At 63.8% G+C, this 41,156-nt stretch carries 36 protein-coding genes; 17 read left to right on the top strand and 19 right to left on the bottom strand.

Annotated elements, in window-relative coordinates; translation table 11 throughout:
* The first annotated feature begins 290 nt into the window (after positions 1-290).
* On the top strand, positions 291-1,151 hold the full coding sequence (locus tag QMG25_RS18515) for a LysM peptidoglycan-binding domain-containing protein (RefSeq protein ID WP_283462549.1): 861 nt from the start codon (positions 291-293) through the stop codon (positions 1,149-1,151).
* A gap of 78 nt (positions 1,152-1,229) precedes the next feature.
* Positions 1,230-1,808, top strand: coding sequence for an Rv3235 family protein (locus tag QMG25_RS18510; protein WP_283462548.1), 579 nt, complete (start codon positions 1,230-1,232; stop codon positions 1,806-1,808).
* Positions 1,809-1,915: 107 nt separating this feature from the next.
* Here QMG25_RS18510 and secA read toward each other — a convergent pair whose 3' ends face one another.
* Complete coding sequence (gene secA, locus QMG25_RS18505; RefSeq protein ID WP_283462547.1) at positions 1,916-4,714, bottom strand: preprotein translocase subunit SecA; 2,799 nt, start codon at positions 4,712-4,714, stop codon at positions 1,916-1,918.
* 262 nt (positions 4,715-4,976) lie between these two features.
* On the opposite strand from secA, the gene QMG25_RS18500 reads away from it, so the two are divergent.
* A complete protein-coding gene (locus QMG25_RS18500) occupies positions 4,977-5,411 on the top strand; it encodes a MarR family winged helix-turn-helix transcriptional regulator (RefSeq protein WP_283462546.1) in 435 nt (144 codons plus the stop codon).
* A gap of 93 nt (positions 5,412-5,504) precedes the next feature.
* On the top strand, positions 5,505-6,728 hold the full coding sequence (locus QMG25_RS18495) for an MFS transporter (protein WP_283462545.1): 1,224 nt from the start codon (positions 5,505-5,507) through the stop codon (positions 6,726-6,728).
* 92 nt (positions 6,729-6,820) lie between these two features.
* Here the strand turns inward: QMG25_RS18495 and hpf are convergent, their stop codons facing one another.
* From hpf to mtrA, 5 genes are all read right to left on the bottom strand, one after another.
* A complete protein-coding gene (hpf, locus tag QMG25_RS18490) occupies positions 6,821-7,516 on the bottom strand; it encodes a ribosome hibernation-promoting factor, HPF/YfiA family (protein WP_283462544.1) in 696 nt (231 codons plus the stop codon).
* Between the two features lie 126 nt (positions 7,517-7,642).
* Positions 7,643-8,590: a ComF family protein gene (locus QMG25_RS18485; protein WP_283462543.1), complete on the bottom strand. Its 948-nt coding sequence runs from the start codon at positions 8,588-8,590 to the stop codon at positions 7,643-7,645.
* A gap of 125 nt (positions 8,591-8,715) precedes the next feature.
* Complete coding sequence (locus tag QMG25_RS18480; protein WP_283462542.1) at positions 8,716-10,473, bottom strand: LpqB family beta-propeller domain-containing protein; 1,758 nt, start codon at positions 10,471-10,473, stop codon at positions 8,716-8,718.
* The gene (gene mtrB, locus QMG25_RS18475; RefSeq protein WP_283462541.1) at positions 10,473-12,395 is read right to left on the bottom strand and encodes an MtrAB system histidine kinase MtrB; all 1,923 of its coding nucleotides are present in this window, start codon (positions 12,393-12,395) and stop codon (positions 10,473-10,475) included. Before mtrB ends, QMG25_RS18480 begins: the two co-directional genes overlap by 1 nt.
* Positions 12,396-12,438: 43 nt before the next feature.
* Positions 12,439-13,113 carry an MtrAB system response regulator MtrA gene (gene mtrA / locus QMG25_RS18470; RefSeq protein WP_283462540.1) on the bottom strand — a complete coding sequence of 225 codons (675 nt, stop codon included), beginning with the start codon at positions 13,111-13,113 and terminating at the stop codon, positions 12,439-12,441.
* A 409-nt stretch (positions 13,114-13,522) separates the two neighbouring features.
* On the opposite strand from mtrA, the gene QMG25_RS18465 reads away from it, so the two are divergent.
* From QMG25_RS18465 to QMG25_RS18445, 5 genes are read left to right on the top strand one after another with little or no spacing between them, the layout of a single operon-like run.
* A complete protein-coding gene (locus QMG25_RS18465; protein WP_283462539.1) occupies positions 13,523-14,863 on the top strand; it encodes a DUF7847 domain-containing protein in 1,341 nt (446 codons plus the stop codon).
* 9 nt (positions 14,864-14,872) lie between these two features.
* Positions 14,873-15,565: a DUF4129 domain-containing protein gene (locus QMG25_RS18460; protein WP_283462538.1), complete on the top strand. Its 693-nt coding sequence runs from the start codon at positions 14,873-14,875 to the stop codon at positions 15,563-15,565.
* Entirely contained in the window at positions 15,562-16,812 is a 1,251-nt protein-coding gene (locus tag QMG25_RS18455; protein WP_283462537.1) for a DUF4350 domain-containing protein, read from the top strand. Before QMG25_RS18460 ends, QMG25_RS18455 begins: the two co-directional genes overlap by 4 nt.
* Entirely contained in the window at positions 16,809-17,939 is a 1,131-nt protein-coding gene (locus QMG25_RS18450) for an AAA family ATPase (RefSeq protein WP_283462536.1), read from the top strand. Before QMG25_RS18455 ends, QMG25_RS18450 begins: the two co-directional genes overlap by 4 nt.
* An 18-nt stretch (positions 17,940-17,957) precedes the next feature.
* Positions 17,958-19,250 (top strand): DUF58 domain-containing protein, encoded by a 1,293-nt coding sequence (locus QMG25_RS18445; protein WP_283462535.1) that lies wholly within the window; start codon positions 17,958-17,960, stop codon positions 19,248-19,250.
* 229 nt (positions 19,251-19,479) lie between these two features.
* On the opposite strand, the gene QMG25_RS18440 is transcribed toward QMG25_RS18445, so the two are convergent.
* The 9 genes from QMG25_RS18440 to QMG25_RS18400 all read right to left on the bottom strand — a co-directional run bounded on the left by QMG25_RS18440 (position 19,480) and on the right by QMG25_RS18400 (position 30,235).
* Positions 19,480-20,709, bottom strand: a complete 1,230-nt coding sequence (locus QMG25_RS18440) for a uroporphyrinogen decarboxylase/cobalamine-independent methonine synthase family protein (RefSeq protein ID WP_283462534.1) — start codon at positions 20,707-20,709, stop codon at positions 19,480-19,482.
* Positions 20,706-21,200 carry a chorismate mutase gene (locus tag QMG25_RS18435; protein ID WP_283462533.1) on the bottom strand — a complete coding sequence of 165 codons (495 nt, stop codon included), beginning with the start codon at positions 21,198-21,200 and terminating at the stop codon, positions 20,706-20,708. Before QMG25_RS18435 ends, QMG25_RS18440 begins: the two co-directional genes overlap by 4 nt.
* Before the next feature lie 113 nt (positions 21,201-21,313).
* Positions 21,314-23,023, bottom strand: coding sequence for a dipeptide ABC transporter ATP-binding protein (locus QMG25_RS18430; protein WP_283462532.1), 1,710 nt, complete (start codon positions 23,021-23,023; stop codon positions 21,314-21,316).
* Positions 23,020-23,982, bottom strand: coding sequence for an ABC transporter permease (locus tag QMG25_RS18425; RefSeq protein ID WP_283462531.1), 963 nt, complete (start codon positions 23,980-23,982; stop codon positions 23,020-23,022). The genes QMG25_RS18430 and QMG25_RS18425 overlap by 4 nt, the downstream gene beginning before the upstream one ends.
* A gap of 2 nt (positions 23,983-23,984) precedes the next feature.
* Complete coding sequence (locus QMG25_RS18420; protein ID WP_283462530.1) at positions 23,985-25,076, bottom strand: ABC transporter permease; 1,092 nt, start codon at positions 25,074-25,076, stop codon at positions 23,985-23,987.
* A 127-nt stretch (positions 25,077-25,203) separates the two neighbouring features.
* Positions 25,204-26,844 carry an ABC transporter substrate-binding protein gene (locus tag QMG25_RS18415; RefSeq protein WP_283462529.1) on the bottom strand — a complete coding sequence of 547 codons (1,641 nt, stop codon included), beginning with the start codon at positions 26,842-26,844 and terminating at the stop codon, positions 25,204-25,206.
* A 136-nt stretch (positions 26,845-26,980) separates the two neighbouring features.
* Complete coding sequence (locus tag QMG25_RS18410; RefSeq protein WP_283462528.1) at positions 26,981-27,598, bottom strand: TIGR03086 family metal-binding protein; 618 nt, start codon at positions 27,596-27,598, stop codon at positions 26,981-26,983.
* A 72-nt stretch (positions 27,599-27,670) separates the two neighbouring features.
* Positions 27,671-28,810 (bottom strand): tRNA 2-thiouridine(34) synthase MnmA, encoded by a 1,140-nt coding sequence (mnmA, locus tag QMG25_RS18405; RefSeq protein ID WP_283462527.1) that lies wholly within the window; start codon positions 28,808-28,810, stop codon positions 27,671-27,673.
* Positions 28,811-29,017: 207 nt separating this feature from the next.
* Positions 29,018-30,235, bottom strand: a complete 1,218-nt coding sequence (locus tag QMG25_RS18400; protein WP_283462526.1) for a cysteine desulfurase family protein — start codon at positions 30,233-30,235, stop codon at positions 29,018-29,020.
* A 232-nt stretch (positions 30,236-30,467) separates the two neighbouring features.
* Here QMG25_RS18400 and QMG25_RS18395 point away from each other — a divergent pair, with 232 nt between their 5' ends.
* Complete coding sequence (locus QMG25_RS18395; protein ID WP_283462525.1) at positions 30,468-31,913, top strand: S8 family peptidase; 1,446 nt, start codon at positions 30,468-30,470, stop codon at positions 31,911-31,913.
* 72 nt (positions 31,914-31,985) lie between these two features.
* Here QMG25_RS18395 and QMG25_RS18390 read toward each other — a convergent pair whose 3' ends face one another.
* Positions 31,986-32,675 (bottom strand): helix-turn-helix transcriptional regulator, encoded by a 690-nt coding sequence (locus QMG25_RS18390; RefSeq protein ID WP_283462524.1) that lies wholly within the window; start codon positions 32,673-32,675, stop codon positions 31,986-31,988.
* Positions 32,676-32,834: 159 nt separating this feature from the next.
* Between QMG25_RS18390 and folE the strand changes: the two genes are divergently transcribed.
* From folE to QMG25_RS18370, 4 genes are all read left to right on the top strand, one after another.
* Positions 32,835-33,440 (top strand): GTP cyclohydrolase I, encoded by a 606-nt coding sequence (gene folE / locus QMG25_RS18385; RefSeq protein WP_283462523.1) that lies wholly within the window; start codon positions 32,835-32,837, stop codon positions 33,438-33,440.
* 129 nt (positions 33,441-33,569) lie between these two features.
* Positions 33,570-34,847, top strand: a complete 1,278-nt coding sequence (locus QMG25_RS18380; protein WP_283462522.1) for an NAD(P)/FAD-dependent oxidoreductase — start codon at positions 33,570-33,572, stop codon at positions 34,845-34,847.
* 8 nt (positions 34,848-34,855) lie between these two features.
* Positions 34,856-35,815: a dihydropteroate synthase gene (gene folP / locus QMG25_RS18375; protein WP_283462521.1), complete on the top strand. Its 960-nt coding sequence runs from the start codon at positions 34,856-34,858 to the stop codon at positions 35,813-35,815.
* Positions 35,816-35,849: 34 nt separating this feature from the next.
* Positions 35,850-36,644, top strand: coding sequence for a pyrimidine reductase family protein (locus QMG25_RS18370; protein ID WP_283462520.1), 795 nt, complete (start codon positions 35,850-35,852; stop codon positions 36,642-36,644).
* A gap of 151 nt (positions 36,645-36,795) precedes the next feature.
* On the opposite strand, the gene QMG25_RS18365 is transcribed toward QMG25_RS18370, so the two are convergent.
* The 3 genes from QMG25_RS18365 to QMG25_RS18355 all read right to left on the bottom strand — a co-directional run bounded on the left by QMG25_RS18365 (position 36,796) and on the right by QMG25_RS18355 (position 38,549).
* On the bottom strand, positions 36,796-37,518 hold the full coding sequence (locus QMG25_RS18365; protein WP_283462519.1) for a hypothetical protein: 723 nt from the start codon (positions 37,516-37,518) through the stop codon (positions 36,796-36,798).
* Positions 37,519-37,602: 84 nt separating this feature from the next.
* Complete coding sequence (locus tag QMG25_RS18360; protein WP_283462518.1) at positions 37,603-38,079, bottom strand: hypothetical protein; 477 nt, start codon at positions 38,077-38,079, stop codon at positions 37,603-37,605.
* Positions 38,080-38,153: 74 nt separating this feature from the next.
* Positions 38,154-38,549, bottom strand: a complete 396-nt coding sequence (locus QMG25_RS18355; protein ID WP_283462517.1) for a diacylglycerol/lipid kinase family protein — start codon at positions 38,547-38,549, stop codon at positions 38,154-38,156.
* 155 nt (positions 38,550-38,704) lie between these two features.
* Between QMG25_RS18355 and QMG25_RS18350 the strand changes: the two genes are divergently transcribed.
* The 3 genes from QMG25_RS18350 to QMG25_RS18340 are packed head-to-tail and all read left to right on the top strand — an operon-like array spanning position 38,705 to position 41,091.
* The gene (locus tag QMG25_RS18350) at positions 38,705-39,715 is read left to right on the top strand and encodes a J domain-containing protein (protein ID WP_283462516.1); all 1,011 of its coding nucleotides are present in this window, start codon (positions 38,705-38,707) and stop codon (positions 39,713-39,715) included.
* Positions 39,716-39,762: 47 nt separating this feature from the next.
* Positions 39,763-40,236 carry a tRNA (cytidine(34)-2'-O)-methyltransferase gene (locus tag QMG25_RS18345; RefSeq protein ID WP_283462514.1) on the top strand — a complete coding sequence of 158 codons (474 nt, stop codon included), beginning with the start codon at positions 39,763-39,765 and terminating at the stop codon, positions 40,234-40,236.
* 51 nt (positions 40,237-40,287) lie between these two features.
* A complete protein-coding gene (locus tag QMG25_RS18340; RefSeq protein WP_283462513.1) occupies positions 40,288-41,091 on the top strand; it encodes a class I SAM-dependent methyltransferase in 804 nt (267 codons plus the stop codon).
* Positions 41,092-41,156: the final 65 nt, after the last annotated feature.

The following is a 41,156-nucleotide window of genomic DNA, read 5'->3' as shown; positions in this document are numbered from 1 at the left end:
TCCCTGACTAAGAAGCCGGCACCGGTGAAACCACGTGTCAATAACAAATGGAAGCAGAATCCTTAGCGGAGGTTTCTAAATGAGGCAACGACTCAGCTTCCCGGAGGTATTGCTATGAGGCAACAAGCCGGGTGCTCGTGCCGGCTTCGGCAGGTGTTCGGCTGCAGCAGCCGTGCACTGTCCACAAACTTTGCCAGCACTATGGACAAGAGACTCCAACGGGTTCAAAATAGGTTCTAACGTTTCAAACAGTGTCAAACGGTTTCGAAATGGTTCAAGGGAGGGCTTTGATGAAACGGCAAACGCGCGCAGACCTCGCCATGACCGCGGCCATCCTGCTTCTTGGCGCTTCGCTGGTCTACAGCGGAGTCTCACTCCTGCAGCTTCGGTTGAGCCGGAACGGTGCGGTGGCGGCACAGCCGCTCACCTTGCCTGAACTGCTGGCGGCTGCCGGAGCCGGAACCGGTATCGCACTGCTGTGCTGGTGGCTGCTCGCCCTGGTGTGTGCCTGCATTAGCGGTGTGGCGCACACCTTGGGTGCGCCCCGACTTGCAGCCTTGACAGGGTCATGGACACCGGCGTTCATGCGGCGAGTGGTTGCTGCGGTGTTGGGAATCAACCTCTTGGCCGCACCCTTGGCCAGCACCGCCGACTCGCCCGGACTGGATCCCCTGTGGCATGCCGGCACCGTGGCAACAGCGCCTGCCTCCACTGCCGATGAAGACGCGGACCCTGCCGCCGGCGCACCCACTGGTGCCGCTGCCACGAGTGCCGCCGCCAACATTTTGCCCGCTGAAAGCGCTGCGCCCGTGGAGCCGCAATGGATTCCACGGGCTGCCGCAACAGACCCCGGGCCGATGCTCCGACCGTCGCTCCGTCCCCACCGCCCACCAGCCGGAGATGAAGCTGACAAGCCGGGTGCAGCTGCCCCACACTCACCGGCAGAACCTGTTCACGGTGCCAGTCAGGTGGTGGTCAGAAGCGGCGACAGCCTGTGGAGCATTGCTGCTGCATCCCTGGGGCCCTACGCCAGCGACATCGACGTGGCGATGGCCTGGCCTGCCTGGTACAAAACCAACCGCGCGGTGATCGGTGCGGATCCGAACGTCATCCTTCCCGGGCAAGTGCTTGCCGCTCCGCCGGGCCACTAGCTTTCACCCTGCCCACATTTTCACCAGACCGGGCAAACTTCCATCAGCCACATCCAACTCAGTGCAAAGGAGCACCCCGTGAGTACAGCGGCCATCCCCCAAACCACCGCCCCGACCCGTTTGGTGGTCACCCGCGTTCGGCCCGCGGACCCCCGCAATTCGGAATCCAGCGAAGGGACAGTGGTCCCGCTGCCAGAGCGTGGCGAGCGCACTAAACGCCAGCCCCGGCCCAACACCCCGGATGCTGGAAGCAGCGTGGAGCCACTCAACCCGGAAGCCGCCGAGCGGGCCGTGGTCGGGGCGATGTCCTGCAAGGTGGCCCAGGCAGCCGTCGAGGTGCTCAGCGGCGTCAGATCGGTCCAACAGCTTGCGCGGTGGCTGGATGCCAGGTGCTTGAGCGCGCTGACCACACGGGCCAGGCTTCATGCCGAAGCGTACAAAGCCCAAACCCGGCGCCAAAGCCAGGTGCCGGGGGCAGCGAATGTGCACACCCTGCGCCACCAGCCCCTCGTTCATTCGGTGCACTGCAGTGCCGTCTCCCCCGGGATTTTCGAAACCTGCGTGGTCATTGCCGACAAGACCCGCTTCCGTGCCATCGCCATGCGCTTTGAACTCAACCGTGGCTTGTGGAAAGTCACCGCCCTGCAAATTGGATGATCTGCCCAGCTACGAAAAATGCCGCCGCTCGAACGGAAATGCCACGGAACAAACTGTGGCGCTTCCGCCCAAACGGCGGCATGGCAGGCTGCAGCTGCAAGCGTTCTTTACCGCTTTTTCTTCTTCTTGTTGCTCTTCCCGGCTGGGCGCTTGGCAGACGGCGGCAAACCGCCATCGCTGCGGCGCTCCACCCGGGTTTCCGCATCGCCTTGGGCATCCGGGGCGGTGAACTGCAGCTGGGCCGGCTCAGCCGGTGCTTCCAGTCCGCGAGCCGTTATGCGGGGTGCCTGCTCCTGCTCGGGTGCCGCAACGTCTGGAACTGCATCCTCGGAGGCCGGTCCACCCACGCGCTGCATCAGGTTGGCGGGGGCATCGGCAACCACGCCCACTGCGGCTGCCGGGGCATTCTCCACCTGGACTTCGAGGTTGAACAGGAAGCCGACGCTCTCCTCGCGAATGCCGGCCATCATGGACTGGAACATCTCATAACCTTCGCGCTGGTATTCGACCAGGGGATCACGCTGGGCCATGGCCCGCAAGCCGATGCCTTCCTTCAGGTAGTCCATCTCGTAGAGGTGTTCTTGCCATTTGCGTCCCACTACGGACAGCACGACGCGTCGTTCCAGCTCGCGCATGGTGGCCGAGCCCAATGCTGTTTCGCGTTCCTGGTAGGCAACGCGGGCGTCGGAGAGCAGTTCGGTCTTGAGGTGGTCGGACGTGATACGGCCCTCTCCTCCGACTTCCTCGGCAATTTCTTCCACGGTCACCGCCACCGGGTAGATGGTGCGCAGGTTGTTCCACAGGGTGTTGAAGTCCCAAGTGCCGGCGTGGTCGGTGCCCAGAGAGGCTTCAATGACTTCGTTGACGGTGTCCTCCAGGAAGTGCTGGACCTTCTCATGCAGGTCTCCACCTTCCAGGATCCGACGACGGTCGCTGTAGATGGCTTCACGCTGGCGGTTCAACACGTCGTCGTACTTCAGGACGTTCTTGCGCTGTTCAGCGTTGCGTCCCTCAACCTGGCCTTGAGCAGAGGCGATGGCCTTGGATACCAACTTGGATTCCAGCGCAACATCGTCGGGCATCGAGGAACGAGACATGAGACGTTCGGCAGCACCGGAGTTGAACAAACGCATCAAATCATCGGTCAGCGACAGATAGAAACGAGACTCGCCCGGATCGCCCTGGCGGCCTGAACGTCCACGGAGTTGGTTGTCGATGCGGCGGGACTCATGGCGTTCAGTGCCCAGGACATAGAGCCCGCCGGCTGCCAGCACAGCCTCATGCTCATCCTTGACGGCCAGCTTGGCTTCCTCAAAAGCATCATGCCACGCCGCTTCGTACTCCTCCGGAGTCTCTTCCGGGTCGAGGCCGCGGGCAGCCAATTCGGTCACGGCGTTGAACTCGGCGTTGCCGCCGAGCATGATGTCGGTACCGCGTCCGGCCATGTTGGTGGCCACGGTGACGGCGCCGTGGCGGCCGGCCTGGGCGACAATCGCTGCTTCGCCGGCATGGTTCTTGGCGTTCAAGACCTCGTGCTTGACGCCTGCCTGCGCCAGTTTCTTGGAGAGGTATTCGCTCTTCTCCACGCTCGTGGTGCCCACCAGCACAGGCTGCCCCGTCTCGTGGCGCTCAGCGATGTCTGCCACGACGGCGTCGAACTTGACCACCTCGTTCTTGTACACCAGGTCCGACTGGTCCGCACGCCTCATCGGCTTGTTCGTGGGAATGGGAACTACGCCCAGCGAGTAGGTGCCCATGAACTCCGAAGCCTCGGTCTCGGCGGTGCCGGTCATGCCCGAGAGCTTCTCGTACAGGCGGAAGTAGTTCTGCAAGGTGACCGTGGCCAAGGTCTGGTTCTCAGCCTTGATTTCCACACCTTCCTTGGCTTCGATGGCCTGGTGCATGCCTTCGTTGTAGCGCCGTCCGGCCAGAATGCGGCCGGTGTGTTCATCGACAATGAGAATCTCGCCATCCATGATGACGTAGTCCTTGTCGCGCTTGAACAGTTCCTTGGCCTTGATGGCGTTGTTCAGGAAACCAATCAGGGGTGTGTTGGCGGATTCATACAGGTTCGTGATGCCGAGGTAGTCCTCAACCTTTTCAATGCCGCCTTCAAGAACGCCGACAGTGCGCTTTTTCTCATCGACCTCGTAGTCGTCCTCGACGTCCAGGCGCAGGACGACCTTGGCGAACTCGCTGTACCAGCGATTGGTGTCCCCCGAGGCCGGCCCGGAAATGATCAGCGGCGTGCGGGCCTCATCGATGAGAATGGAGTCAACCTCATCCACGATGGCAAAGTTGTGGCCGCGTTGAACAAGCTCGTCCTTGCTCCATGCCATGTTGTCGCGCAGGTAGTCGAAACCAAACTCATTGTTTGTCCCGTACGTGATGTCTGCGGCGTACTGCGCGCGGCGGACGGCCGGGTCCTGGTTGGAGACGATGCAACCGCTGCTCTGCCCGAGGAAACGGAATACGCGCCCCATCAGCTCCGACTGGTATTGGGACAGGTAGTCGTTGACAGTGATCACGTGGACGCCCTTGCCGGTGAGCGCGTTTAAGTATGCCGGGGCAGTTGCCACAAGGGTCTTTCCCTCACCGGTCTTCATCTCGGCAATGTTGCCCAAGTGAAGGGCCGCGCCGCCCATGAGTTGGACACGGAAGTGGCGCAGGCCAAGGGTGCGCGAGGATGCCTCGCGCACGTTGGCGAAGGCTTCGGGCAGCAGGTCGTCAAGGGTCTCGCCGTCTTCGTGACGGCGCTTGAGCTTGTCCGTTTCCTCGCGCAGCTCGGCGTCGGTGAAGGTCTGGAAGGTATCTTCCAGCGAATCAATGGCGTCGGCAAGGACGTTGAGCCGTTTAAGCGTTTTGCGATCGCCTGTGCGAAGAACCCGCTCAAGAAGTGATGACACGAAATTGCTCCCAATCTATTGCTGCCTAAAAGTAGCTTGTTCAGTCTACGTGAGAAGAGGCACAACAGACTGCCATTTCCCGCTGCCAAGCACCTGGTAAAAGTCGCGGAAGCGGGCCATGCCGCCCGTTTGGCGCCCGTCGGGGCCACAGTGTTCTCGCCCAGCGGAAATGAAGCCAGTGTAATACCCGCGGCTTTCATTGCCTCCGACCGACAGGTCCGTACTTGACTGTTAGGCACCCTAACTATTAGGCTACCTAAATATGGACATTGTTGAGAATCTGGAACTGGCGGCACGCTATCGCGAAATTCTGCGCCAAGCACTTTATGTGGTGCGCTCCATCGATGCCGACGGCGAGCTCAGCACGGCCCAAACGAGCACCCTGAACATGCTGGCCGCCGCACCCATGCGCATTGGTCTGATTGCCCGCAATGCAGGCATCCGTGTCCCCAGCGCCACCGAGCAAGTGACAAAGCTTGCCGCCGCCGGCCTGGTCGAACGGGTTCCCAGCCACACCGACGCCCGCGTGGTTGAAGTGCGACTCACCGAGGAAGGCAGGCGGACACTCAAGGCTGCAAATCTTCGCCGCAACCGAGAAATGGCCCGGGCCTTTGATTCCCTGTCCCCGCGTGAACGGCAGGCCATCAACCTGGCCATCCCAGCCATCGAAAAGCTCAATGTCGCCTTGTCTCCCTAGCTTGTCCCCTGGAGCAAGCGGACACCAAGCATCACCCGGCCCCGGACAACGGGCCGGCACGAACGAAACGAAATCGCAGGAGAGCACGTGCAAGTGAACAGCACAGCATTAAACGCCAACAATGGGGCCGCAACCCTGACCCGGGAGAAGCAATCGATCTTGAAGCAGCCCAAGGCGGTCTGGGCCGTTGCCGGTGCATCGGTCTTCGCCTTTATGGGAATCGGCCTTGTCGACCCGATCCTGCCAGCCATTGCCGAAAACCTGCAGGCCACCCCCAGCCAAGTTTCACTGCTGTTCACCAGCTACTTCCTGATCACCGCCATCGCCATGCTGGTCACGGGTTTCGTATCCTCACGCATTGGCGGAAAGCGCACGCTCCTGCTGGGGCTGGCCGTCATCGTGGTGTTCGCCACCCTTTCCGGACTCTCCGGGACTGTTGACGCCTTGGTCGGTTTCAGGGCAGGTTGGGGACTCGGCAATGCCCTGTTCGTGGCAACGGCACTGGCCGTCATGGTGGGCGTCGCTTCCGGCGGCGCGGCAACAGCGGTCATCTTGTATGAAGCCGCTCTGGGGCTGGGCCTTTCCCTGGGCCCGTTGATGGGCGCCCTGCTGGGCGGCTGGAAGTGGCAGGCACCATTCTTCGGAACCGCCGCCGCCATGGCCATTGCCTTCATCTTGATCATGGTCCTGCTGCCCAAAACCCAGAGCCCGGCCGTCAGGACAAGGTTGCGCGACCCGCTGCTCGCACTGGGCCACAAAGGACTGCGCACCACCGCCGGCAGCGCCCTGTTCTACAACTACGGCTTCTTCACCATTTTGGCGTTTGTGCCCTTCATCCTCGGCTTCGACGCCTACGGCATTGGTGCGGTGTTCTTTGGCTGGGGCGTGGCCGTTGCCGTGTTCTCCGTCTTTGTGGCCCCGATCGTCCAGCGCCGGTTTGGGGCCGTTGGGGCGCTGACCGCATCGCTGGTGGGTTTGGCCGTCATCTTGGTCGGCATGGCCATGGCAGCCGGGCAATCTGTAACCACCGTGGTGGTGCTGACCGTCGTTTCCGGAGCCCTGCTGGGCATCAACAACACGCTCTTCACGGAAATGGCCATGGCCGTCTCGGACTCCCCGCGCCCCGTCGCCAGCGCCGGCTACAACTTTGTGCGCTGGATGGGCGGGGCCCTGGCACCGTTCCTGGCCGCACAAATTGCCGAACACAGCAACGCTTCAGTCACTTTCTATGTCGCCGCGGCCATGGTGGTTGTCAGCGCCGGGGTGATTGTTGGCGGACGCAAGTTCCTCGTCGCCCATGAGCCGGCCGGCGTGTAAGAAGGCTTAACGAGAACGACGCCGGCACCTGGGCGAGGGTTCAATCCCCGCCCGGGTGCCGGCGTCGTTCTTTGTTCAATTACACGTGGCAACTACACGCGAGCCGGCTCATCCACTGAGCGGTAGGCGGAGATTTCCTCGCCGGCCGGTGCATCCTTGTCCAACGCGATCACACCGTAGGTCCAGCCCTTGCGGCGGTACACCACTGACGGGATCCCGGTTGAGGAGTCGATGAAAAGGTAGAAGTCGTGTCCCACCATTTCCATGTTGTCCACGGCGTCGTCCAGGGACAGCGGCGTGGCCGGGAAGACCTTGCGCCGGATCAGCACTGGCGAATCCCCGGCGGGGATGTCGTTCTCGATGTCGTAGGGCGAAGCTTCAGGGGCTGCTTCCTCCGCCTTCTGGGCGTAGATGGGCTCCGAGCTGCTGACCGGGGTGAGTGACCCCGTGGCCTCGTTGACAGCCACCGGGGCGTGCCTGCCGTGGTGGACTTTCTTCTTGTCCTTGGCCCGGCGGAGCCGCTCAAGCAGCTTCCCGTAGGCCAGATCAAAGGCGGCGAACTTGTCTGATGCTGCCGCTTCGGCGCGGATCACTGGACCCCGTCCAACAACCGTCAATTCAACAGTGAGCGGAGCATCCGCGGTGCGGGCCTTGCTTTCCTTGGAAACCTTCACGTCGACGCGCTGGACCTTGTTGGCCAACTGCTCGATCTTTGTGAGCTTCTCGGCTGCGTACTCGTGGAATCGGTCCGAAACAGTCAAGTTGCGACCGGTGATCATGAACTCCATGGTGCCCTCCAAATAACTTCGGTGACACGGCGGCCGGCTGGCAATGGTGCGCGAATCGCGACCGCCGACGGGTGGTTTCCTCTTGGAAGAGGTACCCGTTTACTTACGTTAGTTCACTACATCGCTTTATTCATCATTTGCGTGAAACCAATTTTCCGCGAGTCCTTCCAAGACCTCCTTTTCCCGACCGTGTTCCGGCGCTCGGGCGGCCGCCAGAACCACCGCCCCGCACACCCGAAAGCCTGATTCATGCAGTGTTTTGGCACCTTCGCGCAGAGTTGATCCGGTGGTGAGCACGTCGTCCACCAGCAGCACTTCTTGGCCGCTTGGCTTCGCTTTCAGCCGAATGGTGCCCCGCCTCCACCGCCTATATTTCATGGTGTTGTGCACGTTGCGCCGCCGCCCGGCCCGGCCCAGCCCCTTTTGGTGCTGTCGGTGCCACGGCAGCCGGACACGAATGGCCAGGGCCGGCACAATTTTCGCCTCCGCCGGCAGCCTCCCCTCCCGCACAAGCGTCCGCAGGATCAGGGCCACGGGGTCGTAGCCGCGCCGGCGCCAACCGTTGCCCGAGCTGGGTACCGGCACAAGCCACAATGGGTTCCCTGCCTGCGGGGACCGGAGCGGCAGCTGGGCCAGCGCCGGGGCGATCGCCATGGCCAGGCCCCGGCACAGCGGGGCGCAAAGCTCCGTCCTGCCGTGGTTCTTGAACGCCAAGATGGCCGCCGCCAAGGCGTCCCGGTATTCACCTGCGGCAATCACCGGCACATGGGACTCCCCAAAGACACCCACCAACGCATCCGCGGAGTGTTCAGCCCGGAACGGGCCGGAGGTTTGCCGGCGCAGCATGGCCGCGCATGCTGGACACAGGGCCTGGTCCTCGCATCCACACACCACACATTCGGCAGGCATGAGAAGGTCCAGGAAGTCCCGCCATGCCTGTTCGCACCACAGCCAGAACCGCAGCCAGGGCGAATTGGGCCTTCCCCTGTGCCTGGCCCGCGGCGGTGGCATGCCCTCCTCCGGCACAGGGTCCGGCACGCCGTCTTTCCTCCCAGCGTCCCCGTCGGTGTTCATGTCTCCAGCATGGCCCCGCTCCGCCACTGCGGCAGGCCCCTGGCAGTCAATTGTGGTTGTGGACGCTGCCGCCACCGCCTGTGCAGGAACCAGCGCGCCTGTGCAGGAACCAGCGCGCCTGCGCCCTACCCGGCGAACGAGGCCTGTTTGAGGTCCTTGGCCACCAGTTCCCAGTTGTTGCCCACGTTGGAATAGAGCTCGGTTTTTGTTTGGGCCTTGATGTTTCGTGATCCCGAGCCGGCGCTCAGCCATTGCAGGCTTGGCAGCTCATCCATGAAAGCGGGCTCCCGCATCAGATCCAGCAGCTGAATGCTGACAGGTTCAGTTCCCGAAGGCGCCATCACCGCAACCCCCGTCTCCCCTTCCCAAACCCCCAACGTGGGCGCACCTGTATGGGTCAGGCTCAGCGGTTCCGTCAGGCCCTTGGGGACTTCACCGGTTTTGAAGATGCCTGTCAGACTCGCGCGGCTGGTCCCGTTGGCACGGGAAAGCACAAGCGCGCGGGTGCCATCGCGTGAAATGCGCAAAGTGGTCACTTCCTGCCCCACCAGCCACGGAACAGTCAGGACGACCGGGTCCCCCAGCTTCCCGTCGTCGTTCGGGTTGATGGCGACCACCATGCCGGAACCGTCCCCGGCCGCCGACCACAACCAACCATCCGGGGCAAAGGACGGAGGGGTCAGTTGGACACCGGAGATGGCAAGCACCGGCTTCGCTCCGGGAACCACCGAATAAATCTGGTCCCCCACCCCGGAACGGAACGCAAAATTCTGTCCGGAATATGACATGGCAGGCACGGAAGGAATCAACGCCGCCACCGAAGCCATCTTGGGAACGGGCGAAATTTTGGTCCCGTCGAAGGTGACAAGCTCATTTTTGGCCAGTGCAACCTGGGTGGACGGCACCGCGTTGTCAATAATCATGGGTGCGACGGAGTCCGCCGCCCCGCCCATGTCCACTTCGCGGTCATCGGCAAGGAACTGCACGCCGGTGACGGTATTGAGGCTTTTTTGCAGTGTCACGAGCAGTTGGGCATGCATTTGCTGGCGTTGCTTGACGCTTGTTTCCAGCAAAGGCTGCGCGGTGAGTCCCACCTTGGCCAAGCCGTTGTTGTTCACCGGCACGGAATCGCGCTCAAGCGCAATTCCGTTGGGGAAGGCGCTGACCACTGCACCCTTCAAATACGGGGCGGGACCGCCAAGCATGGCCTTCACTATGGCCGTGGTGGTGCGCGAGGAACGGCCGGCCAGCCACCTGACGTCCGGAACCCCATAGGTGTACGTCGGGTCGTAGAAATAGATCGACACCGCACTGTACAGGTTCTGGAAGTTCGCCTCGGTGAGCATCACGCCGTCGGGCGCCTCCGAAATGCGCCACTGGCCGTCCACCTGCACCACCTTCATGGAAAGGATTTCACTCGCCCCCTCCTTGGCCGGAGTCAGCACGCCCGAGGCATCCACTGTCGCCACCACGTCAAACGTCAATTCAAACGTGTTCTTCGCCCTGCCCGGAGACACGGTAACAGTGTTCTTGTACACCAGCGTGCGCTGGTCGGGTGCCCAGGACTGGGCCAGGCCCTGAGTCAAGTACTGCCGTGCCACCTGAAAGTCGTCCTTGATGCCGGTGCCTGAATCGACAAAGCCACCAACAATGCTCTCCGCCGACGCGCCATCTACCGGGGAGAACTGCTCAAAGCCGATGTTGACGGAGTTGTCGCGGGGGCCGACGGCGTCGCTTTTGCCCACCGGTCCTCCCGTCGGAATCGCCGCGCATCCCGCCACGGCCAGAAGTACGACGACGGCCATTGCCCAGGCGACAAGCGCCCAGTTCCGCCGCGCCTTGGCTGGGGGACGGCGGGCCTGTGATTTATCCACGAAACCCATCACTGCTCCACCTTATTGTTGCTTCCGGTACTTGGTGTGTTCCCATTTGAGCTGCCGGTCTCATGGGACGGAGGCCCCTTCCGCGTGCCCAAGGCCCCCACCACGCCCATGGCGCCGGTGTTTGTCAGCACGGGTCCGGTGCCCAGCGAGCCGGAATCGCCGGCGTGCCCGCCGTCGGGTGGGAGCGGGACCGGCGAATGAACCAGCCCCCCGCCCTGCAGCCGCGGAAGGGTCAACCGGAAACACGATCCCTCACCCGGGACCCCCCATGCCTCAAGCCACCCGTCGTGCAGCCTGGCGTCCTCCATGGCGATCGACAAGCCCAACCCGCTGCCACCGGTGGTGCGTGCACGTGCCGAGTCGGCGCGCCAGAACCTGTCAAAGACATGCTCGAGGGAATCGGGCGACATGCCGATGCCGTAGTCGCGCACGGCCACGGCGACAGCATTTTCATCGGCGGAAACAAAGACTTTCACAGGTTTGCCTTCGCTGTGTTCGACGGCGTTCAGCACAAGGTTGCGCAGGATCCTGTCGATCCGGCGCGAGTCCATCTCGACCACGCATTTGTGGTTGCGCAGCCTGGTGACGACGGACACGTCCGTGGAATTGGCGTCGGCAACCGGGGCTGCACCGTCGATGACCGAATGAATCACCGAGAAGATGTCCAGCGACTCCACATCCAAGTCGGCCACACCGGCGTCGAACCTGGAGATTTCAAGCAGATCCGCCAGTAGCAGTTCAAAGCGCTCCACCTGGTGGAAGAGCAGCTCGGAGGAACGCTTGTTGATGGGATCAAAGTCCTCGCGGGCGTCATAGAGGACTTCCGCGGCCATGCGCACAGTGGTCAGGGGGGTGCGCAGTTCATGGGAGACGTCCGAGACAAAACGCTGCTGCATCTCCGAAAGCGTTGCCAGGGTCATGATCTGGTCCTGCAGGGACGTTGCCATTTTGTTGAACGAGGTGGCAAGCCTTGCCATCTCATCCTCCCCGGTGACTTCCATCCGCTCCTCCAGCTCGCCGGCGGCCAGCTTCTCCGAAACGGCCGCCGCTTGGCTGACAGGGCTGACAACAGTGCGCGTTACATACCAAACAATGACACCAATGAGCACAAGCAGGATGCCGCCGGCAAGCCACAAAACGGATTGGATGTAGTTCAGTGTCACCTGGGCGCTGTTGAGGTCATAGATCATGTACAGCTCGTAGCTGGTGTTCAGCAGGTTGACCTGACTGCCCACCACCACGGCAGGATGCACGTCCTTAACGCCCGTGGGCAGGGCAATGGACTGCCAGAACTGGCTGGCGGTGTCACCTTGGACAGCCTTGCGCAGATCATCGGGAATGATCGCGGACGTAACACCGCCGGAATCGGAATTGCTCACAGCCAGCTTGCTGTTTTGGCCCGGAATCTTGAGCATCAAGTACTTGCGGTTGTCATCGGAACCGCCCACGTCAAGCAGTGCCAGCGTGTCGCTCACGTACGTCGCCACGCGCGGCTGGTCGCTGACGCTGGCGCTGGAAAATTCGTCCTGCACCCGGGTGACCCCGCGGGTCGTTTCCTGCTGCGCCTGGACGAGGCGTTCCTTGAACAGCCCGCTGGAAATCTGTCCAGCCAAATAGCCACCAACCCCCACCACGGCCACCGAGGCAATCAACAGCGTGGTGACCACCGTGCGGAACTGCAGCGAGGTGCGCCAGTGCCTGGACCAGGAGTTGCGGAACCGTCTGACCGCGCGAAGGACCGCCGTGCCGGCCGTGCCCAGCGCCTTCTTCACCCGAACAGCAGGCGAGGCGCCGTCAGTATCGCCCGAGGCGCCGTCAGTATCGCCCGAGGCGCCGTCAGTATCGCCCGAGGCGCCGTCAGTATCGCCCGAGGCGCCGGCGTGGTGCGTGACGTCGTCGTGCTTGGACTGGTCCTGGCTCATTGCCCCTTCACCGGAGCCGCTTGATCCACGGCAAAGCCGGCGCCTACTGCCCGGCCTTGTAACCAACACCGCGCACTGTCAGCACCACTTCGGGAGCCTCCGGGTCGCGTTCTATCTTGGAGCGCAGGCGCTGCACGTGCACGTTGACGAGGCGGGTGTCCGCGGCATGACGGTATCCCCACACCTGCTCGAGGAGGAGCTCACGGGAGAAAACCTGCCAGGGCTTGCGGGCCAGGGCAACCAAGAGATCGAATTCAAGGGGGGTCAGGGAAATCCGCTCGCCTGCACGGCGAACTGCATGCCCGGCCACGTCGATGCTGATCTCGCCAATGACAAGCGTTTCCGGAGGCTTGACGTCGCCGGGACGGAGCCGTGCACGAACCCGCGCCACCAACTCGGCGGGCTTGAAGGGCTTGGCCATGTAGTCGTCGGCGCCGGATTCAAGGCCGCGGACCACATCGGAAGTGTCCGACTTCGCCGTCAGCATCACAATGGGCACATCCGACTCAACACGGATCAGGCGGCAAATTTCAATGCCGTCGATGCCCGGCAACATCAAATCCAAGAGAACAAGATCCGGCTTGTTGGCCTGAAAAACCTCAAGAGCCTTGGTTCCATCAGCACAAAAAACTGGATCAAACCCGTCATTGCGCAGCACAATACCAATCATCTCGGCCAGTGCCTCATCATCGTCTACTACTAAAATACGTGCCTTCATGCTTCTATATTTGCCTATTACCGGCACATTGTCCCCATCGACGCTCCACCAGTGGACTTGTGCGTGCAGTTCCTTGCCCGCCGAGGGGCATCTTTTCGATGGTGCTGCCCGCAATTTGCGCTGAAATCGAACGGGTAGTTGTTGGCAATGTCGCCGTGAAACATGGCCAACAACTACCCGTTCGATGCGGCAACCGGGGGCCTCTGCCCGTTCCCGGGCCAATACTTTTCGCAATGCCCGGGCATTCACAGCAGAATTGTGGATCTTCCCGATAGGGTTTGAGGGTGGCGCAACAGCACGCCTGGTCCTTGGCCGACGGCCACAACCATCAAGGTGCGCACGAATTGCCACTGCCAGCCGACACTTTTCGCGCCGCAGACGTTTATGGGGAATCTTTCAGGGGAGCACGATGACGCAGGAACCGCAGCAACCACCGGTGGAGCCAGAGGGAAAGAACGGCCAACCCGGCCAACAGCCGCAGCAACCGCAGTGGAGCCAATATGGCCAGCCCCAGTACGGCCAGGCGCCTCCGCCGCAGCAACCCCAATACCCGCAACCCGGCCAGCAACCGCAATGGGGCCAGTACGGCCAACCGCAATATGGCCAGCCCGGCTTCACCAATTACATGGCCCCGCCCAAGCCCGGCGTCATTCCGTTGCGTCCCCTGGGCCTTGGCGAAATCCTCGATGGTGCGTTCCAGGCGGCACGGCGCAACGGCAAAGCCATGTTTGGCTCGGCGCTGATCTTCCAACTGGCCACCTCGGCGATAATGCTCCTTGTCATGTTTTTGGCATTTGGAACATTCATCACCGACATCTTCACCATGGATCCCAACACGTTCAACGAGTCGGATCCCGCCGCCATGGATGCGCTGGGCAGCGCACTCGTCACGTTCTCGGTGTCCATCCTGTTGGCGTCGTTCCTGGCGGTACTCATCCAAATGGTCTTGCAGGGCGCACTCGTGGTCCCCGTGCTTCGTGCCGTGCTCAACCGCAAGACAAGCTTCGGGCAAATGTGGCGCCTGGCCAAGCCGCGGATCGGCAGCCTGCTCCTGCTCGCGATCCTCTACGCGGCGGCAACTTTGCTGGCCATGGTCCTGTTCACGGGCATTCTGGTGGGCCTGCTCCTGGCCATGGGCCTGTTGGAAAACACTGCCGGGGTGCTCGGTGCCATCGGTCTGGCCGTCCTGCTGAGCCTGCCGTTTGTGGCGCTCGCCGTCTGGATCGGCACGAAAGTTCTGCTGGCCCCCGCCGCGATCGTGGTGGAGAATATTGGCGCCATCGCGGGCATCAAGCGTTCATGGCAGCTGACCAAGAACAACTTTTGGCGTACCTTTGGCACCTCCATCCTGGCGGCCATCATCGCTGGCGTCATTGCCAGCATCATCACCACCCCAGTGAGCTTTCTGGCGGGCCTGCTCACGCCCATGATGCTCGGGGCCGACCCCACGGCCGAACAAGCCATCACGCAGATGCTGATTGTGCAAGCCATCTCAGCGGTCGTTGGTGCGATCGTGGGAGCTGTGACGTTGGCCTTCCAAGCCGGCGTCACGGCACTGATTTATGTTGACCTGCGCATGCGCCGCGACGGGTTCGACATTGCCCTGCTCAAGCAGTCCGAAACAGGGAAGGACGACGGCGGGATCCCCGGCTCCCCCGTTCCCGGCGACGTGGTCCCGGGAGCCTACCCAACGGGCGGCCAGGCGACGGGTGCCCCTTCCCACCCGCAACCCGGAAACTACGGACAGTAGGCCGCCTCCTTGACGGCATTGAGACTCTTGGGCGCAGCACTGCACCCTGCCGAGGTTCCGGTGGTCCCCGGTGCGGACGAGGCCCGGCAATGGGCGCAAGACGAGCTCGCACAAAAGGTGTACCAGGATGCCAAACCGGGCTTCGCCGACCAGGTCCTGGCCCTCCTCAAGCAGGCGTTGGACGAACTCCTGAACTCAATCGGCGTGGCGGACGGAAGGACAGGACTGGCCATCGCGGCTGGCGTGGTATTGCTGGCCATCGTCGCCATCATTTTCATTGTCAGGCCGCAACTGAACCGCAGGAAGTCCGCCGCCGCGGTCTTGTTTGAAAACGAGCAGGTGATGACTGCGGCACAGCACCGCTCCCGGGCACGGGCAGCTGCCTTGGAGGAAAACTTCAGCACGGCACTTAGCGAGCAGTTCCGGGCCATCGTCCGGGCCGCAGAAGAACGCGATGTGATTGTTCCGGCGTTGGGGCGCACAGCCTTCGAAATTGCCTCCGAACTGGAACAGGCCTTCCCCTCCCACCGCTCGGGGCTGCACCACGGCGCCGAGCTGTTCAATGCTGTGCGCTACGGTCGGGTGCAGCCCACCTCGGCCATGTTTGCGGAACTGGCGGAAACGGATCAGGCGGTTGCCGCAACCTCCCCCCGCTATTTCGATCCCCACTCTGCCGAGAATTTCCCGGCGGTGCGGCCATGAGTACACAAGCCACCGTCGTATTCCGGGCTGAAGATGCCAGCACTGCAGTGCGGTCGGCACGCTGGTGGAAGAGGCACAAGTTCTGGCTGTTGTGCGCAGCGGCCTTCCTGGTGCTGTCGCTGCTGGGCATCATTCTGGGCAGCGGCGGCGCCAGCACGGGCGGAACCCTTTCCATCACCAATCCCGCCCCAGCAGGTTCCCAGGCGGCCGCTTCGGTGCTGCGCAACCAAGGAGTTGAAGTCACCGCCACGGAGTCCTTGGCCGAGACGTCCGCAGCCCTGCGCGGCAACGGCCAAGGCAATAGCACCGTGTTGTTTTACGACCCCCGAAATCTCCTCTCCCGCGAGCAGTCAGCCGAACTGGCGGCGGCCGTCCAGGACTCCGGAGGCAAGTTGGTGGCCGTGGCCCCGGGCCCGTTGGCCGTGAAAGGGCTCAGCTCCGAGCTCTCCAGCGCCGGCACTCCTGCAGGAACTCCCACGGCCGAAGCACAGTGCACCGATCCCGATGCGGTCGCGGCCGGAACCATCGACGGCGGAGCTCCCGCCTTGGGTGCCTCCGCCACCTCCGTCAGCACTTCGCTGATGCTCTTCAAGGGTGCCCAGAACTGCTTCTCCCCCTCCGGGAAGACTCCCGCCGCAGGCAGCTACCTTGCCTACAACGGCACCGGCGACGTTGCCGCGTTGGGGAATCCCGGCATCCTCATCAACCAAAACTTGGCGAGCAGGGGCAACGCCGCACTCACCTTCCGGATGCTGGGCAGCAATCCCAAGCTGCTCTGGTACACGGCCAGCCTGAAGGACGTCCCGGTGGCGGAACAGACTCCGGCGTTGTCCGACTTCACCCCCCAGTGGATCTTCCCGGCGTCGGCGTGGCTGCTGCTGGTCGGAATATTGGGCATGGTCTGGCGCGGGCGACGGCACGGACCACTGGTGACAGAGCCACTGCCGGTCGTGGTGAAGGCCTCGGAGACGCTGGCCGGTCGTGCCCGGCTGTATCAAAATGCGCGAGCGCTCGACACGGCTGCCGCGACGCTGCGCCATGGCACCCTGTCACGGCTGGCGCACACGATGCGGTTGGGCCATACCGCGGATCCGGCGGCCGTGGTTGACGCGGTGTCCAGCCAGAGCGGCCGGAACCAGGCATACGTGCACGACCTGCTGCTCGGTCCTGCCCCCACCACCGAAAAAGACATGTTGTCCATGGCCGTGGAACTCACGGCACTAGAGGAAGAAGTGGCACAGCGATGAGCCTGCCCCACCAGAATCCCGGCTACCCGGCCCAGAACCACACAGCAGCGAACCAGCCCAATCCGAACCAGCCCGAGCCAAGTTACCCGGCAGCTGCACCCCGGCACCAGCCCCAACCGCAGCATCAGGAGCAGCAACCCCGGCAGCCGGAACACCAGCAGCAGGCGGGCTTCATCCCGAGCCCCTCGGCACAGGCGCTGATGGCAGTGCGCAGCGAAGTGGCGAAAGCCGTCGTCGGACAGGATTCCACTGTCACCGGCCTGCTCATTGCCTTGCTCGCCGGCGGGCATGTGCTGCTTGAGGGCGTGCCCGGCGTGGCCAAAACCCTGCTTGTCAGGGCCCTCTCCACTGCCCTGAGCTTGGACACGAAGCGCGTGCAGTTCACCCCGGACCTCATGCCCGGCGATGTGACGGGTTCGTTGATTTACGACGCCGGCACCTCCGCCTTCGCCTTCCGTGAAGGCCCGGTCTTCACCAATATCCTGCTGGCCGATGAGATCAACAGGACACCGCCGAAGACCCAGGCTTCGCTGCTGGAGGCCATGGAGGAACACCAGGTGTCCGTCGACGGTGTTTCACGCCAGCTGCCCTCGCCCTTCATGGTCGCCGCCACCCAAAACCCGGTGGAGTACGAGGGAACTTATCCGCTGCCGGAAGCCCAATTGGACCGTTTTCTGCTCAAGCTCACCATGGATCTGCCGGGCCGTGATGAGGAAATCGAAGTGATCCGTCGGCACAGCCTGGGCTTTGATCCGCAGGACCTGCACGGTGCCGGTGTGCGCGCGGTGGCCGGTGCCGCCGAGTTGGAACAGGCTCGCAAGGAAGTGGCGGAAGTGGGTGTTGCCGCTGAGATACTCGCCTACGTTGTGGACCTTGTTCGGGCCACCCGCACGGCGCCGTCGTTCGCGTTGGGTGTGTCCCCGCGCGGGGCCACGGCCATCTTGAAGTCCGCCCGCGCCTATGCGTGGCTGTCGGGGCGTGGATTCATCACCCCGGACGACATCAAGGCGCTGGCGCTGCCCACCTTGCGGCACAGGGTCGCGCTGCGTCCCGAAGCTGAAATGGACGGCGTCGCCGTGGACGACATCCTGCTTTCCATCCTGGCCACCGTGCCGGTTCCCCGCTGACGGCAGGCACATACCACCATGGCAATTTCGGGCAGGTTTTTCTTCTTGGCACTCGCGGCACTGGTGCCCATCATCGCCCTGCCCGGACCCATGACCTGGCTGCTGGCCCTTGCCGTGCTGATCCTGGTGCTGGTGGTTGACACGTCCCTCGCCGCATCGCCGCGCAAAGTGGCACTGCAACGCACCCTCCCTTCCGGAGTGCGCCTGGGCGAACCTGCCACCGCCATGCTGCGGCTGGCCAATGAGTCTGCCCGCGTGCTCCGCGCCCAGGTCAAGGACGGCTGGCAGCCCTCGGCCGGGGCCACCAATTCACTGCAAAGCGTGCACATTCGCCCCGGCGAACGGGCTGCGCTCACAGTTGCCTTGCGCCCTGCCCGGCGCGGTGACCTGCACACCGAGCAGGTCGCCATCCGTTCCTTTGGCCCACTGGGCATGGCCGCGCGGCAAGGCACCATTGCCGCGCCCGGAACTTTGCGTGTCCTGCCGCCGTTCAACTCCAAACGCCACCTGCCCTCCAAATTGCGCAAGCTGCGCGAGCTCGACGGCAGGGCAGCCGTGCAAATCCGCGGTGCCGGCACGGAATTCGATTCACTGCGCGATTATGTGCGCGGCGACGATGTCCGTTCCATCGACTGGCGCGCCACGGCCCGGCGCCGGGACGTGGTGGTCCGCACGTGGCGGCCCGAACGGGACCGGCGCGTGGTCATTGTCCTTGACACCTCGCGCACCTCGGCAGCCAGGATTGCGGACGAAACCGCCCTTGACACGGGCATTGAAGCGTCCCTGCTGCTGGCGGTTTTGGCTGAGCGCGGCGGGGACCGGGTGAGCCTCGTCGCGTACGACCGCCGCGTCCGGGTCAAGGTTTCTTCCACCGGCAAGGGCAATATGCTCAACGCCATGGTGCAGGCCTTGGCCCCGCTTGAGCCTGAACTCATCGAGCTGAACACGGCGGCCGTTCCCGGCCAAGTCCGCGACGTCACGGCGCACCGCGCCCTGGTGGTGCTGGTGACTTCCCTTGATGCCGGGGCTGCCGAGGAGGGCCTGATCCCGCTCGCGGCAACACTGGCGCAAAAGCACATTGTGGTGGTGGCCGCAGTCCGCGATCCAGCCGTTGACGAGGCCCGCCTTGAGCGTTCAAGCACCACGGCGGCCTACCGTGCCGCCGCTGCCGAGCACGCACTCAACCGCCGCTCGGCCATCACGGCAGTCCTGAAGCAGGCAGGCGTGGAAGTGGTGGACGCGGCCCCGGAAGACCTTCCGCCGCAACTGGCGGACAGGTACATCAGGCTCAAGGCCGCCGGCCGCCTCTAATACCGACGCTCCTGCACATTCGGGGCCATTCACTCCAACCCTCCTGCACGTTCGGGCCCATTCTGGCCAACCCTCCTGCACTGCCAATGAAGCGCCGCAGACGCTGAACACGGCGGAGGAGCATCAGGAAAAAATGACCCGAGGATGCAGGACCGTCGGGGAAACTTACCCCGGATCTGCAGGAGCGTCAGGGAAACAGGCCCCGGTTCTGCAGGAGCGTCGGGGAGGGTCAGGCGTTGCGAATTGTCGTCAGTTCTTCGGCGACTTCCAGCGTCCGCTGCACCATGGCCCGTGCCTCCTGCGGGGAGACACCGGCGAGGCCGCGTTCCGGTGTGATGCGCAGCTGGTTCAAGGACGCTTCCGCCAGGCCCAAACCCCTCCACGGACGCATGATCCGCTCCACCAAAACCGAGTATGACGGCAGCGCGAGGCCTGCGCGGGCCGCCACAGTGTTGGCCTTCACAGTGTTGGGCGGGACAGTGCCTGCCCACACGCCAAGGCCCGATTCGATGGCACCTGCCAGCTGTTCCCAATGCCCCGTGTCAAGGCGGCGCAACGGGACGGCCACCGCGTCGATCCCGCATTCAAGGGCCGTCTCCAGGGCCGTGCACCAAGCGCCGGCCTCGGCAGCCCTGCTCTCTGTGCTGCTGGTCGCTGCACTGCCAAGTCCCGTGGTGGTGCTTTCGGCAACTGTGTCCAGGCCCAGACCCTCCCCGGTATCGGCCAGGTTGAGCGCCACCGAAGCAAAGCCCGCCGCCCGGGCTGCCGTGACAAGCTCAGTCCATGTGTGACGAAGTTCCGCCGCCGGGATGGAGCGCAGCGTCCTGTAGCCCGACGCCGTCGGGATGGTGCCGGCCAAGGCGGCCGCCACATGGGGTTCGTCAATTTGCAGTGTCAATGCCGCCCCGGGCACGGCCGCAGCCAGCCTGCGTGCGTGGTTGGCCAGCCCTGCCGCCAGCGACTGCGCAACGTCCCGCCGGGCGCCGTGGTCCCGCAGCGCCCGCTCGCCGTAGTGCAGATGGATGGCGGCAGCCAACGTCACCGGGCCGGCAACATGCACCTTGAACGTTGCCGGGGCAATGTCCGCCGCGCCGGCCACGTCGGCCAGCACATTGATGTCCGTGGACAACGCCGACACGGCTCGTCGGTGGTCCAGGCCCGGACGGTCAACAAAGCGCCAGCCATAGGGCTGGACATCCACCGGCAGTTCCACCAGCAGCGCTGCCGTGCGGCCAATGGCGTCGGAACCCACTCCCCGCGCCGGGAGGTCGGGCAGGGACGGAAGGTGCGGATCCGTGAACAGGCCCAAGGAAATCTTGGTGGCTTCCACCGGGTCGGTCCCCGGCCAGCCGCCTAAAGAGGTGGCTGTGGTCTCCGGCTGGGCCGCTGCGGGCTCGGCGGCCATGGCGGGCTCGGCGACAGGGGCATGGCCGGCCCCACGGGCAGGTGAGGGGTTCACTGAAGCTGCGTACCGCCGTCGTCGGTGGCTGCGGCCGGGTGTGCAGGCGATGCCTCGGGATGGGCCACAAAGCGTTGGCCGTCAGCGCTCTCCACGGGCACGACGCCGGTTGCCGCAACGGCTGAATGGCTCTCGGAAATGGCTTGGTGGTGGTGGATGACCTCGCTGATGATGAAGTTCAGGAATTTTTCGGCAAAGGCGGGGTCGAGGTGGGCGGACTCGGCGAGGGCGCGCAGGCGCTGGATCTGGGCGAGCTCGCGATTGGGGTCCCCCGGTGGCAGCCGGTGCTTTGCTTTGAGAATGCCCACGCGCTGGGTGGCCTTGAACCGCTCGGCCAGCAGGTACACCAGCGTGGCGTCAAAGTTGTCGATGCTGGAACGGATGGTCAACAGCTCGGCCATGATCGCCGGGTCCACGGCGCCCGTGAGCGAACTGGCGCCCGGATCGAAATCTTCAACGGACAAGTGCTCTGCGTGGCTCGGTTCGCTCATAGTCACAGTTTAGGCGGTGCAGCGGGCAGAAAAAACTCTCCTCCGCCCCGGTGCACCGCCGCAACCGCCGCCGCCGTTCCAACGCTGTTCCACCAGCCTGTTCAACCGCCGGCCTATTTCCCTCCCAGCAGTGCTTGGTGGACGGCGCGGCGTTCAGCCTGCTCGGCCGGGTTGGGCACGGGAAGGGAAGCAATCAACCGCTTGGTGTAGTCGTCCTTCGGACTGCCCATGATCTGGCTGCCAATCCCCTGCTCCACCAGCTTGCCCTTGTAGAGCACCCCGACCCATTCAGCCAGGATGTCCACCACGGCCAGGTCGTGGCTGATGAACAAGGCAGCAAAGCCCAGCTCCGTCTGGATCTCACGGAACAGTTCAAGCACCTTGGCCTGCACCGAAACGTCCAGGGCCGAGGTGGGCTCGTCGGCAACGAGCAGCCGGGGCTTGAGCGCCAGGCCGCGGGCCAGGGATGCGCGCTGGCGCTGCCCGCCGGAAAGCTCATGCGGGAATCGCTTGGCGTAGGCCCGCGGCAGCTGCACCGACTCCAGCAGCTCCCCCACCTTCGCCGTAATGGCGGCCCCGGACAGATCCGTGTGGATGACAAGCGGTTCGGCCACGCACTCGCCAATGCTCAGATGCGGGTTGAAGGACGCGGCAGGGTCCTGAAACACAAATCCGATGTCCTTGCGCAAGGGCCGGAAAGAGCGCTCCTTGTAGTCCAGCATCTCGTAGCCCAGCACCTGCAACGAGCCGCCCGTGGTGCGGTTGAGCCCGGCAATGGCCCGCCCGATGGTGGTCTTTCCGGAACCGGACTCCCCCACCAGGCCAAACACCTCCCCCGCGCTGATGGTGAAGGAGACCTTGTCCACTGCCCTGAAGGCGGGACTTCCCAAGCGTCCCGGGTACTCCACCTCCAGGTCCTTGGCTTCAACGAGCACTTCCTTGTCCTGGAACGCCCTGGTGGTGAAACCGGCAGATGCCGAATTGCGGCCCAGGTGCGGCACTGCGGCCAGCAGCTGCCGCGTGTATTCCTGCTTCGGGGCGGCGAACAAGGCCGCGGAGCCGGCTTCCTCCACCACGTCGCCTTCGTACATGACAACGACGCGGTCTGCCAGATCCGCCACCACGCCCATGTTGTGCGTGATCAGCACGATGGAGGTCCCGAACTGGTCGCGGAGGTCGCGCAACAGTTCAAGGATCTCGGCCTGGACTGTCACGTCAAGGGCCGTGGTGGGCTCGTCCGCCACGATCAGCCCCGGATTCAGCGCCAACGCTGCGGCAATGACCACGCGTTGCTTTTGTCCGCCGGAGAATTGATGCGGATAGTAATCAACCCGCTTCTCCGGCTCGGGCATCCCCACCTTGGCCAGCGCCTCAATGGCAAGCTTGCGCGCCGCTTTCCGCCCCACCCTTTTGCCCTCGGGCCGGTGGGCACGCAAACCTTCTGCAATCTGCCAGCCCACCGTATACACGGGGTTCAGCGCCGTGGAGGGCTCCTGGAACACCATGGCGACGTCGCGGCCGCGGATCTGGCGCAACTGGCGTTCGCCAACGCTGACAATGTTGTTGCCGCTGATCACCACTGCCCCGCTGCTGATCGCGGTGTCCGGGAGCAGGCCCAGGATGGCCTTGGCCGTGACGGTCTTGCCGGAGCCCGACTCGCCCACAATGGCCACAATCTCCCCCGGGGCCACCGTGAAGCTGACATCCTTGACGGCCTTCACGTCCCCCTGGTCGGTGGCGAAGGTGACTTTCAGCTTCTCAATGTCCAGCACCGGCTGCCCTGCACCCTGCCTCGCAGAGGTATTTCCCGTGGCGCCGCTCATGCGTCCACCACCTGCTCTTGCTTGTTCCCATTCATGGTTCGGGCCTTCTTCTTGGACCGTTTGCGTCCGCGCAGCCGCGGATCGTTGAGGTCGTTCATGGACTCGCCGAGCAGGGTCAGGCCCAGCACCGTCAACACAATCGCGGCACCGGGGAACACACCCGTCCACCAGATTCCGGAGGCGGCGTCGGTCTGGGCGTGGTTGAGGTCGTAGCCCCATTCGGCTGCGGAGGACGGTTCAATGCCGAAGCCCAGGAAGCCCAGCCCTGCCAGCGTCAGGATTGCCTCGGAAGCGTTGAGCGTGAAGATCAGCGGCAGCGTCCGGGTCGCGTTTTTGTAAATATGCCGGGCCATGATGCGCACGCTTGAGGCACCCACCACAATGGCCGATTCCACGAACGGCTCGGCCTTCAGCCTGATGGTCTCGGCCCGGATGACGCGGAAGTATTGCGGAATGAACACCACCGTGATGGAGATCGCAGCGGAGAAGATGCCCGACCACATGTTGGAGCGGCCGTGGCTGATGGCGATGGACATGACCATGGCCAGCAGCAGTGTGGGGAAGGCGTAAATCGCATCGGCCACCACCACCAGGATCCGGTCCAGCCAGCCGCCTATGTAGCCCGAAAGCAGTCCGAGGATCACGCCAATGAAAATCGACAGCACCACGGCCACCACAATCACCAGGAACGCGGTCTGGGCACCCCAAATGGTGCGGGAAAAGACATCGTAGCCTCCCGCCGTCGTGCCCCAGATGTGCGCGGACGACGGCGGCTCCTGGGTTTCGTTGAAGCGCTGGGTTGGGCCGTAGGGGGTAATCAACGGCGCCAATGCGGCCGTCAAGAGGAAGATGGCGGTCATGAGGATGCCTGCAATGAGCATGCCGCGCTGCAGGCCCATGCTTTGTTTGAGCTGGGAGATGACGGGAAGGCGGCTGAAGAGGGACTTTTTTCTCTCCATGGCTAGTACCTCACCCTCGGGTCGATCAGCGCGGCAATGACGTCAACAATGAAGTTGGTGATGGCCACGATCACGGCCAGCAGTGCCACGATCCCCTGGACGGCAACAAAGTCGCGCGCCGTCAGGTAGTGGGCCAGCTGGAAACCCAGCCCCTTCCACTCGAAAGTGGTTTCGGTCAGGACGGCGCCGCCCAACAGCAGTGCAATCTGCAAGCCCATGACGGTGATGATGGGGATCAGCGCCGGCTTGTAGGCGTGCTTGGTCAGCAGCCGGTATTCGCTCACGCCGCGGGAACGGCCGGCCTCAACGTAGTCCTTGCTCAGCGTGCCAATCACGTTGGTGCGCACAAGGCGCAGGAAGATCCCCGCCGTGAGCAGGCCCAGTGCCACCGCGGGCAGGACAGAATGCTGTGCGATGTCCCAGAACGCGTCCAGGTTGCCGCTGCGCAGCGCATCCAGCCAGTAGATGCCGGTGGGTGCGGACAGGGATGCCATGTCAATTTCGGTGCTCGTGCTGGCCCGTCCGGCCACGGGGAACCAGCCCAGCCAGATGGAAAATAGGAGCTTGAGCAACAGCCCGGCGAAGAAGACCGGCGTGGCGTAGAAGGAGATGGCCAGTACGCGCAGGACGGCGTCATGCCATTTGTCGCGCTTGTAGGCTGCCAGCATGCCGAACGGGATGCCGATGGCCAGGGCCACAATCAGCGAGTTGATGGCCAGTTCCAAGGTGGCGGTGCCGTAGGTGGCCAGCATGCCGGAGATGGGCAGGTTGTCGGAGATGGTGCGGCCAAAGTTGCCCGTGGCCATCTGGCCCAGATATTCAAAATATTGGACGAAGATGGGTCGGTCGTACCCGGCATCGTGGATGCGGATGGCCAGTTGGTCCGGTGCGAGCCGTCCGCCCAGGGCCGCCGTGATGGGGTCGCCGGTGAGCCTCATCAGGAAGAACACCATGGTGACGAGGATGAGAATGGTGGGGAAGATCAAGGCGAAGCGGATGAGCAGATATTTGCCCAGGCTGCCCCCGGCCTTTTTCCTCTTTGCGGGTGCCTGTCCTGCGGGTTGCGCATCGGGCAGGTCAATCATTGCGGTCATGTGTGCCTGTTTCTGTGCTACAGGGGGTTCTGGTGGTTCATGTCGCGCAACAGGGCGGGGCGTCCTTTGTCAGAAAGCCCCGCCCTGTTGACGGGCGGCCATGCTTGCCAAGCAGCGCCGGACGGTCCTACTTGGACAGGACGCCCAACCGGAACTTGAACGAAGCGTCCAGGGTGTCGGCGGTTCCCTTCACGTCAACGTTCGAGACTGCCACCTGGGCACCCTGCAGCAGCGGCAGCGTGGAGAGGTCCTTCGCTTCGGCAATCTGGATGTCCTCGATCAGCTTGGTGCGCTTTGCTTGATCGGTCATGGTCAGCTGCTCGGTGATCATCTTCTGGATGGCCGGGTTGCTGTAATGGTTCTTCAGGAAGTTGTCCGTGCTGAAGAAGGGCGTGAGGTAGTTGTCGGCATCCGAATAGTCCGGGAACCAGCCCAACTGGTACAGCGGGTAGGCGCCTCCATTGTCCGTGCGCTGCTTGGAGTACGACACCCACTCGGTGGACTGCAGGTTCACCTTGAACAACCCGGACTTCTCCAGCTGTGCCTTGATGGCAGCGTACTCATCACCCGAGGAGGAACCGTAGTGGTCCGGGTTGTACTGCAGGTCCAGTGTGACGGTTTCGCTGACGCCGGCGTCGGAGAGTGTCTTCTTGGCCTTGTCCACATCCGGGGCGCCATTGCCGTCGCCGTAGTCCTTCTTCAAGGGCTCGATGGCGCCGGTGAAGCCGGCCGGAACGAAGGAGTACAGCGGCAGATAAGTGCCCTTGTAAACCTGCTCGGCGATGGCCTTGCGATCAATCGTGTCGGCCATTGCCTGGCGCACGGCGAGTGCCTTGGCGCCATCCGGGGTTGCGGTCTTCGCACCGAACGGCATGGTGTCGAAGTTGAAGACAATGTAGCGGATTTCCCCGCCCGGTCCGATGTCCACCCTGACGTTCTTGTCGCCCTTGAGGCTTTCAATGTCAGTGGCCGTTAGGCTGCGCCAGGCAACGTCGATGCTGCCCTTTTGCACTTCGAGTTTCATGTTGGTGGAGTCCGCGAAGTACTTCATTGTCACGGCGTCGGATTTCGCCGGGCCCAGCAGACCCTTGTAGTCGGCGTTTTTCTTGAACGAGATGAGTTCGTTCTTCTTGTACGTGTCGATGTCGAATTGGCCGGCAAAGGCCTTTCCGGCAATGATGTCTTCGTCGTTGGTGATCTTGTCGGCGCTAAAAACGGTGTCGTCGACGATGGGGCCCGCGGGGCTTGTCAGCACCTGCGGGAACGTCTGGTCATTGCCGAGTTTGAGCGTGAATACCACGGTGGTGGCATCCGGGGCAGCGACGCTTTCCAAGTTGCCCAGCAGCGTTGCCGGACCGTTGGCGTCATTGATCTTCAGCTGGCGGTCGAAGGAAAACTTCACGTCCTTGGAGTCAAGCTCCGAGCCGTTGGCCCACTTCAATCCCGATTTGAGTTTGACCGTGTACTCGGTGGGAGATGTGAACGACGCCGACTCGGCCAGGTCGGGCTTCGGGTCGGCGCTTCCGGGGGCCGAGTTCAAGACAAACGGATAGATCTGATTCATGACCATGAACGAGCCGTTGTCGTAGGACCCTGCGGGGTCCAGAAAAGTGACCTTGTCGGTGGTGCCCACCACTACGGGGCCACCTGTTGCGCCGCCGCCGGTGCCTTCTCCGTCGCCTGCCGGGCCTGTGCATGCCGTCATCGCCAGGACAGAGACGCCCGCCAGGGAAATGACCGACTTCAGACCAAATCTATTCTTAGTCATCAGCAAACTTTCTCTTGAGCTTTGCATGGAACAGCCCACACGCCATCGTGTGAGCTGAAACACGCCTTTGATGCTTATATCTCTATCAGAGATCCCTGCAGCGCGTGGCGGCAAAGAGGAAGTTGCAACCAGATGGTTATCTAAGCGACGCGGCCCAGGGCCCTGTCCTGAAATACGGGCTGCGTCCGAACCATCCAGCCAGTCTGGTGTAGGGGTCCGCGGTCAGTGGAACACGAACTTCCGGGCCTATCCCCCGCTCTGCGTTGCGATGCTCGGGCTTCAGCGTCCGCTGCGCCCAGGCCAGCGACTGCTCTGCCAGGGCAGGATCCAACACGACGGGCACCCCGGTGGCCCGCACCAAGTCCCAGGCATGGACGGTGAATTCGGTGATTTGCAGGCCGATGCGACTGCGCAGGGGCGCCTCGCCACCGCCGGGCAGGGCCACTTGCGCACTGAGGTCTGCGCTCAACCAGGCTCGCATCAGCATGATGGCACCGTCACTGAACCTGGTGGACCAGTCGGCGCCTACAGTTGCTTCCGCAGCGAGCGGGTCAACGTTGTGTCCGCGGGCCATGATGGTGTACTTGTGCAAATCCTGCACCACCAAGTGATGCAGCAGGTCCTGGACATTCCACTCCGGGCAGGGCGTGGCCCATTCCGCTTGGTTCGCCGGGATGGCCCCAATGACTTCGGCGCACTGATTGAGTGCACTCTCCAAGAGCTGAAGCGGGTTGGGAACTGTATGCGGGTGCATGAGTGTGGTCCTTCCGTGAGCCAAGTCACCATTAGTGGAAGTTTACGCCAGCTGTGCAAGCCCGCCGGATTGCTACGGCATCTCTGGCCGTGCCAGCGACCTCGCCGAATCAATCGTGGCCTGTCCCAGCACCCTGCTGCCCTGGTACAAAACCACTGTCTGGCCCGGCGCCACGCCGCGCAGCGGCTCACCCAAGGTGACGGTCAAGGTTTGCCGGGACACGCCGTCGTCCAGCACTTCGCCGACGAAGGCGCGGGCCGGGACGGGGTCGCCGTGGGCGCGGACCTGGGCGTGGCAGTCAAACTCGGCACCCGTGGCGACCTCGGCGATGGGAAGCCCGGCCCAGGAGACCTTGATGCCCTTGATGTCGTCGATGGCCAGCAGCGCGTGCGGACCCACGACCACCTTGTTCTCCTTGGGGCGAATTTCCAGCACAAAGCGGGGCTTGCCGTCGGAGGCCGGAGTGCCCAACTTCAGGCCGCGGCGCTGGCCCACCGTGAACTGGTTCGATCCGGTATGGTCCCCCACCTTCGCGCCAGCCTCGTCGACGATCTCGCCGTCGGTCATTTTGATCTTCTCGGCCAGCCACCCGGCCGTGTCACCGTCTGGAATGAAGCAGATGTCGTGGCTGTCGGGCTTTTTGGCCACGGACAAGCCACGCGCCTCGGCCTCCGCGCGAACTTCGGCCTTGGAGGGGGTGTCGGCCAGCGGGAACATGGAATGCTTGAGCTGCTCGTGGGTCAGGACCCCGAGGACGTAGCTCTGGTCCTTGGCCCAGTCGGCGGCGCGATGCAGCTCCGGGTTGCCCTCGGCGTCGGTGATGACCTTCGCGTAGTGGCCCGTGCAGACGGCATCGAAGCCCAGCGCGATGGCCTTTTCCAGCAGGGCAGCGAACTTGATCCGCTCATTGCAGCGCATGCAGGGGTTGGGTGTGCGCCCGGCTGCGTATTCGTCGATGAAGTCCTGGACCACGTCTTCCTTGAACCGCTCGGAGAAGTCCCAGACGTAATACGGAATGCCCAGCAAGTCGCAGGCGCGCCAAGCGTCGTTGGAGTCTTCCACGGTGCAACAACCCCGGCTTCCCGTGCGCAGGGTCCCGGGCATGCGGGAGAGCGCCAGGTGAACCCCGACGACGTCGTGCCCGGCATCCACTGCCCTGGCGGCGGCTACGGCGGAGTCAACCCCGCCACTCATGGCGGCCAATACTCGCATTGCTTACCTCTCAATTGAAACTAAAAACTACTCGTCCACCATCCGCTTGCCTTCAGAGCTTGCGACGGACCGGAGCTTTGCATGGCCCCGGGAGCACGCTCCCGGCCTTCCCACTCCTCGCAAGCTCGAAGCGGGACCCTCGGCCGGAACCTTTCGGGCGTCCGCGCAGCGGGCGGGGGCCATGTAAAGCGAAGGTACGTCGCATAACTACCAGGTACTCGCGGTTTGGATGGTGGATTGGTGCCCTGCCATGCCGGCTTGCTTGGCCATGGTGTGGGCTTGTGGCAGCGCTGCCACAAAGGAGTCAACGTCTTGTTGGTTCGATGTATGCCCGAGGCTGAAGCGTTGTGCGCCACGTGCGGTGTCTTCGTCAAGGCCCATGGCCAGCAGCACGTGGGAGGGTCGCGGGACCCCTGCCGTGCAGGCCGAGCCGGTAGAGGACTCAATGCCAGCCATGTCCAGCAGGAACAGCAACGAATCGCCTTCGCAACCCGGGAAGGTGAAGTGGGCGTTGCCGGGGAGCCGTGTGTCGGGATGGTCAGCCGGGTCGGAGCCTCGCAGCACTGCCTCCGGGACGGATTGGCGGACGGCGTGAATGATTTGGTTGCGCAACCCGGCAATGCGGTTGCTTTCCTCCGCCAGGTTCTCGGTGACGTCCCGGGCCGCTGCGGCAAAGGCTGCAATGCCGGCGGTGTCCAGCGATCCGGACCGTACGCTTCGTTCCTGTCCGCCGCCGTGCTGCACGGGTGTCAGGACCACTTCTCGGCCCAGCAGCAGCGCGCCGACACCCACGGGGCCGCCGATCTTGTGGCCGCTAATGGACATGGCAGCCAGTCCGGAGTCCTTGAAATTCACCGGAATTGACCCGAAGGCCTGGACGGCATCGGAGTGCACCGGGATGCCGTACTGATCTGCGAGCGCCGTGATTTGGGCGACGGGCTGGATGGTGCCGACTTCATTGTTGGCCCACATGCAGCTGAGGAGTGCCACAGAGTCCGCGCCGTCGTCCAGTTCCTTTTTCAAGGCTGCAAGGCTCACGGTGCCGTGTTCATCAACCGGCAGCCAGACGGCTTCTGCGCCCTCGTGCTTTTGTAGCCATTCAACGGTGTCTTGGACGGCGGCATGTTCGATGCTGGAGACAAGAATGCGCGTGCGGCGAGGCTCGGCTGCGTTGCGGGACCAGTAAAGCCCCTTCACAGCGAGGTTGTCTGCCTCGGTCCCGCCGGAGGTGAAGATGACTTCCGTGGGGTGCGCGCCGGCGGCTGCAGCAATGCTTTCACGGGCGGCTTCCACCGTGGCGCGGGCGCGTCGGCCCGATCCGTGGAGCGAGGACGGATTGCCGCTACGGGTGATAACGGAGGTGAGTGCGGCGAGGGCCGGGGCCGAAATTGGCGTGGTCGCCGCGTGATCAAGGTACACGGGCACCCACCGATTCTACGCCATTCAGGCAGCCTGCCCCTCCGGGGTTCCGGTAAACGTTGTCCAAACGGCCAATTCGCCTGCCGATTTGTCCACAACCGCACTAAATCCCTTGCCACTGCCCGTCTGCACTGGCAGTATGTGGGTGATTTGCATCACACAAGAGTCCCGGGAGGGCGAATACATGAAAACAGCACGATTTAGACGCACCACCGCGGCTGCCCTGTGCGCAGTCGCAATGGCCGCAACCACCATGCTCGGCGGAAGCGCCATGGCGGCGTCACCCGATCAACACTCCACGCCCGTCGACTTTCCCGCAGCCGACGGCGAGCTCATGAGCTATGTGGTCAACGCGAAAGCCAGCAACCCCAAGAAGACCCGGGATGTGGTGCGGGCTGTCGCGGCAGCCGGCGGCGTCGCCGTCCAGCAGTGGCCCGAGATCGGCGTGGTCATTGTCCAATCCGAGAGTGCCAGCTTCCGTTCCGACATCCTCAAGTACGGGTACGCCTCCGTGGAATCGGTGGGTGCAACACGCACCATCCCGGTGGCGGAAGGCACCCCGGACGGCATTTACACTCCGTGGCAGAAAGCTCCGCAGCAGCGCAAAAAGCAGCTGGCCGAGTCTGATCTGCTCTATGGCGACGCCACCTTCGACGGCGTCGCCGCGGATCCCCGTGAAGCCGAGCAATGGAGCCAGGTGCAGATCAAGGCGGACCAGGCCCACCAGGTCACTGATGGTTCCCGCAACGTCCTGGTCGGCGTTCTGGACAGCGGCATCGACCCCAACCACCCCGACCTCCAGGCGAACATCGACGTGGCCAACTCCGTCAACTGCACCAATGCCGGGCGGCCGGACACCTCTCCGACGGGCTGGAACCCCACCACCTCGTCCCACGGCACCCACGTGGCCGGCATCATCGGTGCCGCCCGCAACGGTGTGGGCATTGTGGGCGTGGCCCCCAACGTGCGCATGGCCTCCGTCAAGGTGGTCAACGATGCCGGCTCGATCTATCCCGAGTACGCCATCTGCGGTTTCATGTGGGCGGGCTTGAAGGGCATGGATGTCACCAACAACAGCTACTACGTCGACCCGATGCAGTTTTGGTGCGACGACCAGCCGGACCAGAAGGCCGTGCGCGTCGCCGTTGAGCGCGCAGTCGAATGGTCCACGAAGCAGGGGGTGGTGCACGCGGCGGCCGCGGGCAACGCCTCTTACGACCTGGCCAACAAGACCACCGACGATGTCAGCCCCAACGACAGCGCCGGGATTGAGCGCCAAATCAACAATGGATGCAACGACATGCCCACCGAGCTGGAGGGCGTGGTGACGGTCTCGTCCACCGACCAGGCCGGCAAGCTGTCATCCTTCTCCAACCGCGGGCTAAACGCCATCGACGTGGCAGCGCCCGGATCAAGGATCTTGTCCACGTTGCCGAACAATGGCTACGGCTTGCTCAGCGGCACCTCGATGGCTTCACCGCAAGTTGCCGGCGTGCTGGCACTGATGAAGTCCCAGCACCCGGGCTGGAAGCCGAAGCAGCTGATTTCACAATTGGGCAAGCAGGCCGAGGACCATATCTGCATGCCATCTGCAACGCCGACCGGTGCCGAGTGCATCGGCAAACTGTCCAACAACAGCTACTACGGTGAAGGCATTGTGGATGCCTTGCAGGCCGTGCTGTAGGGCACCGTTCCTGCCGAAAATCCGTCCGTGTCCTTTCCGGCGGCCGCCTTTCCAGGTGGCCGCCGGAAATGCTTAAGATTCCTGGGGGACCAGCCGTGCGCAGCAGTGCGATATCTCGGCGTCGGGTTCGAGGCTGTGCCGTTCGTCGGAGCAACCCTCGAGGGCCCCGCTGAGCAGTGAGCCATTGAGTGCGCACACCACAGCGGTGTGTTCGCGGGACAGCTGGTGGAAGGGGCAGTTGGCCATGATGGTGCCGCCGTTGCCGTCGGGTTCGGGACTGTAACCGGTGTCGGCCAGCAGCTGGTGGATGTTGCCGGCTTCCGCCCCCCTGCGCCGACCCTCCGCAAAGGCCACTGCGGACACGGACTCCTCGATGCCTTCCCCGGAATCCATGGAGCGCTGGACAGCTGCCGCCAGCAGGCTTGCGGCGAGGTCGTAGTGGCGTGGTGGCACCGATGCGCTGACTTCGCTCTGTGCCGCCGTGTACAGCTTGGTGGGACGGCCGGAGCCGGGGCCGGACTTGGCGCCCATTTTGCGAAATTCCACCAGCAGCAACTTTTCCTCCACCAGGCGGTCAAGCTGGGCCCTGATGGTGCTTTTGGGCAGGCCCAACGCGGCCGCACACTCGTCGCGGCTCAGCGCACCCGTGGATTCGCGCACCAGCTCAAACAGCTTCCTGCGCAGCGGATCCCCCAGCGAGGCGACGGCGCTCAGGCGCTGATGCTCGTCAAGCCCGGGAGTGTGTGCGAAGGGTTGCTTCACGGGTTGATTCATGGCCGCTGGCCTGTGTCCTTTCCTGCCGATGTGGAGTGCCGACGCTGGCGGCCCATGCTTGGCAGATGGTGGATTGTTACCTGCATGCTTGACGCTTCGAGTCTGCGCTTCTAAAGTCAATAATACAATCTTTAGAAAGGGTTGGAAATGTCCCTCTCCAGCGCGTCGCTGCCTGACCTGCTCACCTTTGAAGACCCTGAATCGCTCGCGGTTCCGTCGGGGATCGACCTGCCCAGGGCCCAGGCCGCCATTGCCGAGTTCCTGCGGGCGCTGGGCCGCGACGAAACCGACCCCCATCTTTTGGACACTCCCCGCCGGGTGGCCGCCGCCTATGCGGAAATGCTCACCCCACGTGACACGTCATGGACCACGTTCCCGAACGAGGATGGATACCAAGGCCTGGTGCTGGTAAAGGACATCCCCTTCCATTCACTGTGCCAGCACCACCTCTTGCCGTTCCGGGGTGTGGCCCATGTTGGATATCTTCCCGGCGATCGGCTTTTTGGGCTCTCCAAGTTGGCCCGCGGCGTCGAGCTCTTCTCCCGCGACCTTCAAGTCCAGGAACGCCTCACCCAGCAAATCGCCGATTGGCTGGAAACCACGCTGACCCCGCGCGGGGTCGGGATCGTGATGGAAGCCGAGCACACCTGCATGTCCCTGCGAGGCGTGCAAACCTCCGGCACAATGACCCGCACGTCCGTTTTCACCGGCCTGCTGTCCGACGCCGGTCCCTTGCGGGAGCAGTTCCCCTAGGTCGGTTCCCTGGAGCAGCCCCCGGCTCCTCCCCAATGCGTCTGGCTGCCGTGCCCCGTTGGGGCCCGCGGAGCCGAAGGCCCACTTTCATTCAAGAGACACAAAATTTCCACGGAAAGAGTTTCGATCATGAACGAGTCAAGCAGCACACCAGGCACAGGAGCTTCAAGCACGCCCTCCCCTGCAGATGCCGGCATGGTGATTATTGGCGGGGGCCTCACGGCTGCCACCGCCGCAGAAACCCTGCGCAAGGAAGGCTTCACGGGCCCTGTCACCATCGTGGCCGACGAAGCGGAAATCCCCTACCAGCGCCCACCACTGTCCAAGGGGTTCCTGGCCGGCAAGGAGGACGAGGATGCATTGCTGCCGCTGTCGGCAAAGTGGTACCAGGAGAACAACGTCACGCTCCTGACCGGCATTGCCGCCACCGCACTTGATCCGCGAGCGCATACCGTGGGCCTGAGCAACGACACCAGCCTTTCGTATGCCAAGGTCCTGCTGGCAACAGGCGCAGCACCGCGCCACATCCCGTTTCCCGGCGTCGACCTCAAGGGCGTCCACACGTTCCGGACCAAGGCCGACAGCCTTGCCATGAAGGAACTCTTCACCGGCGGCGGCAAGAATGTTGTCATGATCGGCTCCGGCTGGATTGGCATGGAAATCGCCGCCACGGCCACCGAGCTGGGCAACAAGGTGGCGCTGATGGGCCTGGAGGACGTGCCGCTGTCGGTGGCGATCGGCAATGAACTCGGCACGGTTTTCGCCAACCGCCACAAGGAAGCCGGCGTGCAGTTCGTGCTCCCTGCCAGCGCCGCCGAAATCCAGGGCACCGATGGCACCGTCACGTCCGTCCTGACCACCACAGGGGTCACGCTGCCGGCGGACATTGTCATTGTCGCCGTGGGCGTGGTGCCCAACATTGCGCTGGCCAAGGATGCCGGACTCACCATCAACAACGGCGTTGAGGTCACCGCCAGCCTGCAGACTTCCGCAACGGACGTGTTTGCCGCCGGCGATGTGGCCAACGCCATGCACCCCGCCACCGGGGCGTACGCCCGCTCCGAACACTGGGCCAACGCCATTGCCAGCGGAAAGGTCGCCGCCAAGTCGATGCTCGGCCAGACTGCCGTGCTCGATGACATCCCCTACTTCTACACCGACCAATTCGACCTCGGCATGGAATACTCCGGCTTCGGCGCACTGGCCAAGGATGCCGAAATCGTGGTCCGCGGCAGCCTGGAGAAGCGCGAGTTTGTTGCGTTCTGGGTGCTGGAAGGACGCGTGGTGGCCGGCATGAACGTCAACATTTGGGACGTTCAGGAGGCCATCAAGGCGCTCATCAGCTCCGGCCGCACCGTCGACACGACCAAGCTGGCTGACCCGGAAACCCCGCTGGAGGATATTTGATGGTGGGTATGACCACTTCGGCCCCTGCCACGGCTGCCCCGTTTTACACTCCGCCGTTGCTCCACCCGGTCCACCGGTTCGGCTCGCGCACCATCGATTTCAGCCGGCAGGTGGCGCTGATGGCCATCATCAACAGGACCCCTGATTCCTTTTACGACGGCGGGGCCACCTTCGCCCTCGATGCTGCGGTTGCCGCGTCGCTGGCGGCCGTGGACGACGGCGCCGACTGGGTTGACATTGGCGGGGTCCCGTTCGCGCCGGGGCCGGCGCTGAGCGCCGAGGAAGAGGGCGATCGGGTGGTGCCGGTCATCGCTGCCGTGGCGGCCGCCAGCGACGTGATCATCTCCGTTGACACGTTCCTGCCCGAGGTGGCGGCCCGCAGCATTGCCGCCGGAGCCACTGTCATCAACGACACCACGGGTCTGTCCAATCCGGACATGGCATCGGTGGTGGCGGAATCCGGAGCCCATGTGGTCATTACGCATTCGCTGGCCAGGCCACGCACCGTGTTCCCACGACCGCAGTACGACGACGTTGTTTCCGAGGTGGCGGCTTTCCTGGCTCGAAAGGTGGAACTGGCCCTCTCCTTCGGCGTCCCGGCCGACAAGATCATTGTTGATCCCGGGCACGACCTCAACAAGAACACCCTGCACACCTTGGAGATCACGCGTCGCTTCAACGAAATAGCCGCGCTGGGTTTTCCGGCCCTGGCAGCAGTTTCCAACAAGGACTTCATTGGCGAAACCCTCAACCAGGCCAAGGACGACCGCCTGGAGGGTTCGCTCGCAGCCGGAGTGGTGTGCATGCTCGGCGGCGCCCGGATTTTGCGCATGCACAATGTTGCCTCGGCCAGCTCTGCCATCGGCATGACGGAGGCGGTGCTGGGATGGCGCAGGCCGGCGTACCTCAGGCACAACATGGGCGAAGCCAACCATCCTGCGGCACCAGCCACTCCAACCGGCTCTTGAGGGCTGGTTCACCGGAAACGTTAAGGACCTCCCCATGATTGAGCGAATCTTCCCCGACCCCTCCGTCCTCTCGGCTGCGGCCTTGGAACACGAACTTCTGGCCCCCGCCCCGGAGCGGGGCCGAAGCGGCACACCGTGGGTGAGCTTCAACTTCATCTCCAGCATTGACGGCGCAGCTTCCCTGGACGGTCTCTCGGGCCAGTTGGGCAACGCCTGGGACCAGCGCGTTTTTTCACTGTTGCGCCAAAGCGCCGACGTCATTGTGGTGGGCGCCCAGACCATCAGGGCCGAAGGCTATGGCGGAGAGCTGCTCAGCAAGACTGCCCAGGCGTGGCGGGAGGAGAACTGGTTGTCCACGCACCCGCCGCTGGCCATTGTCTCCGGCACCCTGAATTTGGACGCGGAGCTCGCAGTGTTCACGCAGGCCCCGGTGCGGCCGCTCATTTTGACGCTTGAATCAGCCCCGCAGGGGCGCAAGGACGCCTTGGCCAAAGTCGCTGAGATCGTCACTGTCGGGACTGATTCCCTTGACGTGGAACTGATCATTTCCAAACTCACGGCACGCGGCTTGGTGCGAATTCATTCCGAGGGCGGACCAACGTTGCTGGGCACCTTCGCCGAGGCGGGGAAAGTGGACGAGCTGTGCCTGACCATCTCGCCGCTGCTGGTGGGCGGCTCGGCAGGTCGGATCTCTCGCGGTCCTGCCGCCCCGCACACTGCCAGGCACACCGCAGACCACGCTTCGGCGGCCGCAGGCATGACGCTGGCCCGCATCATGAAGGCCGATTCCATGCTGTTCCTGCGTTATGTGCGCTCCACCGACCACTAGTTGCCCTGCTTTCCCACCTTTTCCCACCTTCGGCGGCCTTCACCTGCGCCGAGACTGCAGCAGTCGGCAATGTTTCTCGAGAACATTGCCGACTGCTGCGCTTTCGAATGCGACCCGGTCGGTGCAAGAGCGGGTCAGTTCTGCGGTGCAGCTAGTTCGACGGCGGAGCCACCGACAATTTCGCCATCACCTTTGGCGTCATGGCGCCCAGCAACGCATCGCTGGGGCAGGCCAGGGTGACCAGCAGGCCCGTGTCGGCAGCGCCGAGCATCCGCGCCCACACTGTGCTGGCCATGACACCCTTGGCCGCCTTGGTGTTGAAGGCCAGGAAGGAAATGCTTGGTCCGGGCTTGCCTGCTTCGCCAACCCACGGCAGTTCTGCTTCCGACAGGCCTGATTCCATCACTGAGGGAATCAAGTACTTCATCAGTTCGGTGGAGGAAGCCTTGTCGTCGCCTTGCGTGATGAGCGGGCCCTGGTTGGCGGTGGTCCAATGGGCCAGCAGGCAGCCGGCCGCATTGCTGTACTGCGTCTGGCCGGCCACGTTCTTTTTAAGCAGTTTCCACTCCGGCGGACCGGGCGTTTCAGAGTAGTCCTGCGGCGGCTGGCCCAGGATGTCGTTGAATTCCACCGGCACCCGCGGCGAAAGCGTGGTGCCCGCTGCAAACGTCATCGGTGCTGCTGCCACTGCGGCGGCGTCGTGTCCGGCCACCACCGTGGGCGGCGCATAGGTGGGTGGCGCGGTGGGCTGCGCGGTGGTTTGCGGCACGGGCGAGGGAACCGAAATGCTGCATCCGCCCAAAGCTGCGAGCGCCGCAACGGCAAGCCCCACAGCTGCAGTCGCCCGATAGGTGGAGCCGCTCTTTCGATTCACAGCATCCACTGTACCGACAGGCATCGGCGTCGTTGCAACCGGAGCTCTCGCTCGCCCCGCGGCGGCTGGGTTAAAGCGGGCGGGTTAAACCCACAGCTGCAGGGCACCCGGGTCCACTGTGACCGTTGCCGGCAGCGGGCCGATCCGCTCCCCGTCCGCATAGCTGACGATCCCCGGCGAGTCGATCGCCACCTCACGCACGCGTTCAATGCCCACCACGGGGTGGCTGGTGTGCCGTCCGGAGAACACCAGCGGGTAGATGCGCAGGAAGGCCAGCCGAGACAGCGGCGAGACGAGAAACAAATCCAACCGTCCGTCGTCGCACTTCGCCTCGGGGGTGATCTTCATGCCCCCTCCGATGGAGACCAGGTTGGAGATCGACAGCAAGACGGCCCGCTGCCTGCGCGCTTCACCGTCCACCACGAGCGAATAGGTCCGCGGTGTCAAGGTGGCGAGCTCGCGCGGGGTTGCCAGCTGGTAGCGCAAGGTCCCGCGCGGCCATCGCCAACCATTGGCCCGCTCGTTGACCAGCGCGTCAAAACCGGCTGAGAGCGCACACATGAACCAGACCAAAGCTTGCCCCTCCCGCTCAATGCGGCCCAGGTCGATGGTGCGCGGTGGCAGCTGGCAGGCTTTCAGGAAACGTTCGACGGCGGCGCCCGGCCCTCGCGCTCAATGCGGCCCGGGTCGTTGGGGTCCAGGCCCAGGCCGCGGGCGGCGTCGTTTCCCGTCCCGGCCGGGATGATCCCCAGCGGGATGGGGGTGTGGGCCAGAGTGTTGACACCGAGGTGGACCATGCCGTCCCCACCCACCACCACAAGTGCTTGGGCGCCGGCGGCAAGCTCGTCCTCGACGGCGCCGCGCAGGGCCTCGCAACTGCGGCGCCGCAGAACGCTCACGTGGTGTCCGGCGTCGCGCATGTGCGCCACTGCCAGCCCGCCGATGCGTCCCGGCGACTTTTTTCCTTTGCCGCCAAACGCTGCCCGGGGGTTAATGGCGACGGTGATCCGCAACGGCGCGGAGGTGCTCACCGGGCGGCTGCCGCGCGTTGGCGGTCGGTTGCGGGAAGTGTGGTCATGGCACTGGCAATTATGCCGGCGGGTGGGCGCGTCGGACGGGGATTGGCGGCGCGGGCCGGGCAGCTAGACTGATCTTTTGGCACTGCCTGGCTAGCGAAAGGTCCCCGGTGGGCGAGAAGTTCCTCACGCATTATCAAGTCCTCGGACTTGCACGCACGGCTTCTGAACGCGAGATTAAGATCGCCTATCGCAAGGCGGCCCGGATCACCCATCCCGACAGGGGCGGGGACGCGGCGTTGTTTCGCCAAATCACGCAGGCGTACGAGGTCTTAGCGGACCCTGCGCGCCGGCAAGCCTACGACAGGTCCTACGGCGTCACCGGGAGCAGCACTGCCCGCGCTTCGGGGTCTCAAGCTCCGGGTTCCCGTGCCCCGGGCACCGCTGGAGGGGCTTCGGCCCACTCGTCCGCCCGCGCCGCTTCCGGCGGGGCTTCCGGGGGCTTCAGCACCCGCCGCGGCAGCGGCAGCAAGGAACGGTCCACGGCAAGCTCTCCCGCCGTCTACCTTCCTGCCTATGCGGACGTGGCTGCCGGCGAGACCCCGCTCATGCCGCAAAGCCGGGCTGCGCAGCCGGTCCACGGCTCGCCGCGGAAGCGCGGGCTCTTTGGGGCTTCATCACGCCTGGCCAGGGAAGCCCGCACCGCACAGCTGATCATGGCCCAGATTCTGCCGGGCATTCCGGCGGCCAGGCTCATCAACGGCCTCACGGCACCGGGCGGCAAGGGCTACGTGGACCACGTGCTTGTCTCGGGTTACAGGATTGCTGTCATTGGTTCCATGCTGGTGCCCAACGGCGCTTTCCGCTGGGACGGCAACACCCTCATCCACGGCAACAAGGTGGTGGCTCCCCCTCAACTGATTCCCGCGGCAAGGGCCTTCCAGGAACTTTTCCCTGAATGCAATGTCACGGCCTGGGTTTGTGTGCACAGCAGCACGGGAAATCTCTTTGAGCCTGTCATCGACTATGCCAGGGGCACCGAACCCGACGGTTCCAACACCATCAACATGGCCAACGCCGCCCGCTTTGTGCGCGAGGCCAAGCACTTCCTAGCCTCGGGGCCCGCCCCGAATGTTGTCGACGTGTCCGTGCTGGACCGGCTGCTCGGCGGCATGTACTAAAGACCCGGCTGTCCAACCACCGCTTCCACTGGCAGTAGGATAAAGACGTGTTTCGCATCCTTTTCCTCACCCCCGAGATCCCCGGCAACACCGGCAACGCCATCCGCCTGGCCGCCATCACCGGCGCCGAACTGCACCTTGTTGAACCGCTGGGTTTTGACTTCTCCGACGCCAAGTTGCGGCGGGCAGGCCTTGACTACCACGACTTGGCCGTGGTGAGCGTGCACAAAACATTGGCCGATGCGTGGGAGGCACTTGCCCCCGAACGCGTCTTTGCCTTCACCTCCGACGGCGAAAAGGGCTATGCGGAGATCTCCTACCAGCCCGGTGACGTGCTGATGTTTGGCAAGGAATCCTCGGGACTGTCCGCCGAGGTGAAGCTGGATCCGCACATCACTGCACGGGTGCGCCTGCCCATGCTGCCATCCCTGCGGTCCCTGAATCTTGCCAACGCCGCCTCAATTGCCGTCTATGAGGCATGGCGCCAAAACGATTTTGCCGGAGCGCAAATCCAGGCCTAAGAATTCTTTGGCGGGTCTCCGCCTTGTCCATTTCACCAACTGGAGGTATCTATGTCCGCTCGCGATCCTGGCTTGGCGTTCACCGATGGGGCACTGCAATTTGAGGCGTGGTCGGACAAGCTGTGGGACCCCATGGGACGGGATGTGGTGGCCGCAGCCGCGCTCCAGGCAGGGGAAAAGGTCCTTGACGCCTGTTGCGGAACGGGAGCTGCCACCATCCCGGCAGCTTTCGCCGTCGGCACCACCGGGACGGTCGACGGCGTCGACCTCTCCACCGGGCTCCTGCGCATGGCGGCGGCAAACCTGGCCAAACAAGGGATTCTCAACACCACGCTGACTGAAGCCGACGTGACCGCCTGGCGCGGACACCGCACCTTTGACGCTGTCTTGTGTTCCTACAGCATGTTCTTCTTCGCTGACATGGAGGCGGGGGTGGAACATCTCGTGTCCATGCTCCGTCCGGGCGGCCGCCTTGTCACGAGCACCTGGGTGGAAGGGGCGCTGGAACCCTTTGGCGGGCGCATTCTGGAAGCCGCCATCAAGGAACGTCCCCGCTTGGCCGGGGTAGTCCCGGAACCCAACAAGAACATGGCCCGCATCGCTTCCGCGGACGCGCTGGCCGTGTGGCTGACCGGGCGCGGCTTGGAAAACGTGTCGGTTGAATCGCATCCGCTGACACTGACAGTCGACGACGCCATGGCCTGGAACCTTGTCATGGGCAGTGGCTGGCGCACCCTGCTCCCCCGCGACCCCGAAGCCATCTCCCGGGTCCGCCGCGACTTCATCCACTCGGTGGGCCCTCAGATTGACATGAACTCGGACGCCCTGATTGCCACCGGCACCGTGCCCGCCTGAAGGGCCGGAACATGCCGCACTTTGTGAACAATGCCGCGGTTTGCCGGAAATGCCAGCGTTTGTAT

It is taken from the genome of Arthrobacter sp. H35-D1, from assembly GCF_030063185.1.
Taxonomy (GTDB): domain Bacteria; phylum Actinomycetota; class Actinomycetes; order Actinomycetales; family Micrococcaceae; genus Specibacter.
Note: the sequence above shows the minus strand (reverse complement) of the source record. Positions and strands in the feature narration are given on the sequence as shown.

Coding starts and splice junctions, on each gene's coding strand:
- QMG25_RS18515 (WP_283462549.1), top strand. CDS start 291: ATGAAACGGCAAACGCGCGCAGACCTCGCCATGACCGCGGCCATCCTG.
- QMG25_RS18500 (WP_283462546.1), top strand. CDS start 4,977: ATGGACATTGTTGAGAATCTGGAACTGGCGGCACGCTATCGCGAAATT.
- hpf (WP_283462544.1), bottom strand. CDS start 7,516: ATGGAGTTCATGATCACCGGTCGCAACTTGACTGTTTCGGACCGATTC.
- QMG25_RS18485 (WP_283462543.1), bottom strand. CDS start 8,590: ATGAACACCGACGGGGACGCTGGGAGGAAAGACGGCGTGCCGGACCCT.
- QMG25_RS18480 (WP_283462542.1), bottom strand. CDS start 10,473: ATGGGTTTCGTGGATAAATCACAGGCCCGCCGTCCCCCAGCCAAGGCG.
- mtrB (WP_283462541.1), bottom strand. CDS start 12,395: ATGAGCCAGGACCAGTCCAAGCACGACGACGTCACGCACCACGCCGGC.
- mtrA (WP_283462540.1), bottom strand. CDS start 13,113: ATGAAGGCACGTATTTTAGTAGTAGACGATGATGAGGCACTGGCCGAG.
- QMG25_RS18465 (WP_283462539.1), top strand. CDS start 13,523: ATGACGCAGGAACCGCAGCAACCACCGGTGGAGCCAGAGGGAAAGAAC.
- QMG25_RS18455 (WP_283462537.1), top strand. CDS start 15,562: ATGAGTACACAAGCCACCGTCGTATTCCGGGCTGAAGATGCCAGCACT.
- QMG25_RS18450 (WP_283462536.1), top strand. CDS start 16,809: ATGAGCCTGCCCCACCAGAATCCCGGCTACCCGGCCCAGAACCACACA.
- QMG25_RS18445 (WP_283462535.1), top strand. CDS start 17,958: ATGGCAATTTCGGGCAGGTTTTTCTTCTTGGCACTCGCGGCACTGGTG.
- QMG25_RS18435 (WP_283462533.1), bottom strand. CDS start 21,200: ATGAGCGAACCGAGCCACGCAGAGCACTTGTCCGTTGAAGATTTCGAT.
- QMG25_RS18430 (WP_283462532.1), bottom strand. CDS start 23,023: ATGAGCGGCGCCACGGGAAATACCTCTGCGAGGCAGGGTGCAGGGCAG.
- QMG25_RS18425 (WP_283462531.1), bottom strand. CDS start 23,982: ATGGAGAGAAAAAAGTCCCTCTTCAGCCGCCTTCCCGTCATCTCCCAG.
- QMG25_RS18420 (WP_283462530.1), bottom strand. CDS start 25,076: ATGACCGCAATGATTGACCTGCCCGATGCGCAACCCGCAGGACAGGCA.
- QMG25_RS18415 (WP_283462529.1), bottom strand. CDS start 26,844: ATGACTAAGAATAGATTTGGTCTGAAGTCGGTCATTTCCCTGGCGGGC.
- QMG25_RS18410 (WP_283462528.1), bottom strand. CDS start 27,598: ATGCACCCGCATACAGTTCCCAACCCGCTTCAGCTCTTGGAGAGTGCA.
- mnmA (WP_283462527.1), bottom strand. CDS start 28,810: ATGCGAGTATTGGCCGCCATGAGTGGCGGGGTTGACTCCGCCGTAGCC.
- QMG25_RS18395 (WP_283462525.1), top strand. CDS start 30,468: ATGGCCGCAACCACCATGCTCGGCGGAAGCGCCATGGCGGCGTCACCC.
- folE (WP_283462523.1), top strand. CDS start 32,835: ATGTCCCTCTCCAGCGCGTCGCTGCCTGACCTGCTCACCTTTGAAGAC.
- QMG25_RS18380 (WP_283462522.1), top strand. CDS start 33,570: ATGAACGAGTCAAGCAGCACACCAGGCACAGGAGCTTCAAGCACGCCC.
- folP (WP_283462521.1), top strand. CDS start 34,856: ATGACCACTTCGGCCCCTGCCACGGCTGCCCCGTTTTACACTCCGCCG.
- QMG25_RS18370 (WP_283462520.1), top strand. CDS start 35,850: ATGATTGAGCGAATCTTCCCCGACCCCTCCGTCCTCTCGGCTGCGGCC.
- QMG25_RS18360 (WP_283462518.1), bottom strand. CDS start 38,079: ATGTGTGCGCTCTCAGCCGGTTTTGACGCGCTGGTCAACGAGCGGGCC.
- QMG25_RS18340 (WP_283462513.1), top strand. CDS start 40,288: ATGTCCGCTCGCGATCCTGGCTTGGCGTTCACCGATGGGGCACTGCAA.